The following is a 56,714-nucleotide window of genomic DNA, read 5'->3' as shown; positions in this document are numbered from 1 at the left end:
GGGCGCTGCTCTCCGGCTGGTGCGCCGATAAGTTTGGCCGCAAAATTCCCCTTATTATTGCCGCGCTGCTATTTACCATCTCAGCCTGGGGCACGGCGGTTGCAAGCAACTTCGACCTGTTTGTTGTATGGCGTATTGTCGGCGGGGTGGGTATCGGCCTCGCTTCGGCGCTTAGCCCGATGTATATCGCAGAAATTAGCCCGGCGGCACAGCGCGGGCGTTTTGTCGCGGTTAACCAGCTTACCATTGTTATCGGGGTACTGGCGGCGCAGCTTATCAATCTGATGATCGCCGAACCGGTGGCCAGCCACGCAACGATGCAGGAAATCAGCGCGAGCTGGAACGGACAGGCGGGCTGGCGCTGGATGTTTGGCTCGGGCGTAGTGCCTGCTGCGGCGTTTTTGATCCTGATGTTCTTTGTCCCTGAATCACCGCGCTGGCTGGTGCGAGCCGGGAAAAGCGAACGTGCTCACCAGATGCTGAGCCGCATCGGCAGTAAAAGCTATGCCGATGAAACGCTAAAGGATATTCAGGAAACGTTAAGCAAGGACACGCAAAAAGTATCGTGGTCCGCGCTGTGGGAGCCGAAGGTTCGCCCGATCATCGTGATTGGTATGGTGCTGGCGGTGTTCCAGCAGTGGTGCGGGATTAACGTTATCTTCAACTACGCGCAGGAGATTTTCGCCTCTGCCGGATTTGATATTAACAGCACGCTGAAATCGATTGTGGCTACCGGCCTGATTAACCTGGTCTTTACCGTGGCCGCGTTGCCGCTGGTGGACAAAATCGGCCGCCGTAAACTGATGCTGTTCGGTGCCGCAGGGTTGACCATTATCTATGCGCTGATTGGTGCGGCTTACGGCCTTGGCATTCTGGGGCTGCCGGTGCTGATTCTGGTGCTGGCCGCTATCGCTACCTATGCCCTGACGCTGGCGCCGGTGACCTGGGTGCTGCTGTCGGAAATTTTCCCCAACCGCGTTCGCGGCCTGGCGATGTCGCTGGGCACATTAGCGCTGTGGGTGGCCTGTTTCCTGCTGACTTACACCTTCCCGCTGCTCAATGCAGGCCTGGGCGCATCCGGTAGCTTCCTCCTTTATGGCGTTATCTGCGCCGCTGGCTTTATTTACGTGCGCCGTTTCGTACCAGAAACCAAAGGCGTGAGCCTTGAAGCGCTGGAGCAGCAGCTTGCCGAAGGGCGAGTACATGCCTCGCCAGCGCCTGCGGCAAAGGCGTTGCGTTAATGGACGCGCTGCATCTGCAAAATGCTTTTCTCCGTTTAGCCGTCGCCCCGCAAGGGGCGTCAGTCGTCAGCTTTGAATCTCTGACGCACGGGAAAGCGATCTTCCATCCTGCTGAACCGGCTCTGTTCCCTATGCTGCCGCTGGCGAACAGGGTGGCCGGAAACGCCTTTCAGCTGTACGGCGAGCAAGTTTTGTTACCTGACAGCCCTGTCGATGAGCATTTCTTTCTGCACGGAGACGGCTGGCTAAAGCGCTGGGACGTAGAGCATCACGATGAAGAACGTTTGACGTTAAGCTTGCGCAGCCAGCATCCCTGCGGCTTTCACTACCTGGCGACGCTGACCTGGCGGCTGGTGGGAAACAGACTGCTGATCCGGCTTGAGCTCACGCACACCGGAGAGAAGCCGATGGTTTACGGCCTTGGACTGCATCCGTATTTTGCGCTGGACCCGGGCAGCCGGGTGCAGTTTTCCGCCAGCGGGTTCTGGCCTGAAGGTGAGCAGCATCTGCCTTTGGCCTGGGAAGGAACGTTCACCCCTCAAACTGATTTTTCCCGCGCCAAAACGCCGGAGAACAAATGGCTTAACGTGGGGTACTCAGGCTGGAGCGGGCTCGCCCTGATTGAGCATTCGGACATGCGAGTTTGCCTGCGTAGCCCAACGCCTTATTTAATGGTGTTCAGCATGGCAGAGCAGCCGTTTATTTGCCTCGAGCCGCAAACGCACCCGGTCAACGCGCATAATCAGGTGGGAATGCCCGGTTTAGTGATGCTCGAGCAAGGTCAGTCAACGAGTCTGTCAATGGAGGTTGAGGTGAGCTAACTCGCAATATCCATTATCTTGATGTGTGTTATTGCTCTGTTAATGTTTGCTTGCATGCCGGCCGGCTATCCCCGACACTATCGCCTCCAAAACGGGAGGGATCATGGTTTTGCATTCCACGCGCTGGCTGGCGCTCAGCTACTTTACCTATTTCTTTAGCTATGGCGTGTTTCTGCCCTTCTGGAGCGTCTGGCTCAAAGGTGTCGGGCTTCCCCCTGAAACTATCGGATTACTGTTAGGCTCAGGGTTAATCGCCCGTTTCCTCGGCAGTTTGTTGTTAGCTCCACGCGTGACCGATCCTTCCCGCCTTGTTTTTGCCCTCCGTCTCTTAGCCCTTGCCACCTTGATTTTTGCCGCCGGTTTCTGGCTGGGCCATGCTGCGCTCTGGCTGCTGCTAACGATGGTGGGCTTTAACCTGTTCTTCTCACCGCTGGTGCCGTTGACCGATGCGCTGGCGGGCACCTGGCAGCGGCAAATGCCGCTGGATTATGGCCGGGTGCGGCTCTGGGGATCGCTGGCATTTGTCATCGGCTCGGCCATTACCGGCAAGCTGGTGAGCGAATTCAGCTACCAGGCTATTTTGGTGCTGTTGACCATCGGAGCGGCGTCGATGCTGATTGGCATGATGCTGCGGCCTTCAATCATGCCGCAGGGGGAAGTGCGTCACCAGGCGTCGGCAGGCTGGCCGGCCTGGAAAGGGCTGATTATTAGCGCCTGGCGTTTCCTGGCCTGTGTTTCTCTGCTTCAGGGAGCGCACGCCGCTTATTATGGTTTTAGCGCGATTTACTGGCAGGGGGCGGGCTATTCCGCTTCGGTGGTGGGCTATTTATGGTCGCTTGGCGTAGTGGCGGAAATCGTTATTTTTGCCCTCAGCAACAAATTGTTCCGCCGCTGGAGCGCCAGAGATTTGCTGTTGCTGTCCACCGTAACCGGCATTGTTCGCTGGAGCCTGATGGCAAGCACCACAGAACTTCCGTGGCTGATTGTGGCGCAGATCCTGCACTGCGGCAGCTTCACCGTTTGCCACCTGGCGGCGATGCGCTATATCTCTGCCCGAAAAGGTGGCGAAGTGATTCGCCTGCAGGCCGTTTACTCCGCCGTGGCGATGGGCGGCGGTATCGCCGTGATGACGATTTTCTCCGGCTTCCTCTACCAGCATCTGCATGGAGGAATGTTCTGGGTCATGGCATTGGTGGCGGTGCCGGCGCTGTTCCTGCGGCCAAAAGTGACCGCAGTTAATTCCGCTGCGGAAAGCTAAGCTTCGAGCAGCGCTTTAATACGCTGTTGCTGGTGCTCTCCCAGCGGCAGCGTGGCGTGAATGAGCGGAGGGGAAAACAGCGGCAGCGAGGTCGCGTAGGGAGTAATGACCAGCACCACTTCACGCGGCGCGCCCTGGCTTTGAAACTGCTGCACCGCCAGATGCTTAATGTTGAGCGGCAGCAGGGTCAGCTCGCGCAGCTGCTGCTCAATTCTCTGCTCCAGCTCCGGATCGTCGGCGGTCAGCAGCAACACCTGTTTTTCCTGAATGTCACTTTCCTGCATTAGCCAGGCACCAAAAATCACCGCCACCAGGCCCGTTTCCGCGTCGGAAAACTGAATCCCGTAATGCTGTTCAAAATCCGTAAGTACCTCTCGTGAGGTTCTCATCAGCCTTGGATAGAGCCGAGTGATCTCTTCGGGCAGGCTGTGGTCAATGCCGATATTAAACTGGCAACGATTCAACGCCTGGGCGAGGTGAATATAAAGCTGATCGCTTAGCCCTTGTTCATCGCTAAAAGAGAGCCCGGCCTGCCGGCGGAAGCGTTCAATCATCCGCGCGATTTCGTTGTGTAAACGGGCATCCTGTTCGTGGTCGTCATTTATCGGATCGGGGATCCTGAGCAGTTGAAACAGCAGCGCCAGGAAATGCTGTTCGTCGATATCCGCGGGCTGCATTACGCGGCGCTTCCAGTGGCGAGCGATTTCCTGGGCGACAACAAACTCGGGCCGCATCTGGCTCCATTCGCGTTGTTGCGGCGTCAGGACTGGCGCGTTGCCGGAGTGATGCTGGTGCAGACAATACTGCAAAAACAGCGTCAGGAACTGACTGTCCCGGCTGTCGTACTGCCTTTTCAGGCGCCGGGCGCACAGATTAACCAGCGCCCGTAAATTGGTCTCGTCATACAACGCCTTGATAAGCCCCAGCTGATTTAACTCAGACTTGAGCGCCGGGCTGAAGTGATGTTGCACAAACTGCGGGCAGAGGCGCAGGGAGCGCCGCAGCCAGTGCAGCAGGCAGAGGCGGCGGTCAAGGACTGTGCCTTCAATCCGATAGCTGCCGTCCTGCTGCTGAGTCAGGGAGAGACGGTGATAACTCTGGATCTCGTGGCCCGTGTCGGCTATATCTTGCAGGGTTTGCCTCTGATCCACGCCATTCAGGCTGGAAACCACCTCCGGCGTAACGATCTGCTCCGGAAGATAGAGCATCAGAAGCAGGTGGCAGCGGCGCTGCGAACTGGAGAGCACAGAGGGTGGCGGCGTCAGTAAAGTCATCATCTGGCTGTCCCAATGTGGTGTCAGAAGTTAAGAATAGCTAAAGGTTTCGGCCAATATATTGCCCTTTTTAGTTTTTCATCACGGAATTACGGCTGGCTCACAGAATTTAAATCTTGAGGGAAGCATGAGCGACAAAAGAATCAGCCTGAAAGGAGTAGCCATACTGCTGGCAGGGCTTTCAGCGGCGAGCGTGCAGGCGCATCCCCACAGTTTTATCTCCATCGTCACCACGCCAGAGGTGGATCAGGGGCTGCTGACCGGGTTAAAAATGCAGTGGACGATGGACGATATTACTTCAGCAGATCTGTTGTATGACGCCGGCGACGCGAAGCCGGGTTCTCCGGTGTGGAAGAAACTGGCTGCGGAGGTGATGGCCAATGTGCTGGGGCAGCACTATTTTACCGAGTTCTGGCATAACAAAGAGAAGGTGAAGTTTGGCAATTTACCGCCGGAATATGGCCTGAGCCGTAACAATCATCAGGCGGTGCTAACGTTTGTTCTGCCGCTGGCGCATCCGCAGCCGCTGAAAGGCCAGACATACCGTTTCTCGACCTTCGACCCGACCTATTTTGTCGACATGAGCTATGACCACGATACGGACGTGCATTTGCCGCAGGCGCTGGCCTCAAACTGTAAAATTTCCGTTCATACGCCCAAACCGAGCGAAGAGACGCTGCTGTTCGCGCAGTCGCTGGATAAAGCCGACGCGCCGCCGGAGGACATGGACTTGGGGAAACAGTTTGCTCAGGAGGTGACGCTGTCATGTCAATAATCACCGTTTCTGCTCCCGTTCGCCGCTGGGGCCATCTGTGGCCGCTGGGGCTGTTTATTCTGCTTGCTGCCGCCGGGCTTTACGCCCTGTGGTTCTACTGGCCGCAAATCCTGCTTAGCTCGGCTACCTGGCAGCGCTCAATCAATCAGGAATTGAGCGGGCTGCTGCGTCAGGTCGCCGAAAACCCTGCTCGGGCGGGTCTGTCACTGCTCTCGTTTAGCTTTGTGTATGGCGTGCTGCATGCGCTGGGGCCAGGGCACGGCAAGATAGTCATCAGCACCTGGCTTGCGACCCATCCCTCAAAAATTAAAAGCAGCCTCGGTTTGACCTTTGCCGCCTCTTTATTGCAGGGACTGGTCGCTATTGTGCTGGTGGTCGTGGTGCTGGTCGTCCTAGCCTTGCCCTCGCGGCAGCTTCATCTCAGCAGTTTTTGGCTGGAGAAGGGCAGCTATCTGCTCGTCGGGATGCTGGGCGTTTTGCTGAGCTGGCGCGCTTTACGCCGCTTACGCGCTCAGCTGCGTCGCAAGCCTAAGTTCACTTCGTTTACGCCGCATCATGTGCATGACGCTAACTGCGGCTGTGGGCATCAGCACGTCCCGGATGAAAAACAGCTGGTGGCGGGAAGCGACTGGCGGGCCAGGCTAATGATTGTTCTGTCGATGGGCATGCGCCCCTGTTCTGGCGCGATCATGGTGTTGCTGTTCAGCAAGGTGATCGGGGTGTTTGGCTGGGGCGTGCTGTCTGCGCTGGCGATGGCGGCGGGCACGTCGATCACAATTTCCGGCCTGGCGCTGTTGGTGCACAGCTTCCGAGCGCTGGCGGTTCGCTTAAGCGGGAACCGGGCACCGGTGCTGTGGCGGCAGGTTGGCTGGTCTACGCTCGCGCTGGCGGGGGGCGTGATCCTGGTCGTGGCCGCGCTGATTATGTGGCTGAGTGCACAGCCGATGGCGAGAGGTATTCGGCCTTTCTGAACGGGCAGCTAAATTCAGGCATAAAAAATCCCCTCGCCGTAAAGCTGAGGGGATTTTTGTTTTTGCCTCTTCTTTATTAAAGAAGGCGAGGCAAAAGGCTTAGCGCTTCAGCGCCTCGCTCAGTTCTTCACGCATGGTAGCGAGCATGGCTTTCACTACGCGTGGGTTACCGGCGACGATGTTCCCGGTCGTCAGGTAGTTATGGCCGCCGGTGAAATCACACACGATGCTGCCCGCTTCACGAGCCAGCAGTTCACCTGCGGCGAAATCCCAAGGCTTCAGGCCAATTTCGAAGAAACCGTCCACGCGGCCAGCGGCAACGTAGGCCAGGTCCAGCGCAGCGGAACCGGTGCGGCGGAAGTCTGCGCACTGGGTGAACAGTTTGCCTACGATATTGATGTAAGAGGTAGCGTGTTGCTTCACTTTGAACGGGAAGCCGGTCGCCAGAACGGTACCGTCCAGGTCGCGTGCGTTGCTGCCGCGCAGGCGGTAGCCGTTAAGCTGGGCGCCCTGGCCGCGAACGGCGCTGAACAGTTCGTTACGCATTGGATCGTAAACTACCGCGACTTCGGTGCGGCCTTTGATACGAACAGCGATAGAAACGGAGAAATGCGGCAGACGTTTGATGAAGTTGGTGGTGCCATCCAGCGGATCGATAACCCATTGCACATCCTGATCTTCCCCAGCCAGTTCACCGGATTCTTCGGTGATGATGGTGTGTTTTGGGTAAGATTTACGAATCACTTCGATAATCAGACGTTCGGCGTCTTTATCGACGTTGGTCACGAAGTCATTGCTGCCTTTCTGGCTAGCTTCTACCGCGTCTGGAGTTTCGTAATTTTTGGCAATTAAATTACCCGCCTTGCGTGCAGCACGCACGGCGATGTTGAGCATCGGATGCATCGGTCTCTCTCGCTGGATGTTAAAGAACGGAAAACGCGGCGGAGTATAGCAGAGCGTTCGGAATATGTCTCAGGGATATGATAAGATATTGCGATATTCTTCCCAGGCTATGAATGATAATGCTGCAAAACGTACGAATTGTGCTGGTCGAAACCTCGCATACCGGCAACATGGGCTCCGTGGCTCGTGCTATGAAAACCATGGGCTTAACTAACCTCTGGCTGGTCAATCCGCTGGTCAAACCGGACTCTCAGGCCATTGCCCTGGCGGCGGGCGCCAGCGACGTCATTGGCGATGCTCACATCGTCGATACGCTCGATGAAGCGCTGGCAGGATGCAGTCTGGTGGTCGGCACCAGCGCGCGTTCCCGTACGCTGCCGTGGCCGATGCTGGATCCGCGTGAATGCGGTTTAAAAAGTATCAGCGAAGCGCAGCACGCGCCGGTGGCAATTGTGTTTGGTCGCGAACGCGTGGGCCTGACCAACGAAGAGCTGCAGAAGTGCCATTATCACGTCGCCATCCAGGCGAACCCGGAATACAGCTCCCTTAACCTCGCTATGGCGGTGCAGATCCTCGCCTATGAAGTGCGCATTGCCTGGCTCGCCACGCAAGAGCAGCCGGAAGCGCCGAAAGAAGACGAAGACGCGCCTTATCCTCTGGTCGATGACTTAGAGCGTTTCTATGTGCATCTTGAAAAAGCGCTGCAGGAAAGCGGTTTTATTCGCCCAACCCATCCGGGCCAGGTGATGAACCGACTGCGTCGTTTGTTTACCCGCGCACGCCCGGAAAGTCAGGAATTAAACATCCTGCGCGGCATGCTGGCGTCGTTGGAAAACCCGAAAAAATCGGGCCAATAATACTTGAGTAAAATGGTAGGTTAAATAGTTGACCATTTTACTCAGGAATGTCAGACTTGCGTCCTGCTATGTGACAATCACACTTTTAAAAAACCCCCGGCTCGAGGGGCTATTTGAGGTTAAGTAAGACATGAGACTGACATCAAAAGGGCGCTATGCCGTAACCGCGATGCTTGACGTTGCGCTGAACTCTGAATCGGGCCCGGTTCCGTTGGCTGATATTTCTGAACGTCAGGGAATTTCACTCTCCTATCTGGAGCAGTTGTTCTCCCGCCTGCGTAAAAATGGCCTGGTAGCCAGCGTACGCGGTCCAGGCGGTGGTTATCTGTTAGGTAAAGACGCGAGCAGCATCGCCGTAGGCGAAGTGATCAGCGCCGTTGATGAGTCCGTAGACGCCACCCGTTGCCAGGGTAAAGGCGGCTGCCAGGGCGGCGATAAGTGCCTGACTCACGCGCTGTGGCGCGACCTGAGCGATCGCCTGACCGGCTTCCTGAACAACATCACCCTTGGTGAGCTGGTTAACAACCAGGAAGTGCTGGACGTGTCCGATCGTCAACATAGTGAAAATCATCGCAGCACCCGTTCTCAGGACGCTATTGACGTCAAACTGCGCGCATAAGCAGAAGAACAAGAATTTTAGAATCAGGTTGGGGGAGCGGTGCTCCCTGTCTATAACGGCAACATATTTTAAGCCTGATTCTTCGTATTGAAGTGATGTACGGAGCTTAAGAGCAATGAAATTACCGATTTACCTCGACTACTCCGCAACCACGCCGGTAGACCCGCGTGTTGCTGAGAAGATGATGCAGTTTTTAACGATGGACGGCACCTTTGGTAACCCGGCCTCCCGTTCCCACCGCTTTGGCTGGCAGGCTGAAGAAGCCGTTGATATAGCCCGTAACCAAATCGCAGAACTGGTTGGCGCAGACCCGCGTGAAATCGTCTTCACCTCCGGCGCGACCGAGTCAGACAACCTGGCCATCAAAGGTGCGGCTAACTTCTACCAGAAGAAAGGCAAGCACATCATCACCGCCAAAACCGAACACAAAGCCGTGCTGGACACCTGTCGTCAGCTTGAGCGTGAAGGGTTTGAAGTGACTTACCTGGCGCCGCAGAGCAACGGTATCGTTGACCTGAAGCAGCTGGAAGCCGCTATGCGTGAAGACACGATTCTGGTCTCCATCATGCATGTAAACAACGAAATCGGCGTGGTGCAGGATATCGCGGCTATCGGCGAAATGTGCCGTTCCCGTGGCATTATCTTCCACGTTGATGCTACCCAGAGCGTGGGCAAACTGCCTATCGACCTGAGCCAGCTGAAAGTTGACCTGATGTCCTTCTCTGGCCACAAAATTTACGGGCCGAAAGGCATCGGCGCGCTGTACGTGCGTCGTAAACCGCGTATCCGTATCGAAGCACAGATTCACGGCGGTGGTCACGAGCGCGGCATGCGTTCCGGTACGCTGCCTGTGCACCAGATCGTCGGCATGGGCGAAGCTTACCGTATCGCAAAAGAAGAGATGGAGACCGAAATGGCCCGTCTGCGCACGCTGCGTAACCGTCTGTGGAACGGCGTGAAAGATATGGAAGAAGTTTACCTGAACGGTGACCTGGAGCACGGCGCGCCAAACATTCTTAACGTGAGCTTTAACTACGTTGAAGGCGAGTCGCTGATCATGGCGCTGAAAGACCTCGCGGTCTCTTCAGGTTCTGCCTGTACTTCCGCTAGCCTCGAGCCATCCTACGTGCTGCGCGCGCTGGGCATGAGCGACGAACTGGCACACAGCTCTATCCGTTTCTCTCTGGGTCGTTTTACCACTGAAGAAGAGATCGATTACACCATCGAGCTGGTACGTAAATCCATTGGCCGTCTGCGTGACCTTTCTCCGCTGTGGGAAATGTTCAAACAGGGCGTGGATCTTAATTCCATCGAATGGGCTCATCACTGATCGTTCGTCAGGACGTCGATTTCAGATTCTGGAGAAGTAAAAATGGCTTACAGCGAAAAAGTAATTGATCACTACGAAAACCCACGCAACGTTGGCTCTTTCGACAACAGCGACGACAGCGTAGGTTCCGGCATGGTGGGTGCACCGGCCTGTGGCGACGTGATGAAGTTGCAGATCAAAGTCAACAATGACGGTATCATTGAAGACGCGCGTTTCAAAACCTACGGCTGTGGCTCGGCGATTGCTTCCAGCTCGCTGGTCACCGAGTGGGTGAAGGGCAAGTCCCTGGACGAAGCGCAGGCGATCAAAAACACCGACATCGCAGACGAACTCGAACTGCCGCCGGTGAAGATTCACTGCTCAATCCTTGCAGAAGACGCAATTAAAGCGGCTATCGCGGATTACAAAAGCAAACGTGAAACAAAATAACTCTAACTGATTCGAGCTGGCTGCCCGGCAGCGGCTCGAAGTATGACGAGTTAAATATCTGATTGAGGTTGTTGTATGTCGATTACCCTTAGCGACAGCGCTGCTGCCCGTGTAAATGCCTTCCTGACCAACCGTGGTAAAGGGTTTGGTCTGCGTCTGGGCGTGCGCACTTCAGGCTGCTCTGGGATGGCTTATGTTCTCGAATTTGTTGATGAACCGATGGCGGATGACACCGTGTTCGAAGACAAAGGCGTGAAGGTGGTTGTCGATGGTAAAAGCCTGCAATTCTTAAACGGGACCGAGCTCGACTTCGTGAAAGAAGGCCTTAACGAAGGGTTTAAGTTTACTAACCCGAACGTGAAGGATGAGTGTGGCTGCGGCGAAAGCTTCCACGTCTGATCCCACGCATTTCCCCATTGGCCCTGGTCCGTGGGGATTTTGCTTTACCACACAGCACTTACCTGACATGAACCCGAGTCTGTTATGGATTATTTTACCCTGTTTGGGCTAACGCCAGGCTATACCCTGAACACCGAGCAATTGGCTAGCCGTTACCAGGAGCTGCAACGCCAGTTCCACCCGGACAAATACGCCAGCCGCCCTCAGGCAGAACAGCTTTTGGCTGTGAGCCAATCCGCCACCATCAATCAGGCCTGGCAGACGCTGCGTCACCCGCTTGCCCGCGCCGAATACATCCTGTCCCTGAACGGTTTCGACCTGGCGAATGAACAGCATACCGTGCGCGACACCGCGTTCCTGATGGAACAGCTGGAGCTGCGTGAAGAGCTGGACGATATCGAACAGGCGAAAGATAGCGACAAGCTTGAAAGCTTTGCCTCGCGCGTAAAAACGATGGTGAAAAACCGCAGCGCACAGATGGTACAGCAGCTGGATGACCAGCAGTGGGAACAGGCGGCGGACACCGTGCGCAAGCTGCGTTTCCTCGACAAATTACAGAGCCAAATTGAACAACTAGAAGAAAAGCTGCTCGACTTTTAACGCCTGAACTCAGGCCCGATTTTTGGAAGCGATACATGGCCTTATTACAAATTAGCGAGCCAGGCATGATGGCCGCGCCGCACCAGCGCAGGCTGGCCGCAGGTATTGACCTTGGCACCACCAACTCGCTGGTGGCTACCGTTCGTAGCGGCCAGGCTGAAACGCTTGCTGACCGTGAAGGCCGCCATCTGCTGCCTTCCGTGGTGCATTACCAGCAGCAAGAACATGTTGTTGGTTTTGATGCTCGCGCGCTTGCCGCGCAGGATCCTGCGAATACCATCAGCTCGATAAAACGTATGATGGGCCGTTCTTTGGCGGACATTCAGACACGTTATCCTCATCTTCCATATCGCCTGCAGGCCAGTGAAAACGGCCTGCCGATGATTGAAACGCCTGCCGGCCTGCTTAACCCGATTCGCATCTCTGCCGATATCCTGAAATCACTCTCTGCCCGCGCCACTGAAACGCTGGAAGGGGAGCTTGATGGCGTGGTTATCACGGTTCCCGCATATTTTGATGACGCACAGCGTCAGGGCACCAAAGACGCCGCACGCCTTGCCGGGCTGCACGTTCTTCGTTTGCTGAACGAACCAACCGCCGCGGCGATTGCCTACGGCCTGGACTCCGGTAAAGAAGGCGTCATTGCCGTTTACGATCTGGGCGGCGGGACTTTTGATATCTCCATCCTGCGCCTGAGCCGGGGAGTGTTTGAAGTGCTGGCCACCGGCGGTGATTCCGCGCTGGGCGGCGATGATTTCGACCATCTGCTGGCCGACTGGCTGCGCGAACAGGCCGGTATTGCCGACCGTAGCGACGATCGCGTACAGCGCCAGCTTCTGGACGCAGCCATCGCCGCCAAAATCGCCCTCAGCGATGCTGCCACCGCCAGCGTCGAAGTGGCTGGCTGGCAGGGTGAAGTCACCCGCGAACAGTTCAATGAGCTTATTTCTTCCCTGGTTAAACGGACGCTTCTGTCCTGTCGTCGTGCGTTAAAAGATGCGGGCGTGGAAGCAGAAGAAGTGCTGGAAGTGGTGATGGTCGGCGGTTCGACCCGAGTACCTTTGGTGCGTGAGCGCGTAGGCGAATTCTTTGGCCGTACGCCGTTAACGTCTATCGACCCGGATAAAGTCGTTGCCATCGGCGCGGCAATCCAGGCTGACATTCTGGTGGGCAACAAGCCGGACAGCGAAATGCTACTGCTGGACGTCATCCCGCTGTCCCTTGGTCTGGAAACGATGGGCGGGCTGGTTGAGAAGGTTATCCCACGTAACACCACCATCCCGGTGGCGCGCGCGCAGGAATTCACCACCTTCAAAGACGGCCAGACAGCGATGGCTATCCACGTGCTGCAGGGCGAGCGCGAACTTGTCCAGGATTGCCGTTCACTGGCTCGCTTTACGCTGCGCGGCATTCCTGCAATGTCCGCTGGCGGGGCCCATATTCGCGTCACCTTCCAGGTAGACGCCGATGGCCTGCTGAGCGTAACGGCGATGGAAAAATCCACCGGCGTTGAATCCTCAATCCAGGTGAAACCTGCTTATGGCCTGAGTGATGGCGAAATTGCCAGCATGATTCAGGACTCCATGAGTTACGCCGAGCATGACGTGCAAGCACGCATGCTGGCCGAGCAAAAAGTCGAAGCTGCCCGCGTGCTGGAGAGTTTGACCAGCGCGTTGACGGCGGATGCCGCGCTGCTAAGCGCCGCAGAGCGTGCCGACATTGATGCCGCGATGGCCGCGTTAAGCGCTGCCGCCGCGAGTGACGATGCCGACGCTATTCAAAATGAAATCAAAAACGTAGACAAGCAAACCCAGGAATTCGCCGCACGTCGTATGGATCAGTCGATCCGTAAAGCGTTGACCGGCCATTCCGTGGACGAGGTTTAATATGCCAAAGATTGTTTTTCTGCCTCATCAGGACCTGTGTCCGGATGGCGCAGTTCTGGAAGCGAAGCAAGGTGAAACCATTCTCGACGTTGCGCTGCGCAACGGTATTGAGATTGAACACGCCTGTGAGAAGTCCTGTGCCTGCACCACCTGTCACTGCGTTGTGCGTGAAGGTTTTGATTCCCTCGCGGAAAGCACCGAAGACGAAGACGACATGCTGGATAAAGCATGGGGTCTGGAGCCGGAAAGCCGCCTGAGCTGCCAGGCTCGCGTCAGCGACGAAGATCTGGTGGTTGAGATGCCGCGTTACACCATTAACCACGCACGCGAACACTAACGGGAGCCGCCATGGGACTGAAGTGGACCGACAGCCGTGAAATCGGCGAGGCGCTGTACGACAGCCGTCCGGATCTCGATCCTAAGACGGTGCGTTTTACCGATATGCACCAGTGGATCTGCGAGCTGGAAGAGTTTGATGACGATCCGAACGCTTCTAACGAGAAAGTACTGGAAGCGATTTTGCTTGTCTGGTTAGATGAAGCTGAATGATACACGGGCTGCCTTGGGCGGCCCGTTTTTGCATTTTGCCTGTGCTGAACAATGAAGGATTGGAAAATGACTGAAGCGATGAAAATCACCCTTTCCACGCAGCCAGCGGACGCACGCTGGGGCGAAAAGGCGACGTATAGCATTAACAATGACGGCATTACCCTACACCTGACCGGCAAAGACGATCTCGGTCTTATCCAGCGCGCAGCGCGCAAAATTGACGGCCAGGGGCTGAAGCACGTCCAACTGGCTGGCGAAGGCTGGGACATAGAGAAGAGCTGGGCCTTCTGGCAGGGCTATCGCGCACCAAAAGGCACCCGCAAAATTGACTGGGCCGTGCTGAGCGAAACCGAGCAGAAAGAGCTGGATAGCCGCCTGAAAGTTATCGACTGGGTTCGCCACACCATCAACACCCCGGCAGAAGAGCTGGGCCCGGAGCAGCTTGCTTCCCGCGCCGTTGACCTGCTGTGCGACGTTGCCTGCGACCACGTTTCTTACCGTATTACTAAGGGCGAAGACCTGCGTGAGCAGAACTATGCCGGGATCCACACCGTTGGCCGTGGTTCTGACCGCGCGCCCGTGCTGCTGGCGCTGGACTTCAACCCAACTGGTAACCCGGACGCGCCGGTTTACGCAAGCCTGGTTGGGAAGGGCATTACCTTTGACTCCGGCGGCTACAGCATCAAGCAGACCGCGTTCATGGATTCTATGAAATCCGACATGGGCGGTGCCGCGACCATCACCGGCGCGTTGGCTCTGGCCATTACCCGTGGCTTGAACAAGCGCGTTAAGCTGTTCCTGTGCTGTGCAGATAACATGATCAGCGGCAACGCCATGAAGCTGGGTGACATCATCACTTACCGTAACGGCAAAACCGTTGAAGTGATGAACACCGATGCCGAAGGCCGCCTGGTGCTCGCCGATGGCCTGATTGATGCTGCAGCTCAGAAACCAGAACTGATCATCGACTGCGCGACCCTGACCGGGGCGGCGAAAACGGCCTTGGGCAACGATTACCACGCGGTATTCAGCTTTGACGAAAAACTGGCTGCCCGTCTGCTGACAAGCGCCGCCGAAGAAAACGAGCCGTTCTGGCGTCTGCCGCTGGCGGAATTCCACCGCAGCCAGCTGCCGTCTAACTTCGCCGAGCTGAACAATACCGCGAACGCCTCTTATCCGGCGGGTGCAAGCACTGCGGCAGGTTTCCTGTCTCACTTTGTGGAAAACTACCACCAGGGCTGGGTACACGTGGACTGTTCTGCAACTTACCGTAAAGGCGCGGTTGAGCAGTGGTCTGCCGGTGCAACTGGCCTGGGCGTACGTGCGATCGCCAATCTGTTGTTAGCGAAGTAATACTGCCCCTCACCCCGGCCCTCTCCCCATAGGGGAGAGGGGGAAAGACAGTCCTGAGCAGTCCCCTCTCCCTCCCAGAAAGGAAGAGGGAGGAAAGACAGCTCTGAACAGTCCCCTCTCCCTCCCAGGGAGAGGGTTAGGGTGAGGGTAAAACCTCTTAAGCTTTATCCCGGAATCACAATGTCAGAAACAAAAAACGAACTAGAAACCCTGCTTGAGCAGGCGGCAACCGAACCGGCCCACCGCCCGGCATTTTTCCGCACCCTGCTGGAATCCACCGTTTGGGTGCCGGGCAACGCAGCGGAAGGTGAAGCTATCGACGCTGACAGCGCGGTTGAACTGCAGCACTGGGAAAAAGAAGACGGTACTTCGGTGATCCCTTTCTTCACATCCCTTGAAGCCCTGCAGGGAGCCGTGAGCCATGAGCAAGCGTTTGTGGTGATGCCCGTGCGCACTTTATTTGAAATGACGCTGGGTGAAGCTTTGTTCCTTAACGCCAAACTGCCGACTGGCAAAGAATTTACGCCAAACGAAATCAACCATTTGGTCAGCGCAGAGAGTGACCCTCTGAGCCAGCAGGAAGTGCTGGAGGGTGGTACCTCGCTGCTGCTTTCAGAAGTTGCCGAGCCGCCAGTACAGATGGTCGACTCGCTGACGACGCTGTTTAAAAACCTGAAAACGGTAAAGCGGGCGTTTATCTGCTCCATCAAGGAACAGGCAGACGAAGAACCAAACCTGCTGCTCGGTATTGAGGCTGACGGCGACATCGAGGCGATTATTCGCCAGGCCGGGAGCGTGGCCACCGATACATTACCGGGCGATGAGCCGGTTGATATCTGCCAGGTTGTGGAGGGCGAGAAGGGCATCAGCCACTTTATGATTGCCCACATCACGCCGTTCTACGAGCGCCGTTGGGGCAGTTTCCTGCGCGACTTCAAGCAAAATCGCATTATTTGACGGCTGTTTGTCATCAATTTGAAGGGAGGCGCTATGCCTCCCTTTTTGTTTTTATTGCGCAGGTTCAACCGGCAGGTCAGGGCGGGCGCCCCATTCACTCCACGAACCATCGTAAAGCGACACGCCGTTCACGCCCAGCGTAGTCAGCGCCAGTACCACGACGGCAGCCGTGACGCCGGAGCCGCAGCTGGCAATGATTGGCCGCTCGAAGCTTACGCCCTGGCGCTCGAAGATTTCGCTCAGTTTGTCCGTGGTCTTCAACTGGCCGTTTTCCACCAGGTCCACCCACGGCACGTTAAGCGCCCCAGGAATATGGCCGCGTTTCAGGCCCGGGCGCGGCTCATCGGCTAGCGCGTTGAAACGTGGCGCAGGGCGGGCATCAACAATTTGTGCAGTGCCTTCGTGGCTGACCAGCAGCACGTCGGTAAGGCGTTTGATCACCAGCGGATCGAAGTTAACCTCGAACTCACCTTCCGGCAGCTCCACGTCCCCTTGTTCCAGAGGCAACGCTTCACGTTGCCATTCCGCCAGCCCACCGGCCAGAATCGACACTCTTTCGACGCCAAAGGTGCGCAGCATCCACCAGGCACGAGGCGCGGAGAACAGGTTGCCTTCGTCGTAGACCACCAGGTGCTTATCGCTGCTGACGCCCAGTTCGCGCATAGCAACGGCAAATGCTTCAGCACGCGGCATCATGTGGGGAAGGGGGCTGGTGTGATCGGAGAGCGCTTCAATGTCAAAATAGACTGCACCTGGCAGATGCCCTGCACGGTACTCGCCCGGCAGATCGCGATGCTCCTGTCCTGGTGGTGCCATACGGGCATCTAAAATCTGGATATCGTCATCGTTAATATGTTCTGCGAGCCAGTCGCCCGCGACGAAGAAAGAGGTGGACATAGTGAGCCTCCGGTTCATCAAAGAAAAATGGATTGTCGGTGTTTTTCTATAACCCGGCAAGCGGCCTTGCCTGACATCGCGAGATACTTCGTAAAACTTATTGAATGCAGTCGCTAATTTACCGTTGCCTGCGAGATATCGCGCAAGGCAGAAGATTCTGACTTTCGCTTTTCTGGCTAATCCGCATAATACTTGCTCTACGTAATGTTTAGCGGCCCTTATTGGCCAGGGATGAAAGAATGAATGCACTACGTTTGACGAGCCTCGCCGCGCTGGTTTGCGGCCTGCTGGCGCTTTCGGGCTGTGACGATAAAAACAATCAGCAAACCGTTCAGCCTACAGCTTCTGCGGGGGCGGAACAAAGCAGCAAAGCTGAAACTAAACCGGATGCCGCCCAGCTAGAAAAACTGGCGCAGCAGTCCGCGGGGAAGCCGCTGAAGCTGCTTGATGCCTCCGAAGTTCAGCTGGACGGTGCCAGCACGTTAGTGCTGACCTTTTCTCTTCCGCTCGATCCCAATCAGGACTTCAATAAAGTCGCCCATCTGGTGGATAAAACCAGCGGCAAAGTGGACGGTGCCTGGGAGCTTTCCCGGGATCTGAAAGAGCTACGCCTGCGCCACCTGGAGCCAAAACGCACGCTGATCGTGACCGTAGAAAGTGGCCTGCTTGCACTGAATAAAGCGACGCTGGATGCCAGTTTCGAAAAACAGATCGCCACGCGTGACGTGCAGCCGAGCGTAGGTTTTGCCAGCAAAGGCTCGTTACTGCCGACCAAAGTGATTGCGGGTTTGCCTGTTATGGCGCTCAACGTCGATAAAATTGACGTCAACTTCTACCGCATTAAGGACAGCTCGCTCAGCGCGTTTGTCAGCCAATGGCAGTATCGCAACTCCGTCTCTAACTGGGAGTCCGATAATCTTCTGAAGCTGGCCGATCTGGTTTACACCGGTCGTTTTGACCTCAACCCGGCACGCAACACCCGCGAGAAACTGATGCTACCGCTGGGGGATATCAAGCCCCTGCAGCAGCCCGGCGTTTATCTGGCGATCATGAATCAGGCGGGTCATTACGCCTACAGCAATGCCGCAACGCTCTTCACGCTGAGCGATGTGGGTATTTCTGTGCACCGCTATCACGACAGGCTGGACGTCTTTACCCAGAGCCTGGAAAACGGTGCCGCGCAGTCGGGCGTAGAGATTGCGCTGCTGAACGAAAAAGGCCAAACGGTAGGGCAAACGAAAAGCGACGGTGACGGGCATGCCACGCTTGATAAGCTGAATAAAGGCACGTTACTGCTGGCGCGCAATGGTGAGCAAACCACGCTGCTGGATCTCGGCCGCCCGGCGTTGGATCTGGCGGAGTTTGATATTGCCGGTGAGCAAGGCTATAGCAAACAGTTCTTTATGTTTGGCCCGAGAGACCTCTATCGCCCGGGAGAGTCGGTCATCGTTAATGCCCTGCTCAGGGACGGTGACGGTAAACCCCTGCCGCCGCAGCCGGTGAAGCTTGAGGTGGTGAAACCAGATGGTCAGGTTGCCCGCACCGAAGTGTGGCAGTCGGCCAACGGGCTTTATCAATTTACTTATCCTCTGAGTGAAAGCGCGGCAACCGGTAACTGGCAAATGCGGGTCAACACCGGAGATAACCAGCCGCGTATCTGGACATTTAAAGTTGAAGATTTCATGCCGGAGCGTATGGCGCTGAATCTCACGGCGCAGAGTGCGCCGATATCGCCTGAAGATACCGTCAACTTTGACGTTGCCGGGCGCTATCTCTACGGTGCACCAGCCGCGGGTAACAACCTTCAGGGGCAGCTCTTCCTGCGTCCTTTACGTGATGCCGTTGCAAAACTTCCGGGGTTCCAGTTTGGCGACATTAATGAGCAAAACCTTTCCCGTAGCCTGGACGCAGTTGAGTTAACGCTTGATGAGCAGGGGCATACGACCGTCAGCGCGGAAAGCCAGTGGGGAGACGTGCATTCTCCGCTGCGCCTTATTTTGCAGGCTAGCCTGCTGGAGTCCGGCGGTCGCCCTGTGACACGCCGCGTAGAGCAGGCAATCTGGCCTGCTCAGGCGATGCCGGGGATCCGTCCTCAGTTTGCCAGTAAAGAGGTCTATGACTACCGGACCGACACTACCCGCACTCAGCCCATCGTCGATGAAGACAGCAGCGCAGGTTTCGACATTGTTTATGCCGATGCGCAAGGAGAGAAGCTGGCGGTAAGTGACCTGGACGTGCGCCTGATTCGCGAGCGGCGGGACTACTACTGGAGCTGGGAGGAAAGCGAAGGCTGGCAGTCTCAGTACGACCAAAAAGACCTGGTGGAAGCCGAGCAGAAGCTGACGCTTGTCGCTGGGGAAACGGGCAAAGTGGCCTTCCCGGTGGAATGGGGTTCCTACCGCCTGGAAGTTCGCGATCCAGAAAATAATCTCGTCAGCAGCCTGCGCTTCTGGGCCGGTTATAGCTGGCAGGATAACAGCGATGGCACAGGTGCAGTACGCCCGGACAGAGTGACGCTAAAAATAGATAAGCCGTCTTACAAAGCTGGCGATACCATCAATCTGCATATTGCCGCGCCTGCCGCAGGTAAAGGCTATGCGCTGGTGGAGTCCAGCGATGGGCCGCTGTGGTGGAAAGAGATCGACGTTCCGGCAGGCGGGATGGATCTCGCTATTCCGGTGGATAAAAACTGGCAGCGACACGATCTTTACTTAAGCACCGTGGTTATTCGCCCCGGAGACAAGGCGCGTTCTGCCACGCCTAAACGCGCGGTTGGGATCCTTCATCTGCCACTAGGGGACGAGAGCCGCCGCCTCGATCTTACGTTGCAAAATCCGGCCAAAATGCGCCCTAACCAAAACCTGACGGTTAAGGTAAAGGCCAGCGTGAAAAATGGCGAAGTGCCGAAGCAAATTAATGTGCTGCTGTCCGCCGTGGACAGCGGCGTGCTTAACATCACCGATTACAAAACGCCGGATCCGTGGGATGCCTTCTTTGGACGCAAGCGTTATGGCGCAGACATCTACGACATTTACGGCCAGGTGATTGAAGGCGAAGGGCGGCTGGCTGCGCTGCGCTTTGGCGGTGACGGAGATGAAGGCGATGAGCTAAGCCGTGGTGGTAAAAAGCCGGTAAACCACGTGACTATCATCGCGCAACAGGCTCATCCCGTAGCGTTAGATGAAAACGGTGAAGGAACGGTGACGCTGCCAATTGGTGATTTCAATGGTGAACTGCGGGTTATGGCTCAGGCCTGGACCGACGATCGCTTCGGTAATAGCGAAGAAAAAGTCACGGTTGCCGCGCCTCTGGTGAGCGAGCTGGCCGCGCCGAGATTTATGGCCGGGGGAGATACCAGCCGCCTGGCGCTGGATCTCACCAACCTGACGGACAGGCCTCAGCAGCTTAGCGTGGCGCTCAGCGCTCAGGGGCTGTTAGCGCTAAACGGAGCGTCGACGATGGACGTGAAGCTGGCCCCGGGTGCTCGCGGCACGCTGTTTATCCCCGTGCGTGCGCTGGAAGGTTTTGGTGACGGCGAAATCAAAGCCGTGATTAACGGACTTGCTCTGCCGGGAGAGACGCTGGCTACACCGGATAAACAGTGGAAAATCGGCGTTCGTCCTGCGTTCCCTGCGCAGACGGTGAACAGTGGCGCGGTGGTTAAACCGGGCGAAATCTGGACGCTTCCACCTGCGCATCTGTCAGGGATTGCTGCTTCGACGCTGGAAGGTCAACTGCTGCTGAGCGGGCGCCCGCCTCTAAACCTGGCGCGCTACATTCGCGAGCTAAAAGCCTACCCGTACGGCTGCCTGGAGCAGACGACCAGCGGCCTGTTCCCGTCGCTGTACACCAACGAAGCTGAACTGAATGCGTTGGGCATCAAAGGCATTACCGACCAACAGCGCCGGGCTGCCATTGATGTGGGCATTGCCCGCCTGCTTGAAATGCAAAGTGATAATGGCGGTTTTGGGCTGTGGGATAAATCAGGGCCGGAAGAATACTGGCTAACGGCCTATGTTACGGATTTCCTGGTCAGGGCCAGCGAGCAGGGCTACAGCGTTAATGGCGATGCGCTCGGTAAGGCTAACCAGCGCCTGCTGCGCTATCTTCAGGATCCGGGCATGATTGCCCTGCGTTATACAGACGATGCTCCGGCCAGCCGCTTCGCGGTTCAGGCTTATGCCGGGCTGGTGTTGGCTCGTCAACAAAAAGCGCCGCTTGGGGCTCTGCGTGAACTTTGGCAGCGCCACGAACAGGCTCGTGCTGGACTGCCGCTGGTGCAGTTGGGTATTGCCCTGAAGCTGATGGGAGATGAGCCGCGTAGCCAGCAAGCGATTGCTCTGGGGCTGAAAACTCAGCGCAGTGATAAACAGATCTGGATGGCGGATTACGGCAGCGAGCTGCGGGATAAAGCAATGATGCTTAGCCTGCTGGAAGAGAACAAGCTGCTGCCGGACAGCCAGAATCAGCTGCTGCTTGGGCTGTCGGACATGGCCTGGAGCCAGCGTTGGTTATCCACTCAAGAAACAAACGCGTTGTTCATTGCCGGCCACGGTCTGCAAAACGTGAAAGGCGACTGGCAGGCGCAGACCTCGTTGGGCGCGGAGCCGCTGGCGTCCAGCCAAGCGGTAACCCGTAATCTGACCGCGCAGCAGCTTTCTGGCCTGCAGGTGACCAACACCGGGATGTCCAGCCTCTATTTACGCCTCGACAGCGCGGGGTATCCGCAGCAGGCACCGGCTGCCTACAGCAATGTGTTGCATGTTGAACGCCACTTCCTTGATGCGAAAGGTAATACACGATCACTTTCATCGTTGAAAAGCGGTGAACTGGTCATGGTCTGGCTGGACGTTTGGGCTGACAAAAACGTGCCGGATGCGCTGGTAGTCGATTTACTCCCTGCCGGACTGGAGCTGGAAAACCAGAATCTGGCGAACAGCAGCGCCAGCCTTAGCGACAGCGCGAGCGAAGTGCAGACGTTGTTGAACCAAATGCAGCAGCAGGACATACAGCATATGGAGTTCAGGGATGACCGCTTTGTGGCCGCGCTGCCGCTGAACGAGGGCCAGCACGCCACCCTTATCTATCTGGCTCGAGCCGTTACGCCGGGAACCTACACCGTGCCTGTCCCGCAGGTGGAATCAATGTACGTTCCGCAGTGGCGGGCAACCGGTAACAGTACCGGCACGTTGACCGTTGTGCCGTAAGCAGAACGTCGGTGCTGAACGGATCAAGGCTACGCTGGCGGCGGCGCTATCTCTGGTTGATAGTGCCGCTGCTGGTTGCCTCTTTTATCTGGCTGGCGGATAGGCTCTGGCCTCTGCCTTTACATGAGGTCAACCCGGCTCGGGTAGTGGTTGCTGAAAACGGTACTCCTCTATGGCGGTTTGCGGATGCGGAAGGGATCTGGCGTTATCCGGTGGAACTGAATCAGGTTTCTCCCCGTTACCTTGAAGCGCTTATTGGCTATGAGGATCGCTGGTTTTGGGATCATCCTGGCGTAAATCCTTTCTCGATCTTGCGTGCGGCCTGGCAGGATCTGCGTAATGGCGAAGTGATCTCCGGCGGCAGCACGTTGACGATGCAGGTTGCGCGCCTGTTGGATCCTCATCCTCGTACTCTCGGCGGGAAATTTCGGCAGGTCTGGCGCGCCTTCCAACTCGAATGGCATCTTTCCAAAACGGAGATCCTGACGCTCTACCTCAACCGTGCTCCCTTCGGCGGCACGCTACAGGGGATCGGCGCGGCAAGCTGGGCCTATCTCGGCAAAGCCCCTGCACAGCTTAGTTATTCAGAAGCGGCCTTACTTGCCGTGCTGCCTCAGGCTCCCAGCCGCCTGCGACCTGACCGCTGGCCTGAACGCGCCCAGCAGGCGCGGGATAAGGTATTGCACCGTATGGCCGAGCAGGGCGTGTGGCCACAGAAACAGGTTAAAGAGTCTTTGCAGGAGCCTGTCTGGCTGGCACCCCGGCAGATGCCGCAGCTGGCTCCGCTACTGTCCCGGTATCTGACATCGCGCACCAAAGATACGCTGATCTCTACCACGCTGAATGCTTCTTTGCAGCGTCAGATGGAAGAGCTGGCCCTGGGATGGAAATCACGTTTACCGCCTCGATCTTCACTGGCCATGCTGGTGGTTGATCACACTACGATGCAGGTTCGCGCGTGGGTTGGCTCAGCGGATATCAACGATGACAGCCGATTCGGGCATGTCGATATGGTCACCGCCGTTCGCTCGCCGGGCTCCGTGCTGAAGCCCTTTGTTTACGGCATGGCGATGGACGAAGGGCTGATTCATCCGGCTTCTTTACTGCAGGATGTGCCGCGCAGGTTCGGCGACTATCGGCCTGGGAATTTCGACACCGGTTTTCACGGGCCGGTAAGCATGAGCGATGCCCTGGTGCGTTCGCTGAATTTGCCTGCTGTTCAGGTTCTTGAGGCTTACGGACCGAAGCGTTTTGCCGGGCAGATGGGCAACGTGGGGCTCAACCTTCGCTTCCCTCAGGGCAGTGAACCCAATCTGTCGCTTATACTTGGCGGTGGGGGGGCCAGGCTGGACCAGATAGTCGCGGCCTACAGCGCGTTTGCCCGTCATGGCAAAGCCGCTCAGCTGCGGGTATTGGCGAATGATGCGCTGCGTGAGCGTCCGTTGATGTCGCCGGGTTCGGCCTGGATCATCCGCCGAATTCTTGCTGGAGAAGCCCAGCCTCAGCCGGATGCGTCTTTACCCCCCGTCGTCCCTCTGGCGTGGAAAACCGGGACCAGCTACGGCTATCGTGATGCCTGGGCCATCGGCATCAACTCGCGCTATCTGATTGGTATCTGGACCGGCAGGCCTGATAGCACGCCGGTGGCTGGGCAGTTTGGGTTAGGGAGTGCCGTACCGCTGCTTAATCAGGTGAACAATTTGCTGCAGGCTAATTCACGCGTGCAGCAGCTTCATTTGCCGACGGATCCTCGTCCGGCTTCGGTCAGTGCCGCAGAGATCTGCTGGCCCGGTGGGCAGGCATTGCCTGCGGGGGATAGTAATTGCCGTCGTCGCCTGACGACCTGGCTTCTGGATGATGCTCAGCCGCCTACCTTGCTGGCTCCGGGGCAGGAAGGCGCGCAGGGCACGCGTCAGCTTATCTGGGTTGATGCGCAGGGTGAGCGAGTGGCACCCGACTGCCCAGGGGCTCGCCAGCGGACAGTCGCTCTCTGGCCGCTGCCCCTTGAACCCTGGCTACCTCAGGCTGAGCGCCGTGCCGCTCGTTTGCCAACCGTTTCGGCCAGTTGCCCGCCTCTACAAAAAGAGAGCGTTACGCCGCTGCTTTTGCTGGGTGTGCGTGACGGAACTATTTTGAAACGCTTACCGGGTCAGATGCAGCTCCCTCTCAGGCTTTCCAGCCAGGGGGGACAGGGCCAGCGCTGGTGGTTTATTAATGGAGAAAGCGAAGAGAGTCAGGGCGATGGACTGGCGTTAATGCTTAATAAACCGGGAGAATATCAGGTGCTTGTGATGGATGAATCCGGGCAGGTAGCCAGTGCGAATTTCATTCTGCAGTAACGGCAAAAGATGAAATACCGCCTGCTGCATCGATTGTGTTGCCAAAACTAATCTTATTTTAAAAAAATGTTATCTTCATCCATAGGCAACGACAAACTTGCTCTTTATAATCTGCGCCAATTTCATAACCGGGTTTCCCGGACACACAGAACATCTACAGAGGTAATCATGGCTATTGAACGTACTTTTTCCATCATCAAACCAAACGCGGTGGCAAAAAACGTTATTGGTAACATTTATGCTCGTTTTGAATCTGCAGGGTTTAAAATCGTTGGCGCAAAAATGCTGCACCTGACCGTTGAGCAGGCTCGTGGTTTCTACGCTGAGCACGACGGCAAGCCTTTCTTCGACGGTCTGGTTGAGTTCATGACCTCCGGTCCAATCGTGGTTTCCGTACTGGAAAGCGAAAACGCAGTACAGCGTCACCGCGACCTGATGGGCGCAACCAACCCGGCTAACGCGCTGGCAGGTACTCTGCGTGCAGACTACGCTGACAGCTTCACCGAGAACGGCACCCACGGTTCTGACTCCGTAGAATCCGCCGCTCGCGAAATCGCCTATTTCTTCGGCGAAGGCGAAGTGTGCCCGCGCACGCGCTAAAATTTCCTAATCTGTAAGTAAACTTACACTTAATTTTTTGTAGTTCGCTTTCAGTCGTGGCATCTATGCCCTAGAATTTGTACAATACAACGCCCCCGGAAGAGTCAGCTCACCGGGGCGTTTCTTTTTCTAACCCTCCAGGGGCCATAACGTGTAACAACGAGGCCGGAAAACATTATGTCTGAAATGAACACGCCTGAAGCAGCACCTGTTGTTGTTTCCAATAAAGCCGAAAAAATTAACCTGCTCGATCTTAACCGCCAGCAGCTGCGCGAATTTTTCGCCGAGCTGGGTGAAAAGCCGTTCCGCGCCGACCAGGTCATGAAGTGGATGTATCACTATTGCAGTGATGACTTCGATGAAATGACTGACATCAACAAGGTCCTGCGCAATAAGCTGAAAGAGATCGCCGAGATTCGTGCACCTGAAGTTGCGGAAGAGCAACGTTCTGCCGACGGCACCATCAAATGGGCAATCAAAATTGCCGATCAGCTGGTTGAAACGGTATACATCCCGGAAGAAGACCGCGCGACGCTGTGCGTCTCTTCACAGGTAGGTTGTGCGCTGGAGTGTAAATTCTGTTCCACCGCGCAGCAGGGCTTTAACCGCAACCTGCGCGTGTCAGAAATTATTGGTCAGGTCTGGCGTGCTGCGAAGATTATCGGTGCGCAGAAGAAAACCGGCGTGCGTCCTATCACCAACGTGGTCATGATGGGCATGGGCGAGCCGCTGCTTAACCTGAACAACGTCGTTCCGGCAATGGAAATCATGCTGGACGACTTCGGCTTTGGTTTGTCCAAACGTCGCGTAACGCTTTCCACCTCTGGCGTTGTGCCGGCGCTGGACAAGCTCGGGGATATGATTGACGTCGCGCTGGCTATCTCCCTGCACGCGCCGACCGATGATATTCGCGACGAAATCATGCCGATCAACAAAAAGTACAACATCGAAACCTTCCTGGCGGCCGTTCGTCGTTATCTGGAGAAATCCAACGCCAACCAGGGCCGCGTGACGGTGGAGTATGTGCTGCTGGATCACGTCAACGACGGCACAGAACACGCGCATCAGTTGGCCGAATGCCTGAAAGATACGCCATGCAAAATCAACCTGATTCCGTGGAACCCGTTCCCGGGTGCACCTTATGGCCGTAGCTCCAACAGCCGTATCGATCGCTTCTCTAAAGTATTAATGAGCTATGGTTTTACTACCATTGTTCGTAAGACCCGCGGTGACGATATCGATGCCGCATGTGGTCAGCTGGCTGGTGAAGTTATCGACCGCACCAAGCGTACTATGCGTAAACGTATGCAGGGTGAACCTATTGCCGTGAAGGCCGTCTGATAAGAGATGGCTATTTACCGCGCTGGGCGAGGGTGTTCCGCGCGGTATAAAAAACGGGCAAAAGTGTATGGGCCGTCAATAACGTGGCCTAATACATCATTCAGCGTAATAATTACGGTGCGTTTCGGGCGGCTTTAAGGCAGTATGTAGCCGCACAACAACAGTTTAGTTGTTCCCATTTCGTAAAGTTAACGGACAGCTTGCCGAAGGGTAGCTATGGTTAACTCACCGGCTGGTCCGGTAGCCCAGGAAAACGCCAGCTCAGCGTGAATTACGCTGCTGACACCGGGTATTTTTGCTGAGGGTTTGCCTTCAGGTATCAGATTTGTTTCGCGGTGCGAGTCAATCTGACGTAGCGGAGACGTTGCGGTACAGGACTCGTGCCAAATTCTTTAATTTGAACAGTACCAGCAGTTGTAGCTAATGAATACTGAAGCCACTAACGAATCAAATGCAGCACAAACAACAGGTGAGCGTTTACGTAACGCGCGTGAACAGATGGGTCTCAGCCAGCAGGCTGTGGCTGAACGCCTGTGCCTGAAAGTTTCCACCGTCAGGGATATTGAAGACGACAAGGCGCCTGCCGAGCTGGCGTCTACGTTCCTGCGTGGCTATATCCGCTCTTATGCGCGACTGGTTCGTATTCCTGAAGAAGAGCTGTTGCCGATGATGGCGAAGCAGGCCCCGATTAAGGCGGCCAAAGTTGAGCCTATGCAAAGCTTCTCACTCGGTAAGCGTCGTAAAAAGCGCGACGGCTGGCTGATGAGTTTTACCTGGCTGATTCTGTTCGTTGTTATTGGCCTGACGGGCGCGTGGTGGTGGCAAAACCACAAGGCGCAGCAGGAAGAGCTGTCTACGATGGCCGATCAGTCAACCACCGATCTCTCAACCAGCAGCGGCCAATCTGTGCCGCTGAATACCGGTAGCGATACTTCTACCGATGCAGCATCTACATCAACCCCGGCACAGCCTGTCGAACTGCCTACGCCAGTGGAGAACAACGCTTCTTCTTCTGCGTCATCCCAGCAAACTGCCGCTGCAGATGCCACTCAGCAGCCGGCCGTGGTTGCGCCAAGCCAGGCACCAATTGATAACGCACAAACTACGCCGGCAGCGACTGCCGGACAGCTGCCAACCGATCAGGCTGGTGTGAATCAGGCGGCGGATACCGCTCAAGGTCTGGTGCTGAACTTCACCGCTGACTGCTGGCTGGAAGTCACCGACGCTAGCGGTAAAAAGCTGTTTAGCGGCCTGCAGCGCAAAGATGCGAAGCTCAATTTAGCGGGCAAAGCGCCTTATAAACTGAAAATTGGCGCACCGTCAGCAGTACAGGTTCAATATCAGGGCAAACCTGTGGACCTGAGTCGTTTTATCAGAACTAACCAGGTTGCACGTCTGACTGTTGGTGCTGAATAATCAGCGCCAGTCCAGACGCGTAATTGTGGAGATTTACCATGCATAATGCCGCACCCATCCAACGTCGCAAATCCAAGCGGATCTACGTCGGTAATGTGCCAATCGGCGATGGTGCCCCTATCGCCGTTCAGTCGATGACCAATACGCGTACCACCGATGTGGAAGCTACGGTTAATCAAATCAAAGCATTAGAACGTGTAGGCGCTGATATTGTTCGCGTATCCGTACCGACAATGGACGCCGCAGAGGCGTTTAAGCTTATCAAGCAGCAGGTCAACGTTCCGCTGGTCGCCGATATCCACTTCGATTACCGTATTGCGCTTAAAGTCGCAGAATACGGCGTCGACTGCCTGCGTATTAACCCCGGCAACATCGGCAACGAAGAGCGTATTCGCACCGTGGTTGACTGCGCGCGCGATAAAAATATTCCTATCCGTATCGGCGTGAATGCCGGTTCCCTGGAAAAAGATCTGCAGGAAAAATACGGTGAGCCAACGCCTCAGGCGCTGCTCGAATCCGCTATGCGCCACGTCGATCATCTCGATCGCCTCAACTTTGATCAATTCAAAGTGAGCGTGAAAGCCTCTGATGTCTTCCTGGCCGTTGAGTCCTATCGCCTGCTGGCGAAACAGATCGATCAGCCGCTGCACCTCGGGATCACCGAAGCAGGCGGCGCGCGTGCGGGTGCTGTGAAGTCAGCGATCGGCCTGGGTCTGCTGCTTTCAGAAGGGATCGGCGACACGCTGCGTATCTCTCTGGCGGCGGATCCGATTGAAGAGATCAAAGTCGGCTTCGACATCCTTAAGTCGCTACGGATTCGTTCCCGCGGGATCAACTTTATTGCCTGCCCAACCTGTTCTCGCCAGGAGTTTGACGTCATCGGGACGGTCAACGCGCTCGAACAGCGCCTGGAAGACATTATCACCCCGATGGACGTTTCCATCATCGGCTGCGTGGTGAATGGCCCTGGCGAAGCGTTGGTTTCCACCCTCGGGGTGACCGGCGGCAATAAGAAAAGTGGTTTCTACGAAGATGGCGTCCGCCAGCGAGATCGTATGGACAACGATGACATGATTGCGCAGCTTGAAGCGCGTATTCGTGCCAAGGCCAGCATGCTGGATGAAAAGCAGCGTATTGATATCCAACAGCTGGAAAAATAATGCGAAGCATGGGAAGCACAGGGCTTCCCGTGTATGATTGAACCCGCACGGCCGTTTACCTGAGTAAATGGCCTGATTTCGGGTTCATTTTTTGTATATAAAGCAGAGAAAAAACGTGGCAAAAAACATTCAAGCCATTCGCGGCATGAACGATTACCTGCCGGGCGAAACCGCCATCTGGCAGCGTATTGAAGGCATTCTTAAGCAGGTGCTCGCGAGCTACGGTTACAGCGAAATCCGTTTGCCGATTGTAGAGCAGACCCCGTTATTCAAACGCGCTATCGGCGAAGTCACCGATGTGGTTGAAAAAGAGATGTATACCTTTGAGGACCGCAACGGCGATAGCCTGACCCTGCGTCCTGAAGGCACCGCGGGCTGCGTGCGTGCCGGTATCGAACATGGTCTTCTGTACAATCAGGAACAGCGCTTGTGGTACATCGGGCCGATGTTCCGCCACGAACGTCCACAGAAAGGGCGCTATCGCCAGTTTAACCAGTTGGGTGTTGAAGTCTTTGGCCTGAACGGCCCGGATATCGATGCCGAGCTTATCATGCTGACCGCTCGCTGGTGGCGCGCGCTGGGTATTGACCAGCACGTCAGCCTCGAGCTGAACTCCATCGGTTCTCTGGAAGCTCGCGCTAACTACCGCGATGCGCTGGTTGCTTTCCTGGAGCAGCATAAAGAGAAGCTGGACGAAGACTGCCAACGCCGCATGTACAGCAACCCGCTGCGCGTGCTGGACTCCAAAAATCAGGATGTTCAGACTCTGCTGAACGATGCGCCTCAACTGGGTGATTACCTTGATGAAGAGTCTCGTGAGCACTTCGCCGGTCTGTGCCAGTTCCTCGATGCGGCGGGCATTGCCTACACCGTGAACCAGCGTCTGGTTCGCGGCCTGGACTACTACAACCGCACCGTGTTTGAGTGGGTGACCAATAGCCTGGGCTCTCAGGGCACCGTGTGTGCCGGTGGCCGCTACGATGGTCTGGTTGAGCAGCTTGGCGGGCGCGCGGCGCCGGCGGTTGGTTTTGCCATGGGCCTCGAGCGTCTTGTTTTATTGGTTCAGGCGATTAATCCTGAATTTAAAGCAGAATCCGTTGTCGATATGTACCTGATATCTTCAGGTCAGGGAACGCAGGGCGCGGCAATGCTGCTGGCTGAAAAGCTACGCGACCAGGTGCCGACCCTGAAATTGATGACTAACTACGGCGGCGGTAACTTCAAGAAGCAGTTCGCTCGTGCCGACAAGTGGGGCGCTCGCGTTGCATTGGTGCTGGGTGAAGATGAAGTCGCTAAAGGCGAAGTCGTGGTTAAGGATTTACGCACAGGTGAGCAACAAAACGTCGCACAGGCCGACGCTGCCGCCCATCTGCAGGCGTTACTGGGTTAATCACCCGGTGATTATTCGTTAAGGAGAAGGACTGCGTGGAAGTTTACGAGAACGAAAACGATCAGATGGAAGCGGTCAAACGCTTCTTTGCAGAAAACGGCAAAGCGCTGGTAGTCGGGGTTGTGCTGGGTATCGGCGCTCTGGTGGGCTGGCGTTACTGGAACGGCCATCAGGACGACTCCATGCGCGAAGCCTCTCTGGCCTACCAGAATGTGACCAGCGCGGTCAAAGCAGACCAGCCGCAGACGCTGGAAGCGGTCGAGAAATTTGCCGCTGACAACAAAAATACCTATGGCGCGCTGGCGGCATTAGAGCTGGCGCAGCAGTTTGTTGATAAAAACGAGCTGGATAAAGCAGCCACCCAGCTGCAAAACGGCCTTAGCAGCACCAAGGACGCGAACATGCAGGCGCTGATCAATCTGCGTTTGGCTCGCGTTCAGATCCAGCAGAAGCAGGCTGATGCCGCGCTGAAAACCCTGGATAGCGTGAAAGGCGAAGGCTGGGTAGCGATGGTTGCCGACCTGCGCGGCGAAGCGCTGCTCAGTAAAGGGGATAAGCAGGGCGCACGTGATGCGTGGAGCAAAGGTTCACAAACCAATGCTTCTCCGGCCCTGCGTGAAATGATGCAGATGAAAATCAATAATTTGTCCAGCTAAGAGGGACCCGATGCAATTGCGTAAACTATTTGTGCCTGGGCTGCTCTCTTTGACGCTGCTCAGCGGCTGCTCCCTGTTCAGCGGCGAAGAAGATGTGGTTAAAATGTCTCCGCTGCCAACGGTGGAAAACCAGTTCACTCCGGAAAAAGCGTGGAGCACGTCCGTGGGTGATGGAATCGGTGATTTCTACTCTAACCTGCATCCGGCCTGGCAGGGCAGCACCATTTATGCTGCTGACCGTCGCGGTACCGTTAAAGCGTTGAATGCGGACGATGGCAAAGAAGAGTGGAAGGTCGATCTGTCAGAGAAAACCGGCTTCTTCTCCAGTAATATCCCGGCTCTGCTGTCTGGCGGCCTGACCGTTGACGGCGGCCACGTGTATGTCGGTACCGAAAAAGCGAAAGTCTTCGCACTGAACACCTCCGACGGCAGCATCGCCTGGCAGGCAAAAGTGGCTGGCGAAGCGCTATCTCGCCCGGTCGTTAGCGACGGCGTTGTGCTGATTCATACCAGCAACGGTATGCTGCAGGCGCTGAACGAAGCCGACGGCGCGGTAAAATGGAGCGTTAACCTCGATATGCCAGCGCTGTCCCTGCGCGGTGAATCGGCTCCGGCAACCGCCTTTGGCGCAGCTATCGTCGGCGGGGATAACGGCCGCGTAAGCGCAGTGTTGATGCAGCAGGGCCAGCTTATCTGGCAGCAGCGTATCTCCCAGGCGACTGGCGCGACAGAAATCGACCGCCTGAGCGACGTTGATACAACGCCGGTTATCGTTAACGGCGTGGTTTACGCGCTGGCTTACAACGGCAACCTGACGGCGCTGGATCTGCGTTCAGGCCAGATCATGTGGAAACGTGAGATGGGCTCGGTTAACGACTTCATCGTGGACGGGAACCGCATTTACCTGGTGGATCAGAATGACCGCGTTGTGGCGCTGAACGTAGACGGCGGCGTAACGCTGTGGACGCAAAGCGATCTGCTGCACCGCAACCTGACCGCGCCAGTGCTGTACAATGGCTACCTGGTCGTTGGTGACAGCGAAGGCTACATGCACTGGATCAACAACGATGATGGGCGCTTTGTTGCCCAGCAGAAAGTGGACAGCTCCGGCTTCCAGACGACGCCAGTGGTTGCCAGCGACAAACTGCTTATCCAGGCAAAAGACGGCACGCTGTACGCCATCAAACGCTAAACTTGTCGGATAATCGTCACGTTTGAAACGGTTCCCTTAGTTCGGGAGCCGTTTTGGCTTTTTAAAAACAGCCGAAAATTGACGCTGTTTTATTAATAAATTTTGAGTAATGAGGCTTTTATAATGGTACCTGTGGTCGCGCTTGTTGGGCGCCCTAACGTCGGTAAATCGACCCTGTTTAACCGTTTAACGCGTACCCGCGATGCGCTGGTTGCGGATTTTCCGGGGCTGACTCGCGATCGCAAGTACGGTCGTGCGGAAGTCGAAGGCCGCGAGTTTATCTGCATTGATACCGGCGGTATCGACGGCACCGAAGACGGTGTGGAAACGCGTATGGCCGAGCAGTCGCTACTGGCGATTGAAGAGGCGGATGTTGTGCTGTTCATGGTGGATGCACGCGCGGGCCTGATGCCTGCCGATGAAGCCATCGCTAAGCACCTGCGTTCTCGTCAGAAGCCGACTTTCCTGGTGGCGAACAAGACCGATGGTCTTGACCCTGACCAGGCGGTTATCGACTTCTATTCCCTGGGCCTCGGTGAAATTCACCCAATTGCTGCTTCTCATGGCCGCGGCGTGACCAGCCTGCTGGAACACGTTCTGGTGCCGTGGATGGACGATATCGACCCACGTGAACAGCCGGAAGAAATCGACGAAGACGAAGCCTACTGGGCCGCGTTTAACGCTAAAAACGGCATTGTTTCCGACGACGAAGAGTTCGAGGAAGAAGAGGAAGAAGAAGCCTTCAATCCCCAGGATCTGCCGATTAAGCTCGCTATCGTCGGTCGCCCTAACGTAGGTAAGTCCACGCTAACTAACCGCATTCTCGGCGAAGAACGCGTGGTCGTTTACGACATGCCGGGCACCACTCGCGACAGTATCTACATCCCGATGGAGCGCGATGAGCGTGAATTCGTGCTGATTGATACCGCGGGCGTACGTAAGCGCGGGAAAATTACCGATACGGTAGAAAAATTCTCGGTAATCAAAACCCTGCAGGCGATTGAAGACGCGAACGTGGTGCTGCTGGTTATTGATGCCCGTGAAGGCATTTCCGATCAGGATCTCTCGCTGCTGGGCTTCATCCTGAATAGTGGGCGCTCACTGGTTATCGTGGTCAACAAGTGGGATGGCCTGAGCAATGAAGTTCGCGAGCAGGTGAAAGAGACGCTGGACTACCGTCTGGGCTTTATCGACTTCGCCCGCGTGCACTTCATCTCCGCCCTGCACGGCAGCGGCGTAGGTAACCTGTTCGAGTCCGTGCGTGAAGCCTACGACAGCTCCACGCGTCGCGTAAGCACCGCGCTGCTGACCCGCATCATGAACATGGCGGCAGAAGACCATCAGCCGCCGCTGGTTCGCGGTCGTCGCGTTAAGCTCAAATATGCTCACGCCGGTGGCTATAACCCGCCAATTGTGGTGATTCACGGCAACCAGGTGAAAGACCTGCCGGACTCCTACAAGCGCTATCTGATGAACTACTTCCGCAAATCGCTGGACGTCATGGGTACGCCAATCCGTATTCAGTTCAAAGAAGGCGAGAACCCGTTCGCCGGGAAACGCAATACCCTGACGCCAAACCAGATGCGTAAGCGTAAGCGTCTGATTAAACATATCAAAAAGGGCAAGTAAGCCCTGATTGATAGCCGATGAGCTCCCCACCAGAAGGGGAGCGCATTGGTTTAAAGGTTAAACTGCCAGCGCGGATGTTTTGCTGGCAAGCCCCTCCAGTAAAGTCTCTGAACTCGCCACTGCGCCAAAAATCCCGCCCTGCATATGAATCATGCTTAACGCCGCTTCGTGGTGTTTCCGTTCCGTGGCCGCGCAGCAATCGGTCAGTACCAGGCATTCAAAGCCTCTGTCATTGGCTTCACGCAGCGTGGTGTGCACGCAAACATCCGTCGTAATGCCGCTCAGAATTAGGTTGCGGATCCCCCGGCTGCGCAGAATAAGCTCCAGATCGGTGGCGTAAAACGACCCTTTGCCAGGCTTATCAATAATCACTTCCCCTTCAAGCGGGGCCAGTTCCGGAATGATTTCCCAGCCAGGCTCCCCGCGCACCAGAATGCGGCCACACGGGCCCGCCGCGCCGATTTCTGCGTTCATACGTTTTGAACGCCAGCGCTTATTCGCCGGCAAATCGCTTAAATCAGGGCGATGTCCCTCGCGGGTATGAATAATCGGAAAGCCCAGCTCTCGCAGGCGTGCCAGTACCTGCTGGAGCGGCTTTATCGGCGCCCGCGTGAGCGCAATGTCATAGCCCATACTGTCGACGTAACCCCCTTTGCCGCAAAAATCGGTCTGCATATCGATGACGATCAGCGCGGTGTCGTGGGCGCCGTAGTGGCCGTCAAAGGGCCAGGCGTATGGTGTTGAGTTAACGGTGTAATCAGGCATTTTTTCCCTCCATGATGCTCGCCGGGGCTTCATGTTTGATTTTCATTATCAGGGTGTAGCTGATTGCGGCGGTGACCAGGCCAATGACCGCTTCGCCAAACTGCGGGAACAGCAGGTGAGCGACCACTGCGCAAAGGCTGCCGATAGCCCAGGCCGCAAAGGCGCTGCCACGCATGCGGCTTGTCTTACGGTTTTCGCTAATTTTGGCCATAAAAATCAAATCGACGATCATCACGGCGCCAAACGGCGGCACGACAATGCCGAGCAAACTCAGCCATTCAAGGAAGTAAGACCACACGCCCGCTAACGCCAGCGCGCCGCCCGCAACGCCCAGAATAAGCGTCCAGAGCCGCATTTTGCTGTGGAACAGATGGCTGTAGCCCACGGCCCCGTTGTAGAGGCAGTGCGTACAGACGGAGCCGAGGTTGATAAAAACGAACAGACAGGCGATGGCAGACAGCAGAGCGCCGTGTCCCATCAGGATCGGCAGGAAGTTCCCGCCGTTGGTCGCCGGGTCGACGGCCGCGCCCACCGCCACGATAACCACGCCAAAAAGATAAGAAATGACGTTGGCAACGGGGAATGCCGAGAAAGCGGCAATCACGGCGGATTTACCGTTTTTTGACCAACGAGTGAAGTCGGCGGTCATGGTGCCTGAATCAGCAAAGCCCGCCACCACCATGGTAACGGCAGTACCCATACTCATGGTGCCCACAGCGGCGGGGCTGCCGTGCCACTGAACGACAGCGCTGAAATCATGCTGCTGGCTAATCAGCCACAGCGCCACCAGGCCAAGCACCACAAACAGCGGGGCCGCAACCATGCCCAGAATCGACAGCGCGCGAACGCCCAGGAACGTGACGCCGGTATAGAGCACGATGGCGAACGCCGTCACCGCCAGCGCGTTCCAGCCGAAGGTCTGATTAATCACCGTGCCGGTAAGGCCGGTCTGGAAGGCGTACCAGCCAATCACCACCGTGGAAAGAAAACCAGAAACCAAAATGTAGCCTTTGGTGCCGAAGGTTCGTTTTGCCTGTAAGGCGAAGTTCATGCCCGTCTGCCCGGCAAACCAGCTGAGGGAACCCACGTAGGCAAACAGCACCAGGTTGCCCAGAAGAATGGCAATAATGGCCGGCCAGAAGCCGAGAGACCAGGTGATGATGCCGCCAAACAGCGCATTGGTAAGGATCATAGGGAAACCAAACCACACCGCAGAGACGGAGCCCGTAGAGTGGCGATGGCTAAGCGGCACGGGCTCGTGCTCAAATTCCTGCTCCAGGGCAGGGGACGATTTCTTATTCATGGACAACTCCGAGTGAAGCAGGATAGATGTGATTCCATGGTTGAATGCGCTCGAAAGCCGCGCTTGCCGCGAGCACCAGGCCATCGTCCAGGTGACGACCTACGATTTGCAGTCCGACGGGCAGGCCGTCAGCGGTAAAGCCAGCGGGCACCGAAGCAGCCGGCTGGCCGGTAAAGTTGAACGGGAAGCAGAACGACAGCCAGTGGTCGCTTCTCACCATGCGCCCGTCGATGATCTCCGGGCCCTGCATGTGGAGCGGAAACGGCGGCACGGCGAGCGTTGGGGAAAGCAGCAGGTCATAGCGCTGCATAAAACGCCAAAGCTGATTGCAGATTTTTTTACGCTGGGTATTCGCGTCGGTGAATGTTTCGGCCCGCCACTCGTGCTGCAACATGGCGCTCAGGTGCGGCGACATTCGCGGCCCCAATTCGGCCTGCATTTTTCGCATGCCGGTCAGATCGCTTTCAAAGGCAACCAGAGCGGCAAACGTTGAGACTTCATCGGCGATACCGGGGTTAACTTCTTCCAGTTCAGCGCCCAGCTCACGCGCGAAACGGTACGCCGCTTCCGTCGTTACCCGGCGAACTTCGCTGTCCACGGCGACGTAACCAAAATCGGCGCTAAAGGCGATTCGCAGGCCGCTCAAGGGTTTATCTAACGAGGCCAGCCAGTCAACGTCAGAACTGGGAATAGAGTGGCGGTCGCGCATATCCGGGCCAGCCAGCAGCGACATCATCAACGCAGCATCCCGCACGGTGCGGGTCATCGGCCCAATGTGTTCCAAAGACTCCCAGCTGGAAACGCCCGGATAACGTTCGTCGCGGCAGCCGGGCCAAAGTGGCACACGCCCCATAGAAGCTTTCAGGCCATAGACGCCGCAGTGGGCGGCCGGAATGCGCACAGAGCCACCGCCGTCACTGCCTAGCGCAATCGGGCACATCCGGGCAGCGAGCGCTGCACCTGAACCCGCGCTGGAGCCGCCGGGCGTTTTGCTCAGATCCCAGGGGTTGCGCGGGGAAGGATACAGAGGATTGTGCCCCACGCCGCTGTAGCCAAATTCGGGGGCGGTGGTTTTACCCAGCAGGATGGCATCCGCAGCCAGCAGGCGCTCCACGGCGATATCGTCCTCTTCCGGCACAAAGTCCTGGTAGGCGGCAGAGCCTGAGGTGGTTTTCACCCCGGCGGTACAAATCAGGTCTTTCACCGCCAGGGGAACGCCCGCCAGAGCACCTAATGGTTTCCCGCTAGCACGCCTCGTATCGACGGCTTTCGCCTGAGCCAGCGCGAGTTCCGGCGTTGGGGTACAAAACGCCTGAATCAAGGGCTCACGAGCCTGCTGGCGGTCAATGGCTGCCTGAGTAACTTCACGGGCTGAAACCTCGCCACAGCGAATCAGTGCGGCAAGCGCAGTGGCATCTTTATCTAACAGCTCATCAAACATGAAAATCCTCCCCGATTGACCACGTAAAGGGAGTGATTCAATTATCATGCCAATGACTTCAAAAAATTGAAGGTTCAGCCGTGGCGCCGTCTGGGATACCAGTCTGGATACAAGCGCTAATCAGCGAGGGAATAGATTGGGCAAAAACGGTGCATTAATGCGCTAAACTTGCCAGCCTTTTGCACAATAGCGAAGTGAATCCATCTTAACGTTATGGGTATATAATGGGGCCATTAATGACTTAGTGGGAGGGAAGGATGATGCTTAATTGCCCCGAATGTAAAAACGAACTGAAACAAACGGACGGCGGCGCGCGCTGTGATGCCTGCGGTAAAGACTTCTGCCTGGAAGCACTTTGCCCGGACTGCCATAAACCGTTGCAGGTACTGAAGGCGTGTGGGGCGGTGGATTATTTCTGCCAGAACGGCCACGGGCTGATTTCTAAAAAGCGCGTGGAATTTATTCCCACTGCGCTCTGAACGGTTTATTCGTCTTTCGCCGCTGGCTTACGCTTACGCGGCGCTTTCACCGCTTTAATGCCCGTCACCTGACTCTCAACCCAGCCGTCATCCAGGCGCGTAGTCAGCGTATCCCCGGACTTCACCTGTTTGGTTTTCTTCAGCACTTTGCCGTCTTCGGCTGTTGTCACGCTGTAGCCACGCGCGAGCGTCGCAAGCGGGCTGACGGCTTCCAGCTGAGCCAGCGCGGTGCCAAAACGTTGTTTCGTCTGGCTGAGCTGAGCGCTTACTAACTGCGACAGGCGGTATTCCAGCTGCTGTAAGCGAGACTGGGCGCGGTGAATGCGGGGCTGAGGCTGCTGTTGATTAAGGCGCTGAGCCAGGCGCTGCTGCTGCTGACCGGCACGGCGAACTTTCCCGTCTATTGCCACATTCAGCCGCTGGCGCAGGCGATCAAGCGTGGTTTGCTGGCGGGCTAAACGTAGCTGAGGATGCTGCTGTTGCAGGCGATGGTGCAGCTGGGTAAACCGCCGCGAGCGCTGGGCGAGGTAATAGTCCATCGCCATTTCCATACGCTGCTGCTGGGACTGGATTTGGCGCAGTAATTCGAGCTGATTGCGGCTGACGATTTCCGCCGCGGCGGAAGGGGTTGGCGCACGTAAATCTGCAACAAAATCGGCGATCGTGACGTCAGTTTCATGCCCTACGGCGCTAACGACCGGGATCTTACTTGCGAAAATTGCCCGTGCAACTCGCTCATCGTTAAAGCTCCACAAATCTTCCAGCGAGCCGCCGCCGCGCCCGACAACTAGCACGTCACACTCGTTGCGCAGGTTGGCAAGCTCGATGGCGCGAACGATTTGCAGCGGGGCGTCTGCGCCCTGAACGGCAGTCGGATAAATAATGACCGGCAGGGACGGATCGCGACGCTGTAATACGTGCAGAACGTCGTGCAGGGCTGCGCCGGTTTTAGAGGTAATGACGCCGACCTGGCGAGCCGGAGCGGGCATGGCCTGCTTGTGCAACTGGTCGAAAAGCCCTTCAGCGCTCAGCTTCTGCTTGAGCTGCTCGTACTGCTGCTGCAACAGCCCTTCACCGGCGGGTTGCATGCTTTCGACAATAATCTGATAGTCGCCGCGTGGTTCGTAAAGGGTGATGTTAGCGCGCACTAACACCTGCTGCCCGTGCTGCGGGCGGAAGGTCACGCGGCGATTGCTGTTACGGAACATCGCGCAGCGAACCTGGGCGGTATCGTCTTTTAGCGTGAAGTACCAGTGGCCCGAAGAGGGCTGGCTGAAGTTAGAGATTTCACCGCTGATCCAGACCTGCCCCATTTCCTGCTCCAGCAGCAAACGCACCGTCTGATTCAGGCGAGAAACGGTAAAAATTGAAGGGGAATTCAGTGTCGACATGTGAGCTGGATCAAATTCTAAATCAGCAGGTTAATAGGTCGATACTACAGCCCGGTGCGCTATTAGCAAGGAGTTTTGCGAAAAAAGTGTGGATGCAATCGCTTACGCTCTGTATAATGCCGCGGCAATATTTTATCTGTTCTCATTCACCCCCAGGTTGAGATATTGCCATGCTACGTATCGCTAAAGAAGCACTGACGTTTGACGACGTTCTCCTCGTTCCAGCTCACTCTACTGTTCTGCCGAACACGGCCGATCTCGGCACCCAACTGACCAAAACTATTCGTCTGAATATCCCTATGCTGTCCGCAGCGATGGATACCGTGACGGAAGCGCGTCTGGCTATCGCCCTGGCGCAGGAAGGCGGTCTTGGTTTCATCCACAAAAATATGTCGATTGAACGCCAGGCAGAAGAAGTAAAGCGCGTTAAGAAACACGAAAGTGGCGTCGTCACTGACCCGCAAACCGTGCTGCCAACGACCACCCTGCGTGAAGTGAAAGAATTAACCGAGCGTAACGGCTTTGCCGGTTACCCGGTAGTGACTGAAGAAAACGAACTGGTTGGCATCATCACCGGCCGTGACGTGCGCTTCGTGACCGACCTGACCCAGCCTGTTAGCGTGTACATGACCCCGAAAGAGCGTCTGGTTACCGTGAAAGAAGGCGAAGCGCGCGACGTCGTGCTGTCTAAAATGCACGAAAAACGCGTTGAAAAGGCGCTGGTTGTGGACGCGGGCTTCCACCTGCGCGGCATGATCACCGTCAAAGACTTCCAGAAAGCAGAGCGTAAACCTAACGCCTGTAAAGACGAGCAGGGGCGTCTGCGTGTTGGGGCTGCGGTTGGCGCAGGCGCAGGCAACGAAGAGCGTGTTGACGCGCTGGTCGCCGCTGGCGTTGATATTCTGCTGATTGACTCCTCTCACGGCCACTCCGAAGGCGTTCTGCAACGTATTCGCGAAACCCGTGCTAAATATCCTGACCTGCAAATCATCGGCGGTAACGTAGCAACCGCCGCTGGCGCTCGCGCCCTGGCCGAAGCTGGCTGCAGCGCGGTTAAGGTCGGGATCGGTCCTGGTTCCATCTGTACTACGCGTATCGTTACCGGCGTAGGTGTACCGCAGATAACCGCCGTAGCTGACGCGGTTGAAGCGCTGGAAGGCACCGGTATTCCGGTCATCGCCGACGGCGGGATCCGCTTCTCCGGCGACATCGCTAAAGCTATCGCCGCTGGCGCAGCTGCTGTGATGGTTGGCGGCATGCTGGCAGGTACCGAAGAGTCTCCGGGCGAAATCGAACTGTACCAGGGCCGTGCTTTCAAATCCTACCGCGGCATGGGTTCTCTGGGCGCGATGTCCAAAGGCTCTTCTGACCGTTACTTCCAGACCGATAACGCAGCAGACAAACTGGTGCCGGAAGGTATCGAAGGTCGCGTAGCGTATAAAGGCCGTCTGAAAGAGATCGTGCACCAGCAGATGGGCGGCCTGCGTTCCTGTATGGGCCTGACCGGCTGTGGTACTATCGACGCGCTGCGTACCAAAGCGGAATTCGTACGCATCAGCGGTGCCGGTATCCAGGAAAGCCACGTCCACGACGTGACCATCACTAAAGAGTCTCCGAACTACCGCATGGGCTCCTGATTTCACTAGCCCGGCCACGCGCCGGGCTCTTTATATTCTCGTTTCACTTGCCTCGGAATTAACGTCAATGACGGAAAACATTCATAAACATCGCATCCTGATCCTCGACTTCGGTTCTCAGTACACTCAGCTGGTGGCGCGCCGCGTCCGTGAGCTGGGCGTTTACTGCGAACTGTGGGCATGGGATGTTACCGAAGCTCAAATTCGTGAGTTCAACCCAAGCGGTATCATTCTCTCCGGCGGCCCGGAAAGCACCACCGAAGAAAACAGCCCGCGTGCGCCTGAGTATGTGTTCACCGCCGGCGTGCCGGTGTTCGGCGTTTGCTACGGCATGCAGACCATGGCCATGCAGCTGGGCGGCCACGTTGAAAGCTCTACCGAACGTGAGTTTGGCTACGCGCAGGTTGAAGTGAAAACCGACAGCGCGCTGGTTCGCGGCATCGAAGACTCCCTGAGCGCAGCCGGTCAACCGCTGCTGGACGTCTGGATGAGCCACGGCGACAAAGTGACTGCTATCCCGTCCGACTTCGTGACCGTTGCCAGCACCGAAACCTGTCCGTTTGCCATTATGGCCAACGAAGAAAAACGCTTCTACGGCGTGCAGTTCCACCCGGAAGTGACCCACACCCGTCAGGGCCAGCGTCTGCTGGAGCGTTTTGTGTTGGAAATCTGCGGCTGTGAAGCGCTGTGGACCCCGGCAAAAATCATCGAAGACGCCATCGTCCGCATCCGCGAGCAGGTGGGTGACGATAAAGTTATCCTCGGCCTGTCCGGCGGCGTTGACTCTTCCGTGACCGCAATGCTGCTGCACCGCGCCATCGGCAAAAACCTGACCTGCGTGTTCGTGGACAACGGCCTGCTGCGCCTGAACGAAGCCCAGCAGGTGATGGACATGTTCGGCGACCACTTCGGCCTGAACATCGTTCACGTTGAAGGCGAAAACCGCTTCCTGACCGCACTGGCGGGCGAAAACGATCCGGAAGCCAAGCGTAAGATCATCGGCCGCGTGTTCGTGGAAGTGTTCGACGAAGAAGCGCTGAAGCTGGAAGACGTTAAATGGCTGGCGCAGGGCACCATCTACCCTGACGTTATCGAGTCTGCGGCCTCCGCGACCGGGAAAGCACACGTCATCAAATCTCACCACAACGTGGGCGGCCTGCCGAAAGAGATGAAGATGGGACTGGTTGAGCCGCTGCGCGAGCTGTTCAAAGACGAAGTGCGTAAAATTGGTCTCGAACTGGGCCTGCCGTACGACATGCTTTACCGCCACCCGTTCCCGGGCCCAGGCCTCGGCGTTCGCGTGCTGGGTGAAGTGAAGAAAGAGTACTGCGACCTGCTGCGCCGTGCCGATGCAATCTTCATCGAAGAGCTGCACAAAGCCGACCTGTACAACAAAGTGAGCCAGGCGTTCACCGTGTTCCTGCCGGTCCGTTCCGTGGGCGTGATGGGCGATGGCCGTAAGTACGACTGGGTTGTTTCCCTCCGTGCGGTAGAAACCATCGACTTTATGACCGCTCACTGGGCGCACCTGCCGTATGATTTCCTCGGCCGCGTGTCCAACCGCATCATCAACGAAGTGAACGGCATCTCCCGCGTGGTTTACGATATCTCTGGTAAACCGCCTGCTACGATCGAGTGGGAATAATCACTCTCTTAGCTGATTAGATGTGCTGAAAGCCCGCAATTGCGGGCTTTTTGCGTTTTTGACCTGAGATTATTTGACAAATTTTTTCATCGCATGGGCTAAGTAGTACATCCAATTAATTCTCTACAAAAACGAACCTTAAAAAATTAAAATTCATAAGACTAAGCATGCTTTTTCATGATGTTTTTCAACTCTTTCAAAGAATATGGGGGGACTCGAGTATGCGCAATTCGATGACATGTTGGACACAACGAAATTAGGTCTTCTAATTTTGTTGTTCTTTTCCCTAAATTGATTGGATGTAAATGATGACATTCAATAATGTATTTATTATTTACGAAATATTGTTTGTTACATGACTGGCAGGTGTAATTATCATTTTTCTTCCGCGCATTAGCTAGTTGTCTATCTCTTTCGCTCGTCATTCGATTGGAGTCTTTTCTATACCCTTCTTCGGCTTCAGTAGAATCAGGATCTAGGTATTTAGGCTTTACCTGTCCTTCGTTTTTCAAATAAATCCGCTCGAAACCACCATTGTTTTTACCTACGAAAGAAGTCCAGGTTGTATTTGTTGTAAGAGCTAGCTCTAAGTTTTTAATAAAAATTCGATAGCGTGGATATTTTTTTCCTTGCCGCTCGGTATATCCTTCAGCCTTTTTTTCGACAAATTCACCAATGTAAACATCGTTAACGGAGTTTGTTTGGTGAAAAACGATCACATAATCATCGACCCTATCTTTTGATACAACCCAACAACCAGTAGATGATATTCCCTCATTATTAATGAGAAAATTATGTCCCTTTGTTTTCACTGCAACAGCTGTAGAACCTTTAGGTAAAATATCTAAATATGAATCCATTACAACTCCATGTGAGTACATTTAACAGCATTTTTCCCACTAGTGTGGTTTTTAAGGCCCTCTGGGAATATAGACTTAATTTTGACGAGAACTTGCCCTTACAGATTTTTGAATGCTGAAGAGAATATATTGAATAATATACTTGTATAAACATCTAATGCACTGCTTGGATCATAATCTGCTATTAGTATAAGCAGGTCAAGGACTGACAATATAAAGAAGTCAGGAAGCTAGTGTTGGATAATATTGAGGCAGAGGCTAGCAGGCTTTTTAGTAACAAAAGCCAGTATAACTACTCTAACTCGACATTTGGGTTAAGTTATAAGTCTCCCGCTTAAACTAAAGCATGTGACTCATAGTCCGTGGAGTATGCAGCGAACAAAGGCGATGCTTATCCGTGTTGAAACATCAAACACGGGAGAGAGAGCATGAAAGCACAGGACTGGCATCCGGCGGATATCATCGCTGGCATCAGGAAGAAAGGCACGTCGCTGGCGGCGTTATCCAGGGATTCCGGGCTGGCGTCTTCGACGCTGGCAAACGCGTTAACCCGACGCTGGCCTAAGGGGGAGCGGCTTATTGCGGAAGCGCTGGGCAAGCAGCCTCAAGAGATTTGGCCTTCGCGCTATCCGGCTTTGAATACAGGTGCGGTGGAAGAGGGTGATATTCACTCCCACAGTGATTGATCGTAGAAACAGGTCGGTTCCGCTGAAGAAACTGACCTGTTCAACATCTAAATACTACTTATGCAGCTTCATCCCCTTTATCACCTTATCTACCACCTTCTTCGGGCCGCGCATTGCCAGGCCGACCAGGTTCATGCTGTCGGCATCTTCCGCCTGAAATACTTCCCGGTTGGCTGCATCATGCCCGGTGGAAAACATGCCGTGTACGTAAGGGATCAAGGTTAGGTCGCGTTCGAGGCCTTTGCGGTGTGCGGTTTGCAGCCCGGCCAGGTCGGATTCGAAAATCAGCATCGGCTGGCCGGACAAATTGCCGTATTCGCGGCCTTTCGCGTCTATGTAAGGCGCACCCATGATTTCCGGGGAGGCAGCGGCTACGCCGGTGCCGAGAAAAGCCACCACGTTCAGGCGCTGCCAGGTGGGTAAATCGTCGCGTACGATAAAGGCAATTTTGGTATCAAACATCTGTCCTGCTTCTCCGTTCATCTTTCTGAGAAGACATCATCGAAGATGGCAGGGCGGTCAGTATAGAACGTTTGTGCAACGGCGCTGGTAGGCGACGGGGGAGAGGCGATAGGCGCGCTGGAACCAGCGTCCCATGTGGCTTTGGTCGGCAAATCCGGTTTGTGAGGCGACCAGCGCCGGCTCTTTCCCCTGGGCCAGTAGCGCCCTGGCGGTGCGCAGGCGAAGCCGCACAAGGTAGGCATGGGGCGACTGACCAAAAGCCCGCTTAAACTGGCGGTTGAGCCGGAACCTGTCGATGCCGGAGTGTAGCGCGAGTTCGTCGAGGCCGATGTCCAGATGCATCCGATCTTGAAGAAAATCCCGAACCTCATACATTTGCCGAAGCGCATCGTTTGAGGCAGAAGGCGGCCTGAGGCTGATATGGCGGGAAAGCAGGGCTACAAGATGGTCGAGCGTCTGATCGCGGGCGAGTCGGCCTTCGCGATGGTGGACGGCAAAAAACGCCTGCTGAATAGCAATGCTGAGCTGCGGGTCGTCCGCCAGGGTGTTATGGAAAGCGGCTTCCAGCGTGGCGATGTTGCCCAGCCCGCGGCGCTGCATGTTCTCGCTCACCCAGGCTTGCGGCAGGTAGAGCATCGCGTAGGTAAAGCCTTCGGCTTCGGGAGCGTGGCCGTCGTGCACCGCGCCCGGCTCAATCAGAATTGCTCTGCCCGGATGGCTGGTGTGCGTGGTGCGGTGGCAGTTAAAACGCTGGAGCCCTTGCTGCGTCACGCCGACAAGCACTTCGTCGTGATCGTGTGCGTCATAAGCGTGGCCGGAGAAATGGGCATTAATGCTCTCAATGCCGCTCTCGTCATCGCGATTGATATCAACCCAGTCACTGCTTTTTTTGCCTGATGTTTTCACCGCACTGGCCCCGTTATCGTCTTTGCTGAGCGTCCAGCATAGCGATAATCAATAATGATTGCCTGGAAAATACTCAATCTGATGGGGTGCAACAAAGCCTCCCACCGTAAGCCCGCTATATAAATCCCGATTGATCTGCTAAAACATCTGGCGATCCGACTACGGCAAAAGTTAAACAAGATTGAGGTAACGAGCACCATGAATAAAGCAGATCATCTCCAGGCGGTCACGGCCAAAGCCAGAGCAATCATGGCCCGGAATAATATTGAGGCTTTGGTGGTGACCACCCCGGACAACTTTTGCCATGTCACCGGGTTTGCCAGCTTCTTTATGTACACCTTCCGCCACACCGGCGCGGCGCTGGCGGTCATTTTCCGCGATGAAAAGTTGCCATCTTTGGTTGTGATGAACGAGTTCGAGGCGGCAGGCCTGCAGTTTGAGCTGGCGAACTATGAGCTGAAAACCTTCCCGGTTTGGGTGGATGTCGATGAGCCTTTCAACCCACAGCGGGTGATTAAAGAACGGCCGATTGGCCCACCGGTTGAGGCGGTTTTCACGCTGCTCAAGTCCACTTTAGCGGACGCGGGCGTGCTGGATAAAAACATCGCTATCGAGCTGAATGCGATGAGCAACGGCGGCAAGCAGGTTCTGGATAAGGTGATCCCGAATTTACGGCTGGTGGATTCCACGGCAATCTTCAATGAGCTGCGGATGGTCAAAAGCCCGTGGGAGATAGCCTTTCTGCGTAAAAGCGCTCAGATTACCGAGTATGGGATTAGCGAAGCCTTTAAGGCGATTGGCGAGGGCTGTTCGGCGTGGGATCTCACTGCCGCCTATAAAGCGGCCGTCATGCAGCACCCGGAAACCAACCTTTCGCGCTTCCATTTGATCTCGGTGGGCGATGACTTTGCCCCTAAATTAATCCCGAGTCGTGAACCCGTTAAACCGGGGGATTTAATCAAATTTGACTGCGGCGTGGATGTCGCAGGCTACGGCGCGGATTTGGCGCGTACCGTGGTGTTCGGCCAGCCAACGGCAATGGCGGAGCGGATCTACCAAACCATCCTGCAGGGCCACGAGCATATGCTGAGCCTGATTGGCCCGGGCGTGAAGCTCAGTCATGTGTTTAACGACACGATGAGCAAAATCAAAGCCAATGGCTTGCCGCACTATAATCGCGGCCATTTAGGGCACGGCGACGGGCTGTTTTTAGGCCTGGAAGAGGCGCCATTCGTGAGCGCTGCGGCCACCGAAACCTTTGAACCGGGCATGGTCTTTAGCGTGGAAACGCCTTACTACGGCATCGGCGTCGGGGCTATCATGCTGGAAGATATGTTGCTCATCACCGACGACGGCTATGAGCTGTTTAGCCAGTTACCCAGAACGTTACAGCGTTTTGAGTAAGCTTAATCCGGGGCATTAAGTTGCCCCGTTAATATCTTAAGTGCAATATTATTTCAAATGTATGTTGCCCAGCGCGACTAAATTAAGAAATAAAACATCTTATTTTTTGGCGTGGTTGGATGGTGCATTATTCAATAAAAAATAAAGGAACCCATAGAGATTAGCTTGTGAATAAAATGGTCATAAATAATGATGGGCTATACCAGAATGGTTCCTTTAGGTAATAGTTAACTATTTTTAGTATAAACGGCTAACGTCTATCATTTTTGCATGGGCAAGAGAATATTCAGCAGGCCTTAATCTCATTCTTTGCTTTGCCAAATTCATTGCCTGTTGACTGGCGCCGGAGAAATCTTTCGGGTTTTGCCCCTCCGAGATACCGCAGCCTTTTTGATAGTGAAAGTTGAATGTTTTGGGGATAAGGCCAGAGTAAAACTCATTTGAATAGCTGGCGCTGCCTCCCTGCGCTTTTATAAAGCTGACAATGTCATTCCCTATGTGGCTGCTGGGAGGGGAGCATCGGGCATAGCTTTGCTTTCCGTCACCGCCAAAGACCGTTGCCTTAAGGCTGCTCATGCTGATATTTTTAGCCTCTAAAGCATTCTTAATTTCTCTTAAATTTTGCTGTAACCCGACATCTGAATCAAAATGCGCACAGAGAAGATAATCATGCTGCTCTGATACCGCATAAAGTCCCAGACAGGTTTGAATTGCAGGCATGGAAAGATCAAGCCCTTCTTTTTTGAACAGGCCATATTGGCCCTGAAATACGACGACTCTCATATAATCAATTTCCTTATCGGATGAAATATCCGCATAAAGAATATAACAATATGAAAATAATAACACCTGACGATAAGCAAGATATTTCTGTAAAACGTCAGGTGTTGAATCAGAATAAATACAGTGCGGTCGGGAATAAATAATCTCTTCAGCCTCAGCTAAAAAACGCCAGCTTCACCGCAAATATCGCCAGGAACAGGCCGGTGGCCTTCCCCAGCAGATAAACCATGCCCGGCCGCGACCGCACTTTCTCGGCAAGCGACGTCGTCAGGAAAATCATTATCGAACAGTAGATAAAGGTCAGCGCGGCCGCCGTGCCTGCCAGAATAGCGAACGTCGGGATCCCCAGGCTGCGCGCCGGGTCGATAAACAGCGGCAGGAACATCACATAAAACAGAATGGGTTTGGGGTTCATCAGGGTGATGACCATGCCCTGTAAAAACGGCGTTCTTTTGCCGGTCACCGGCGGCGGCGGTGCGCCGGTTTTTGCCTTCAGCAGCAGCTGCGCGCCCATCCACAGCAGGTAAGCGGCGCCCAGCCACTTGATGACCTGAAAAACATGCGGTGAGGATTCGAGCAGCGCCGCCACGCCCGCGATAGCCAACCACAGCAACACCTGGTCGCCCAGTATAATCCCCATCAGGCAGAGATAACCGCTGCGCGCGCCGCCTTTGCTGGCGCTGGTTATCAGGATCAGATTGCCGGGGCCGGGAATGATTAACAGCAGGATGAAAGAGACGACAAAGGTGCCGTAATGGATGATGCCGGGCATGCTCAGGTTTTCCTTAAAGTGCTTGGTTCAGGTGGTGCGTTCTTGCTTTTATCCGCCGTACTGGCTGGCTTTATGATGGGAAGGAAGGCCGGTAGGCGGCAACCGAAAACCGTGATATGTTTTCCTTATCTATGAAGAAATTCGATTTGTCGAAGTCTGTCCTTTCTAATAACTGACTGAAAATATGGCCGGAATAAAGCTAAATCAGCTGGAAATGCTGATAGCCGCAGTGGAAAACAATGGTTTTAGCGCCGCAGCCGCAGCATTGGGCTGTACGCAGTCGCGCATCAGCCACGCCATTGCCGAGCTGGAGCAGCATCTCAACGTTCGTCTTCTGCACCGCTCGCGCAGCGGATGTACACCGACTGCCGCCTGCACGCAGATCCTCAAAGATGCGAAAAAAATCATGCAGCTGCTGGAAGGCATCGAGCAGACGGCGGCGGAAACACCGCAGCTTGCCGGGCGGGTGCGGGTGGCCTGTTTCCGCAGCGCGACGGCTAACTTGCTGCCGCCTTATTTTGAAGCGCTCGCCACGGCCTTGCCCGATATCCATCTGGATATTGATGACAGCGCGACGGAATACCATCACCTCAACGACGCGGTGGTGTCCGGGCGGGCGGATATCGGTATTACTATTCAGGGCTACCCGGACTCGCTGCACGGCGTGCCGTACATCAGCGATCCTTACGTGCTGATGCTGCCCCGCAGCTTCCGCCTGCGGCAGCCTTTTAGCTGGCAGCAGTTAGAAAACCTGCCGTTTATCCAGCCGAACGCCAACACCTTAAGCCCCGCCGTGGAGCGCTGCCGTGAGATGGGGCTGCGTAATGAGGTGGTGCATAAGCTGGCCAGCGACAGCGGCATTGTCGGGCTGGTGAATCAGGGCCTGGGGTTCTCCATTATGCCGTGGCTGTCGGTGCTGCCGGTGCCGGAGAATATGCGTATTCTGGATTTGCCCCAGCCGCTGCGCCGCCATTTGTTCATCGTCACCCGCCCCGAGCTGCGCCATGACAAAGTGATCGCCACGCTGATTAACTTCCTGCGCGATAAGGCGCTGATCCGCACGACCAGCGTCTGGCGCTCGGGCATGCTGGCTTTCGATTACTGACCGGTTTTTGCCAGGCGCTCTTGCAGACTCGCAAGATCCGGTAAAAACCAGCAGCTTTTGCCCCGATTGCATTCCACGATCAGTGCATCGAGCGCCTTGCTCTTCCCTTGCCAGGGTTCAACGTCTCCGAGGATCGCCAGCCCAAGCCGGTAATTCACCAGTTTTTGCAGCCACAGGCCCGCCACGCCGGTGCGCAAATCGAAAAAGCTTTCTGGCAGCCGCGTGACGGGAATCGCGATCCACTTCGCCTGCTGCTCAATGGCCTGGCTGATGCATTCCCGCATTGCTTCGTCATCAAACGTGGTGCCTTGCTCAGTAAAACGGAGCACTTTGGTTTTCCCTGCCTGGATGAGTTCTTCAGTCACCGTCGCGACTCCTCTCTTTTATGCCAGCCATTGGCTGGTCAGTGAAATGGCTTGAGTGTCAAAGTCGATGCGCATCCGCACGCCGAGCGGGAGCGTCAGCATTGGGTGCGTGTGGCAGCAGTCAAAATCGGACACGATGGGGATCTCGCGGTCGTTCAGCACTTCCCTCAGGATCTGCAGCGGCGTTTTTCCGCTGCCCTGATCGTCAAACAGCTCGTGCCTGCCGAGCACAATGGCGGCGATGCGGTCGAACACGCCGCACAGCAAAAGATGGGAAAACTCTCGCTCCAATTCCGCCGCGCTGTGCAGGCTGTCTTCAATAAACAGAATATCGCCCCGGTTGATATCGGGCATGTATTCGCTGCCCCAGATGCCGTAAAGCGTATTCAGGTTGCCGCCAATCACACGGCCTTCTACCTTGCCTTCGCCCTCGAAGCACCAGCTGCCTGGCTGTAGGTTTTTCGCCCGGGACTGCGTTTCCCAGTCGAGCATCTCCTCGGTCCATTCTGCGGGCTGGCTCAGGGTGTACGGCAACGCCTGCGGTCGGCTAAGGATATTGAGGAAATAGTCAAACGTGCTGTCGACCAGCGGAGGGAATTCACCCAAAGAAGCCACCACCGCCGGGCCATAAAAGGTAATCAGCCCAATTCTCTGATAGATACCCGCCAGCAGGGCGGTCACGTCCGAATAGCCGATGATAATTTTGGGATCTTTCATCAGCTGTGCATAGTCGATATAAGGCAGCAGCGAGTTGCTGTTTAAGCCGCCGATGGCCGAGATAATGCAGCGCACGTTGGGGTCGTGTAAAAGGGCATTAAACTCATCCGCCCGCTCGCGAATGGAGCCTGAACGCCAGAAATCCTTTTTGCCCGTCAGGCTGCCTTCCTGCAGAAAAAATCCTTGCGACTCAATAAACGCTTTTGCCCTTTGGTAGCGCTGCGGGGCAAACGCGGTAGCCGCTGATGAGGGGGAAAACACGGCGATCGTGTCTCCCACCGTTAATGGGCGAGCATAAATCTGTGGCATGGCGGCTTCTCCCTGTTGATCGGCTAACGTTTAGCGGAAGCTGGAAAAATAAATTCAAACTCTTCCTGTTCAAACTCATCTGGCTCTTCCCACATACTGCTGGCGATTTCAAAAATATCGTCCGGCACCACCATCGAGAACGTTTCGCCTTGCTCAGTATTGCGGCGCTGCACGCGCTCGCGGCGAACGCTTTTTGGCGCGTCGAGGACGTGTACGCAAAACGGAACACCTTCTTCCTGCAGCTGGCGGAGCAGGGCTAACCTTGGGCCTTGCTGAATCAACCCCAGCTCCAGCGCAATGCTGTGGGTAGCAAGCACGGTGCGGGCATAGCTCAGGATAAGGTCGATAAGCCGGTCTTTGCGCGCCACGTACCAGGGCACAAAATTCCCGGCCGGGCGGTCGGGGCTATAGAGCCGCACGAACCACTCGTCCAGCGCGATATGGGTAAAGCCGCCGCTTTTGGCCAGGGCTTTGGCGTAGGTCGATTTACCCGCGCCAACCGGGCCTTCAATAAAGTGTATTTGGTTCATCATGTAAGCTTTTTGTAGGAGGAATTATCAGGCGCGTTTGGGCGCATTCTCCCCAATAGTAACGGGAGAAATGGCGTTTAAATAGCTACCTTATTTGTTGTTTTTATAAGAAATAACCCGATGATTGCTGATAGTTATTTTCTGGCAATTCTTAGCATCATGTTGAATTTGTGAACGCTTTTTCCTCTGCAATACTGCCCTGGCGTGTGCTGAAACGTATAAGCCCGAAGGGCAAAATTGCGCGGTATGAGGAAGTGCAGAAGCATCATGATTCAACTAGAAAACATCAATAAGATCTATCCGGGCAATGTGCAGCACGCGATTAACTCGCTGAATATGACCATCAACGAAGGGGAGTTTTGCACCTTTGTTGGCCCCAGCGGCTGCGGGAAAACCACCACGCTGAGAATGATTAACCGCCTGGACATCCCGGACAGCGGTGAAGTCTATATTCAGGGGGAACCGCTCTCCCGCGCTGATATCATTCAGATTCGCCGAAAAATTGGCTTTGTGATGCAAAGCCCGGCGCTGTTTCCGCATCGTACAGTCGCGGAAAACATCGCTACTGTGCCGCGTCTTTTAGGCTGGGATAAGCGAGCCATTTCCCGCCGCATCGACGAGCTGGTGGCGCTGATGTCCCTGAACCCGTTGGTGCTGAAACGCTATCCTCATCAGCTTTCTGGCGGGCAGCAAAGCCGGGTGTCTATCGCCCGTGCCCTTGCGGCCGATCCGCCGATTTTGCTGATGGATGAACCTTTTGCCGCCATCGATCCCGTCGTGCGCGACAGGCTGCAGGGCGAGCTGCTGGCGCTGCAGGCCCGGCTGCATAAAACCATTATTCTGGTGACCCACGACATCAATGAGGCGATTCGCCTTGGCGACCGGATTGCCATTTTCCGCGAAGGCGGGCACCTCGCGCAGTTCGATACCCCAGACAACATTCTTTCCTGGCCCGCCAGTGACTTTGTTCGCGACTTTATTGGCCCTGAACCCAATCTTAAGCGCCTCGGCATGATGCGCGTGGGCGATCTGCCGCGCCGGGATGTACCGGTTGTTACGCATGGCGATCCGCAGCTTGCCGATGTCAGCCCGCGTGCGCTGGTTCTGGACGCCGAAGGACGGCCTCAGCACTGGCAGGAAAACGGGCAGCGGCTGGCGGTCCATATTGCCCAAGAAAGTGAGTCCCTGCGCCACGTTTATAGCGCCTTGCTCGACGTACCGCAGGGCGTGCTGGTGCGCGTCACCGCTGAAGGGCACTACGCCGGAACCGTAGACAGCGCTCTGTTAAGCGATGCGCTTAACCGGCATCAGGAGCTGCACCGCAATGATTGACTGGCAATGGGTGACCGACAATCTCGACATGATAGGCGAGCTGATGCTGCAGCATTTGCAGATGGTGCTGCTGTCTCTGGCGATGGGCACGCTGCTGACCGCCGGGATGCTTTTACTGTCTATCGTCTGGCCCGCGCTTTCTGGCCCGCTGATTTCCCTTAGCGGGGTGCTGTTTACCATCCCGTCGCTGGCGCTGTTTATTCTGCTGCTGCCGTGGACCGGGCTGTCTGTCACCACGGCGGTAATTGGCCTGACGCTTTATTCGCTGCTGATCCTGCTGCGTAACGTGTTGGCGGGGATGCAAAAGCTGCCCGCCGACGTGCTGGAGTCTGGCCGGGCGCTGGGCTACACGCGCTTTGGCCGCTTTGTCGACGTGGAGCTGTTTCTGATCCTTCCCGCGCTGTTTGCCGGGCTGCGCATCGCTTCCGTGACGCTGGTGGGCTTAGTGATTGTGACCGCGCTGATAGGCCAGGGCGGGCTGGGGCAGCTCATGATCCTCGGTTTTAACCAAAACTTTTTAACGCCGATTCTGGTCAGCCTGGCGCTGAGCCTGGTGCTGTCGCTGGTGCTTGACCTGCTGATCGCGCGTCTCGGCTACAGCCTGACGGGGTGGACGCGCTGATGGATATCGTACATCAAACCTGGCTTTGGTTTTTGCAGGCCGACCACTGGGGCGGCGATCTCGGTATCTGGCACCGCTTTGGCGAGCATCTCTATTACGTGCTGATAAGCCTGCTGCTTGGGGCGTTGATCGCCCAGCCGCTTGGCATTCTGCTGGGCTACTGGCGGCGTGGGGCGTTTTTCGCCATCAACCTGTTCAACATTGGCCAGGCGTTCCCTTCGCTGGGGATCATCTTGCTGTGCATCATGCTGTTGGGTTTTAACGATGTGCCGGTGTTTATCGCCCTGGTCGCGCTGGCGATTCCACCGATGCTGACCAACACCTACGTCGGCATCAGCCACGCCGATCAAAGGCTGTGCGACGCCGCGAAGGCGATGGGCATGACGCCGCTGCAAAGCCTGATCAAGGTCCGTATTCCGCTGGCAATGCCGCTGATTTTTGCCGGCATCCGTACCTCGTTGCTGCAGCTTATTGCGACGGCGGTGGTGGCCGCCTATGCCGGGCTGGACGGCCTCGGGCGCTTCCTGATCGACGGCCTGGGGCAGCGCGATTACCCGCAGGTGATCGCCGGTTCGGTGGTGATTTCCCTGCTGGCGGTGGGCTGCGAGCTGCTGATGTCGCAGGTGGCAAAACGCTGGCTCAATTTTGCAATACCAACCGCGGGCTAACCCCTGCGCACAACACAACATAAAAGAGAGAAGGGTGATGATGATGAAAAACTGGCTGACGACAGCAGGCAAGGGATTCCGGCTGACTTTACTGGCGGCAGGGCTGGCAAGCGTAGGGTTTGCGGCGCATGCCGAAACCGTCACGATCGGCGGGGCAAACTACTCAGAACAAACGATCCTGGCCAACATCTACGCCAGCGCGCTGAAACAGCAGGGCATCGAGGTGAAAACCCGCCTCAACCTCGGAAACCGCGAAATTATCATTCCGGCGCTCAAAACCGGCGAACTGGACGTGGTGCCTGAGTACCTCGGCGCGCTGCTGAACTACTATCACGGCGGCAGTAAAGCGACGACCGAACAGGAAGTTTCTGCTGAACTGCAGCAGGCGCTGCCCGCGGATTTAGCGCTGCTGAAACCGTCCTCGGCGGCCTCCATCACCGCATGGGGCGTGCGCGAAGAGACGGCCAAAAAATATAACCTGAAAACGCTGTCCGACCTGGCGAAAGTTGCCCCTGAACTGGTGGTCGGTGGCCCGCCGGAAGTAGCGACCCGCGCCCTTGGCCTGCTTGGGCTGGAGCGCGTGTACGGCATCAAATTCAAATCCTTTAAGTCGCTGGATATCGGTGGCCCGCTGAGCCGCCTGGCGCTGAACTCCGGCAAAATCGACGTGGCGACGCTGGTGTCGACCCAGGGCGATCTGCTGAAAGAGAAGTGGGTGGTGCTGGAGGATGACAAACACGAGCAGCCAGCTCAGAACCTGGTGCCGCTGGTGCATAAAGGCGCGGTTTCACCGAAGGTCGAGGAAGTGCTCAACGATATCTCCGCTAAGTTGACCACCAAAGATTTGATCCAGCTGAACAAGCTGGTGGATGTCGATCATAAAGATCCGGCTAAAGTTGCCGACCAGTGGGTAAAAGAAAAACTGGCCGCTAAATAACGAGTCCCCGGCCAGGGAGGGCCATTTCACAACGAGTATCCCGCCATGCCGCAAGCTACCGCCATTTTTAATCTGTTCTTCTTCAACCCGCAGGGCGATTATCGCTTTTCCTGGCGCCACCCGGACGCGCCGGGTAAAGAGATTTTTACCCTGAAGTATTACGCCGACCTGGCGCGCAGGGCCGAAGCCGCCGCGCTGGATAACATTTTTATTGCCGACCATGTCGCCATCTGGGACACGGTGCCCAGCGGCGTGCCGCATTACGCTAACCCTCGGCTCGAACCGATCACTCTGCTGGCTGCGCTTTCGGCGGTGACCGAAAACATTGGCCTGATGGCGACGGCCTCGACGTCCTATACCGAGCCTTATAACCTGGCGCGTTATTTTGCCTCGCTTGACCATTTGAGCGGCGGGCGAGCGAGCTGGAACGTCGTCACCTCCTGGCTACCGGAAGAGGCAGCTAACTACGGGCTGGACACCTTGCCGGAGCACGGCAGGCGCTATGAACGCGCCGCAGAGTTTATCGACGTGGTGCGCAAACTCTGGGATTCCTGGGAAGATGAAGCCGTGCTTATCGATAAGCAAAGCGGCTATTTTGCCGATCCTGAGCGTGTGCATCCGCTCAACCACGAAGGTGAATTCTTTAAGGTGCGTGGCCCGCTGAACGTGCCGCGCCCGCCGCAGGGGCACCCGATTGTGGTGCAGGCTGGTTCTTCTGAGTCCGGCAAGCAGCTTGCCGCCGCCCAGGCGGATATTCACTTTGTGTTTATGAGCAACATTGAGAAAGGGCTGGCCTACCGCGCGGATATGAATCAACGCCTGCGCAAGCTTGGACGCGAGCCGGAACACTTTAAGATCCTCGGCGGTGTGCTGCCGGTGGTGGTGAATACCCCGGAAGAAAGAGAGCAGCGTCGGCAGCTTATCCAGACGCTGATGAACGACCAGATGGCGTTGGATCTCCTGAGCACCTACCTGCGAATGGATATGGGGGAATACGATCCTGACGCGCCGCTGCCGCCTTTGCCGGATGAACAGGGCTTTGACGGGCTGAGAACCGCGCTGCAGATAATCAAAGGCTACGATCCGAAGCTGACGGTGCTGGAGCTGGGCAGATTGCTGCTTCAAAGTTCCGACAGCTGGCTGGTCATCGGCACCGCGCAGGAAGTCGCCGACACGCTGAGCGAGGCGTTTCATGCCGGGGCCGTGGACGGCTACAACCTGATGTTCCCGTTCCTGCCGGTGGATTTCGATAATTTTGTCGACCAGGTTGCGCCGATTTTGAAGGAAAGCGGGGTGATGCAGCGGGCTTACCGGCCAGGTACTTTGCGTGAGAAGCTGGGGCTGCCGCCGGTGGGGAATCAGTTTAAGCGTGGGTGATGGGGGCTTGTTCTTGGCCACAAATATTGTCTATGAAGGGGTGGGTGAGGTTCCGTTCACCTCCAGTCCATATTTATATGTAGTTACCGTACCGGTGAACGTGTCCGGGGGATAACGCCATCCCCCGGACAGCCCCGGCGCCCGGCAAGCTCATAGCCGCTAAAGCGGT

Annotated in this window: 52 protein-coding genes (1 of these 52 running past the window's edge); 37 read left to right on the top strand and 15 right to left on the bottom strand. The window is 56.0% G+C overall.

Annotation, left to right across the window (positions count from 1 at the left end; genetic code table 11):
• The 3 genes from CNE01S_RS15310 to CNE01S_RS15300 form a co-directional block, all read left to right on the top strand.
• Nucleotides 1-1,241, top strand: partial view of a sugar porter family MFS transporter gene (locus CNE01S_RS15310; RefSeq protein WP_061277187.1) — the 3' portion only. It extends 199 nt beyond the left edge of the window; 1,241 of the gene's 1,440 nt are visible here — the last part of the coding sequence; its start codon lies beyond the left edge, outside the window; its stop codon occupies nt 1,239-1,241.
• Nucleotides 1,241-2,062, top strand: coding sequence for an aldose 1-epimerase (locus tag CNE01S_RS15305; RefSeq protein WP_061277186.1), 822 nt, complete (start codon nt 1,241-1,243; stop codon nt 2,060-2,062). Before CNE01S_RS15310 ends, CNE01S_RS15305 begins: the two co-directional genes overlap by 1 nt.
• 103 nt (nt 2,063-2,165) lie before the next feature.
• Complete coding sequence (locus CNE01S_RS15300) at nt 2,166-3,320, top strand: 3-phenylpropionate MFS transporter (RefSeq protein WP_061277185.1); 1,155 nt, start codon at nt 2,166-2,168, stop codon at nt 3,318-3,320.
• On the opposite strand, the gene csiE is transcribed toward CNE01S_RS15300, so the two are convergent.
• Nucleotides 3,317-4,597, bottom strand: coding sequence for a stationary phase inducible protein CsiE (csiE, locus tag CNE01S_RS15295; RefSeq protein ID WP_061277184.1), 1,281 nt, complete (start codon nt 4,595-4,597; stop codon nt 3,317-3,319). The genes CNE01S_RS15300 and csiE overlap by 4 nt on opposite strands.
• Before the next feature lie 124 nt (nt 4,598-4,721).
• Here csiE and CNE01S_RS15290 point away from each other — a divergent pair, with 124 nt between their 5' ends.
• On the top strand, nt 4,722-5,369 hold the full coding sequence (locus tag CNE01S_RS15290; RefSeq protein WP_061277183.1) for a DUF1007 family protein: 648 nt from the start codon (nt 4,722-4,724) through the stop codon (nt 5,367-5,369).
• Nucleotides 5,360-6,340, top strand: coding sequence for a nickel/cobalt transporter (locus CNE01S_RS15285; RefSeq protein ID WP_061277182.1), 981 nt, complete (start codon nt 5,360-5,362; stop codon nt 6,338-6,340). The genes CNE01S_RS15290 and CNE01S_RS15285 overlap by 10 nt, the downstream gene beginning before the upstream one ends.
• A 99-nt stretch (nt 6,341-6,439) precedes the next feature.
• Here CNE01S_RS15285 and suhB read toward each other — a convergent pair whose 3' ends face one another.
• Nucleotides 6,440-7,243 (bottom strand): inositol-1-monophosphatase, encoded by an 804-nt coding sequence (gene suhB / locus CNE01S_RS15280; protein ID WP_061277181.1) that lies wholly within the window; start codon nt 7,241-7,243, stop codon nt 6,440-6,442.
• 119 nt (nt 7,244-7,362) lie between these two features.
• On the opposite strand from suhB, the gene trmJ reads away from it, so the two are divergent.
• The 11 genes from trmJ to sseB all read left to right on the top strand — a co-directional run bounded on the left by trmJ (nt 7,363) and on the right by sseB (nt 16,222).
• Nucleotides 7,363-8,100 (top strand): tRNA (cytosine(32)/uridine(32)-2'-O)-methyltransferase TrmJ, encoded by a 738-nt coding sequence (gene trmJ / locus CNE01S_RS15275; protein WP_061277180.1) that lies wholly within the window; start codon nt 7,363-7,365, stop codon nt 8,098-8,100.
• 130 nt (nt 8,101-8,230) lie between these two features.
• A complete protein-coding gene (gene iscR, locus CNE01S_RS15270; protein ID WP_008459430.1) occupies nt 8,231-8,719 on the top strand; it encodes a Fe-S cluster assembly transcriptional regulator IscR in 489 nt (162 codons plus the stop codon).
• 115 nt (nt 8,720-8,834) lie between these two features.
• Nucleotides 8,835-10,049, top strand: a complete 1,215-nt coding sequence (gene iscS / locus CNE01S_RS15265) for a cysteine desulfurase (protein WP_008459429.1) — start codon at nt 8,835-8,837, stop codon at nt 10,047-10,049.
• Nucleotides 10,050-10,091: 42 nt separating this feature from the next.
• Nucleotides 10,092-10,478: a Fe-S cluster assembly scaffold IscU gene (gene iscU / locus CNE01S_RS15260; RefSeq protein WP_008459428.1), complete on the top strand. Its 387-nt coding sequence runs from the start codon at nt 10,092-10,094 to the stop codon at nt 10,476-10,478.
• A 75-nt stretch (nt 10,479-10,553) separates the two neighbouring features.
• A complete protein-coding gene (gene iscA, locus CNE01S_RS15255) occupies nt 10,554-10,877 on the top strand; it encodes an iron-sulfur cluster assembly protein IscA (RefSeq protein WP_061277179.1) in 324 nt (107 codons plus the stop codon).
• An 84-nt stretch (nt 10,878-10,961) separates the two neighbouring features.
• On the top strand, nt 10,962-11,477 hold the full coding sequence (gene hscB, locus CNE01S_RS15250; protein WP_039296154.1) for a co-chaperone HscB: 516 nt from the start codon (nt 10,962-10,964) through the stop codon (nt 11,475-11,477).
• A gap of 35 nt (nt 11,478-11,512) precedes the next feature.
• Nucleotides 11,513-13,363 carry a Fe-S protein assembly chaperone HscA gene (gene hscA / locus CNE01S_RS15245; RefSeq protein WP_061277178.1) on the top strand — a complete coding sequence of 617 codons (1,851 nt, stop codon included), beginning with the start codon at nt 11,513-11,515 and terminating at the stop codon, nt 13,361-13,363.
• A gap of 1 nt (nt 13,364) precedes the next feature.
• A complete protein-coding gene (gene fdx, locus CNE01S_RS15240; protein WP_008459424.1) occupies nt 13,365-13,700 on the top strand; it encodes an ISC system 2Fe-2S type ferredoxin in 336 nt (111 codons plus the stop codon).
• 11 nt (nt 13,701-13,711) lie between these two features.
• Nucleotides 13,712-13,912, top strand: coding sequence for a Fe-S cluster assembly protein IscX (gene iscX, locus CNE01S_RS15235; protein WP_016537752.1), 201 nt, complete (start codon nt 13,712-13,714; stop codon nt 13,910-13,912).
• Nucleotides 13,913-13,978: 66 nt separating this feature from the next.
• A complete protein-coding gene (gene pepB / locus CNE01S_RS15230; RefSeq protein ID WP_061277177.1) occupies nt 13,979-15,265 on the top strand; it encodes an aminopeptidase PepB in 1,287 nt (428 codons plus the stop codon).
• A 180-nt stretch (nt 15,266-15,445) separates the two neighbouring features.
• Nucleotides 15,446-16,222, top strand: a complete 777-nt coding sequence (gene sseB, locus CNE01S_RS15225) for an enhanced serine sensitivity protein SseB (RefSeq protein WP_061277176.1) — start codon at nt 15,446-15,448, stop codon at nt 16,220-16,222.
• A 51-nt stretch (nt 16,223-16,273) separates the two neighbouring features.
• Here the strand turns inward: sseB and sseA are convergent, their stop codons facing one another.
• Nucleotides 16,274-17,119 carry a 3-mercaptopyruvate sulfurtransferase gene (sseA, locus tag CNE01S_RS15220; protein WP_061277175.1) on the bottom strand — a complete coding sequence of 282 codons (846 nt, stop codon included), beginning with the start codon at nt 17,117-17,119 and terminating at the stop codon, nt 16,274-16,276.
• A gap of 239 nt (nt 17,120-17,358) precedes the next feature.
• Here sseA and CNE01S_RS15215 point away from each other — a divergent pair, with 239 nt between their 5' ends.
• From CNE01S_RS15215 to der, 10 genes are all read left to right on the top strand, one after another.
• Nucleotides 17,359-22,326 carry an alpha-2-macroglobulin family protein gene (locus CNE01S_RS15215; protein ID WP_061277174.1) on the top strand — a complete coding sequence of 1,656 codons (4,968 nt, stop codon included), beginning with the start codon at nt 17,359-17,361 and terminating at the stop codon, nt 22,324-22,326.
• Nucleotides 22,327-22,337: 11 nt separating this feature from the next.
• Nucleotides 22,338-24,665 (top strand): peptidoglycan glycosyltransferase PbpC, encoded by a 2,328-nt coding sequence (pbpC, locus tag CNE01S_RS15210; RefSeq protein WP_061277173.1) that lies wholly within the window; start codon nt 22,338-22,340, stop codon nt 24,663-24,665.
• A 168-nt stretch (nt 24,666-24,833) separates the two neighbouring features.
• Complete coding sequence (gene ndk, locus CNE01S_RS15205; RefSeq protein WP_061277172.1) at nt 24,834-25,265, top strand: nucleoside-diphosphate kinase; 432 nt, start codon at nt 24,834-24,836, stop codon at nt 25,263-25,265.
• 177 nt (nt 25,266-25,442) lie between these two features.
• Complete coding sequence (rlmN, locus tag CNE01S_RS15200) at nt 25,443-26,606, top strand: dual-specificity RNA methyltransferase RlmN (RefSeq protein ID WP_061277171.1); 1,164 nt, start codon at nt 25,443-25,445, stop codon at nt 26,604-26,606.
• Nucleotides 26,607-27,029: 423 nt separating this feature from the next.
• Nucleotides 27,030-28,022 (top strand): cytoskeleton protein RodZ, encoded by a 993-nt coding sequence (rodZ, locus tag CNE01S_RS15195; RefSeq protein ID WP_061277170.1) that lies wholly within the window; start codon nt 27,030-27,032, stop codon nt 28,020-28,022.
• A gap of 38 nt (nt 28,023-28,060) precedes the next feature.
• Complete coding sequence (gene ispG, locus CNE01S_RS15190; protein WP_061277169.1) at nt 28,061-29,182, top strand: flavodoxin-dependent (E)-4-hydroxy-3-methylbut-2-enyl-diphosphate synthase; 1,122 nt, start codon at nt 28,061-28,063, stop codon at nt 29,180-29,182.
• Nucleotides 29,183-29,297: 115 nt separating this feature from the next.
• A complete protein-coding gene (gene hisS, locus CNE01S_RS15185; protein WP_061277168.1) occupies nt 29,298-30,572 on the top strand; it encodes a histidine--tRNA ligase in 1,275 nt (424 codons plus the stop codon).
• Between the two features lie 35 nt (nt 30,573-30,607).
• A complete protein-coding gene (locus CNE01S_RS15180; RefSeq protein ID WP_039305683.1) occupies nt 30,608-31,228 on the top strand; it encodes a YfgM family protein in 621 nt (206 codons plus the stop codon).
• A 10-nt stretch (nt 31,229-31,238) separates the two neighbouring features.
• On the top strand, nt 31,239-32,420 hold the full coding sequence (gene bamB, locus CNE01S_RS15175; protein ID WP_039296126.1) for an outer membrane protein assembly factor BamB: 1,182 nt from the start codon (nt 31,239-31,241) through the stop codon (nt 32,418-32,420).
• A 123-nt stretch (nt 32,421-32,543) separates the two neighbouring features.
• Nucleotides 32,544-34,049 carry a ribosome biogenesis GTPase Der gene (gene der, locus CNE01S_RS15170; RefSeq protein WP_061277167.1) on the top strand — a complete coding sequence of 502 codons (1,506 nt, stop codon included), beginning with the start codon at nt 32,544-32,546 and terminating at the stop codon, nt 34,047-34,049.
• A gap of 57 nt (nt 34,050-34,106) precedes the next feature.
• On the opposite strand, the gene biuH is transcribed toward der, so the two are convergent.
• From biuH to CNE01S_RS15155, 3 genes are read right to left on the bottom strand one after another with little or no spacing between them, the layout of a single operon-like run.
• Entirely contained in the window at nt 34,107-34,814 is a 708-nt protein-coding gene (gene biuH, locus CNE01S_RS15165; RefSeq protein WP_061277166.1) for a biuret amidohydrolase, read from the bottom strand.
• Nucleotides 34,807-36,117: a purine-cytosine permease family protein gene (locus CNE01S_RS15160; RefSeq protein ID WP_061277165.1), complete on the bottom strand. Its 1,311-nt coding sequence runs from the start codon at nt 36,115-36,117 to the stop codon at nt 34,807-34,809. Before CNE01S_RS15160 ends, biuH begins: the two co-directional genes overlap by 8 nt.
• Nucleotides 36,110-37,558 (bottom strand): amidase, encoded by a 1,449-nt coding sequence (locus CNE01S_RS15155; protein WP_061277164.1) that lies wholly within the window; start codon nt 37,556-37,558, stop codon nt 36,110-36,112. The genes CNE01S_RS15160 and CNE01S_RS15155 overlap by 8 nt, the downstream gene beginning before the upstream one ends.
• 257 nt (nt 37,559-37,815) lie before the next feature.
• Here CNE01S_RS15155 and CNE01S_RS15150 point away from each other — a divergent pair, with 257 nt between their 5' ends.
• Nucleotides 37,816-38,037: a zinc ribbon domain-containing protein gene (locus CNE01S_RS15150; protein WP_061277163.1), complete on the top strand. Its 222-nt coding sequence runs from the start codon at nt 37,816-37,818 to the stop codon at nt 38,035-38,037.
• Between the two features lie 5 nt (nt 38,038-38,042).
• Here CNE01S_RS15150 and xseA read toward each other — a convergent pair whose 3' ends face one another.
• Nucleotides 38,043-39,428, bottom strand: coding sequence for an exodeoxyribonuclease VII large subunit (xseA, locus tag CNE01S_RS15145; RefSeq protein WP_061277162.1), 1,386 nt, complete (start codon nt 39,426-39,428; stop codon nt 38,043-38,045).
• A 170-nt stretch (nt 39,429-39,598) separates the two neighbouring features.
• On the opposite strand from xseA, the gene guaB reads away from it, so the two are divergent.
• A complete protein-coding gene (gene guaB, locus CNE01S_RS15140) occupies nt 39,599-41,065 on the top strand; it encodes an IMP dehydrogenase (protein ID WP_061277161.1) in 1,467 nt (488 codons plus the stop codon).
• Between the two features lie 67 nt (nt 41,066-41,132).
• Nucleotides 41,133-42,710 (top strand): glutamine-hydrolyzing GMP synthase, encoded by a 1,578-nt coding sequence (gene guaA, locus CNE01S_RS15135; RefSeq protein WP_061277160.1) that lies wholly within the window; start codon nt 41,133-41,135, stop codon nt 42,708-42,710.
• A 161-nt stretch (nt 42,711-42,871) separates the two neighbouring features.
• Here the strand turns inward: guaA and CNE01S_RS15130 are convergent, their stop codons facing one another.
• Nucleotides 42,872-43,570 carry an HNH endonuclease gene (locus CNE01S_RS15130; RefSeq protein WP_061277159.1) on the bottom strand — a complete coding sequence of 233 codons (699 nt, stop codon included), beginning with the start codon at nt 43,568-43,570 and terminating at the stop codon, nt 42,872-42,874.
• Nucleotides 43,571-43,998: 428 nt separating this feature from the next.
• On the opposite strand from CNE01S_RS15130, the gene CNE01S_RS15125 reads away from it, so the two are divergent.
• Entirely contained in the window at nt 43,999-44,256 is a 258-nt protein-coding gene (locus CNE01S_RS15125; RefSeq protein WP_061277158.1) for a helix-turn-helix domain-containing protein, read from the top strand.
• Between the two features lie 54 nt (nt 44,257-44,310).
• Here CNE01S_RS15125 and CNE01S_RS15120 read toward each other — a convergent pair whose 3' ends face one another.
• The gene (locus CNE01S_RS15120; RefSeq protein ID WP_061277157.1) at nt 44,311-44,718 is read right to left on the bottom strand and encodes a DUF2000 family protein; all 408 of its coding nucleotides are present in this window, start codon (nt 44,716-44,718) and stop codon (nt 44,311-44,313) included.
• Between the two features lie 57 nt (nt 44,719-44,775).
• A complete protein-coding gene (locus CNE01S_RS15115; RefSeq protein ID WP_061277156.1) occupies nt 44,776-45,624 on the bottom strand; it encodes an AraC family transcriptional regulator in 849 nt (282 codons plus the stop codon).
• 198 nt (nt 45,625-45,822) lie between these two features.
• Here CNE01S_RS15115 and CNE01S_RS15110 point away from each other — a divergent pair, with 198 nt between their 5' ends.
• Nucleotides 45,823-47,028 carry a M24 family metallopeptidase gene (locus CNE01S_RS15110; protein ID WP_061277155.1) on the top strand — a complete coding sequence of 402 codons (1,206 nt, stop codon included), beginning with the start codon at nt 45,823-45,825 and terminating at the stop codon, nt 47,026-47,028.
• 237 nt (nt 47,029-47,265) lie between these two features.
• On the opposite strand, the gene CNE01S_RS15105 is transcribed toward CNE01S_RS15110, so the two are convergent.
• Nucleotides 47,266-47,811, bottom strand: coding sequence for a hypothetical protein (locus CNE01S_RS15105; RefSeq protein ID WP_061277154.1), 546 nt, complete (start codon nt 47,809-47,811; stop codon nt 47,266-47,268).
• A 154-nt stretch (nt 47,812-47,965) separates the two neighbouring features.
• Nucleotides 47,966-48,583: a LysE family transporter gene (locus tag CNE01S_RS15100; protein ID WP_061277153.1), complete on the bottom strand. Its 618-nt coding sequence runs from the start codon at nt 48,581-48,583 to the stop codon at nt 47,966-47,968.
• Between the two features lie 184 nt (nt 48,584-48,767).
• On the opposite strand from CNE01S_RS15100, the gene CNE01S_RS15095 reads away from it, so the two are divergent.
• Nucleotides 48,768-49,688 carry a LysR family transcriptional regulator gene (locus CNE01S_RS15095; protein ID WP_061277152.1) on the top strand — a complete coding sequence of 307 codons (921 nt, stop codon included), beginning with the start codon at nt 48,768-48,770 and terminating at the stop codon, nt 49,686-49,688.
• On the opposite strand, the gene CNE01S_RS15090 is transcribed toward CNE01S_RS15095, so the two are convergent.
• From CNE01S_RS15090 to CNE01S_RS15080, 3 genes are read right to left on the bottom strand one after another with little or no spacing between them, the layout of a single operon-like run.
• Complete coding sequence (locus CNE01S_RS15090) at nt 49,682-50,053, bottom strand: DUF4180 domain-containing protein (RefSeq protein WP_061277151.1); 372 nt, start codon at nt 50,051-50,053, stop codon at nt 49,682-49,684. The genes CNE01S_RS15095 and CNE01S_RS15090 overlap by 7 nt on opposite strands.
• 18 nt (nt 50,054-50,071) lie before the next feature.
• Nucleotides 50,072-51,079 carry a S66 family peptidase gene (locus CNE01S_RS15085; protein ID WP_061277150.1) on the bottom strand — a complete coding sequence of 336 codons (1,008 nt, stop codon included), beginning with the start codon at nt 51,077-51,079 and terminating at the stop codon, nt 50,072-50,074.
• 23 nt (nt 51,080-51,102) lie between these two features.
• Nucleotides 51,103-51,612: a P-loop nucleotide/nucleoside kinase family protein gene (locus tag CNE01S_RS15080; RefSeq protein ID WP_245874381.1), complete on the bottom strand. Its 510-nt coding sequence runs from the start codon at nt 51,610-51,612 to the stop codon at nt 51,103-51,105.
• Nucleotides 51,613-51,876: 264 nt separating this feature from the next.
• On the opposite strand from CNE01S_RS15080, the gene CNE01S_RS15075 reads away from it, so the two are divergent.
• Genes CNE01S_RS15075 through CNE01S_RS15055 form a run of 5 tightly spaced genes read left to right on the top strand, consistent with a single transcriptional unit; the run spans nt 51,877 to nt 56,545 of the window.
• A complete protein-coding gene (locus CNE01S_RS15075; RefSeq protein ID WP_061277149.1) occupies nt 51,877-52,941 on the top strand; it encodes an ABC transporter ATP-binding protein in 1,065 nt (354 codons plus the stop codon).
• Nucleotides 52,934-53,563, top strand: coding sequence for an ABC transporter permease (locus CNE01S_RS15070; protein WP_061277148.1), 630 nt, complete (start codon nt 52,934-52,936; stop codon nt 53,561-53,563). Before CNE01S_RS15075 ends, CNE01S_RS15070 begins: the two co-directional genes overlap by 8 nt.
• Nucleotides 53,563-54,231 carry an ABC transporter permease gene (locus CNE01S_RS15065; protein WP_061277147.1) on the top strand — a complete coding sequence of 223 codons (669 nt, stop codon included), beginning with the start codon at nt 53,563-53,565 and terminating at the stop codon, nt 54,229-54,231. Before CNE01S_RS15070 ends, CNE01S_RS15065 begins: the two co-directional genes overlap by 1 nt.
• 37 nt (nt 54,232-54,268) lie before the next feature.
• Nucleotides 54,269-55,168, top strand: coding sequence for an ABC transporter substrate-binding protein (locus CNE01S_RS15060; protein WP_061277146.1), 900 nt, complete (start codon nt 54,269-54,271; stop codon nt 55,166-55,168).
• 45 nt (nt 55,169-55,213) lie between these two features.
• Complete coding sequence (locus tag CNE01S_RS15055) at nt 55,214-56,545, top strand: NtaA/DmoA family FMN-dependent monooxygenase (RefSeq protein ID WP_061277145.1); 1,332 nt, start codon at nt 55,214-55,216, stop codon at nt 56,543-56,545.
• Nucleotides 56,546-56,714: the final 169 nt, after the last annotated feature.

This window comes from Cedecea neteri NBRC 105707 = ATCC 33855, from assembly GCF_001571265.1.
GTDB classification, from domain to species: domain Bacteria; phylum Pseudomonadota; class Gammaproteobacteria; order Enterobacterales; family Enterobacteriaceae; genus Cedecea; species Cedecea neteri.
Note: the sequence above shows the minus strand (reverse complement) of the source record. Positions and strands in the feature narration are given on the sequence as shown.

What these genes read in the sequence shown, in the direction of transcription:
- sseB (WP_061277176.1), top strand. Translation starts at nt 15,446, where the DNA reads ATGTCAGAAACAAAAAACGAACTAGAAACCCTGCTTGAGCAGGCGGCA.
- CNE01S_RS15060 (WP_061277146.1), top strand. Translation starts at nt 54,269, where the DNA reads ATGATGATGAAAAACTGGCTGACGACAGCAGGCAAGGGATTCCGGCTG.
- hscB (WP_039296154.1), top strand. Translation starts at nt 10,962, where the DNA reads ATGGATTATTTTACCCTGTTTGGGCTAACGCCAGGCTATACCCTGAAC.
- CNE01S_RS15155 (WP_061277164.1), bottom strand. Translation starts at nt 37,558, where the DNA reads ATGTTTGATGAGCTGTTAGATAAAGATGCCACTGCGCTTGCCGCACTG.
- bamB (WP_039296126.1), top strand. Translation starts at nt 31,239, where the DNA reads ATGCAATTGCGTAAACTATTTGTGCCTGGGCTGCTCTCTTTGACGCTG.
- iscS (WP_008459429.1), top strand. Translation starts at nt 8,835, where the DNA reads ATGAAATTACCGATTTACCTCGACTACTCCGCAACCACGCCGGTAGAC.
- CNE01S_RS15070 (WP_061277148.1), top strand. Translation starts at nt 52,934, where the DNA reads ATGATTGACTGGCAATGGGTGACCGACAATCTCGACATGATAGGCGAG.
- trmJ (WP_061277180.1), top strand. Translation starts at nt 7,363, where the DNA reads ATGCTGCAAAACGTACGAATTGTGCTGGTCGAAACCTCGCATACCGGC.
- CNE01S_RS15130 (WP_061277159.1), bottom strand. Translation starts at nt 43,570, where the DNA reads ATGGATTCATATTTAGATATTTTACCTAAAGGTTCTACAGCTGTTGCA.
- biuH (WP_061277166.1), bottom strand. Translation starts at nt 34,814, where the DNA reads ATGCCTGATTACACCGTTAACTCAACACCATACGCCTGGCCCTTTGAC.
- sseA (WP_061277175.1), bottom strand. Translation starts at nt 17,119, where the DNA reads ATGTCCACCTCTTTCTTCGTCGCGGGCGACTGGCTCGCAGAACATATT.
- CNE01S_RS15075 (WP_061277149.1), top strand. Translation starts at nt 51,877, where the DNA reads ATGATTCAACTAGAAAACATCAATAAGATCTATCCGGGCAATGTGCAG.
- rodZ (WP_061277170.1), top strand. Translation starts at nt 27,030, where the DNA reads ATGAATACTGAAGCCACTAACGAATCAAATGCAGCACAAACAACAGGT.
- CNE01S_RS15285 (WP_061277182.1), top strand. Translation starts at nt 5,360, where the DNA reads ATGTCAATAATCACCGTTTCTGCTCCCGTTCGCCGCTGGGGCCATCTG.
- rlmN (WP_061277171.1), top strand. Translation starts at nt 25,443, where the DNA reads ATGTCTGAAATGAACACGCCTGAAGCAGCACCTGTTGTTGTTTCCAAT.
- CNE01S_RS15290 (WP_061277183.1), top strand. Translation starts at nt 4,722, where the DNA reads ATGAGCGACAAAAGAATCAGCCTGAAAGGAGTAGCCATACTGCTGGCA.
- CNE01S_RS15110 (WP_061277155.1), top strand. Translation starts at nt 45,823, where the DNA reads ATGAATAAAGCAGATCATCTCCAGGCGGTCACGGCCAAAGCCAGAGCA.
- CNE01S_RS15300 (WP_061277185.1), top strand. Translation starts at nt 2,166, where the DNA reads ATGGTTTTGCATTCCACGCGCTGGCTGGCGCTCAGCTACTTTACCTAT.
- suhB (WP_061277181.1), bottom strand. Translation starts at nt 7,243, where the DNA reads ATGCATCCGATGCTCAACATCGCCGTGCGTGCTGCACGCAAGGCGGGT.
- CNE01S_RS15215 (WP_061277174.1), top strand. Translation starts at nt 17,359, where the DNA reads ATGAATGCACTACGTTTGACGAGCCTCGCCGCGCTGGTTTGCGGCCTG.
- CNE01S_RS15125 (WP_061277158.1), top strand. Translation starts at nt 43,999, where the DNA reads ATGAAAGCACAGGACTGGCATCCGGCGGATATCATCGCTGGCATCAGG.
- CNE01S_RS15085 (WP_061277150.1), bottom strand. Translation starts at nt 51,079, where the DNA reads ATGCCACAGATTTATGCTCGCCCATTAACGGTGGGAGACACGATCGCC.
- der (WP_061277167.1), top strand. Translation starts at nt 32,544, where the DNA reads ATGGTACCTGTGGTCGCGCTTGTTGGGCGCCCTAACGTCGGTAAATCG.
- CNE01S_RS15100 (WP_061277153.1), bottom strand. Translation starts at nt 48,583, where the DNA reads ATGCCCGGCATCATCCATTACGGCACCTTTGTCGTCTCTTTCATCCTG.
- guaB (WP_061277161.1), top strand. Translation starts at nt 39,599, where the DNA reads ATGCTACGTATCGCTAAAGAAGCACTGACGTTTGACGACGTTCTCCTC.
- iscU (WP_008459428.1), top strand. Translation starts at nt 10,092, where the DNA reads ATGGCTTACAGCGAAAAAGTAATTGATCACTACGAAAACCCACGCAAC.
- CNE01S_RS15080 (WP_245874381.1), bottom strand. Translation starts at nt 51,612, where the DNA reads ATGATGAACCAAATACACTTTATTGAAGGCCCGGTTGGCGCGGGTAAA.
- CNE01S_RS15095 (WP_061277152.1), top strand. Translation starts at nt 48,768, where the DNA reads ATGGCCGGAATAAAGCTAAATCAGCTGGAAATGCTGATAGCCGCAGTG.
- CNE01S_RS15160 (WP_061277165.1), bottom strand. Translation starts at nt 36,117, where the DNA reads ATGAATAAGAAATCGTCCCCTGCCCTGGAGCAGGAATTTGAGCACGAG.
- CNE01S_RS15120 (WP_061277157.1), bottom strand. Translation starts at nt 44,718, where the DNA reads ATGTTTGATACCAAAATTGCCTTTATCGTACGCGACGATTTACCCACC.
- CNE01S_RS15055 (WP_061277145.1), top strand. Translation starts at nt 55,214, where the DNA reads ATGCCGCAAGCTACCGCCATTTTTAATCTGTTCTTCTTCAACCCGCAG.
- CNE01S_RS15105 (WP_061277154.1), bottom strand. Translation starts at nt 47,811, where the DNA reads ATGAGAGTCGTCGTATTTCAGGGCCAATATGGCCTGTTCAAAAAAGAA.
- pepB (WP_061277177.1), top strand. Translation starts at nt 13,979, where the DNA reads ATGACTGAAGCGATGAAAATCACCCTTTCCACGCAGCCAGCGGACGCA.
- ndk (WP_061277172.1), top strand. Translation starts at nt 24,834, where the DNA reads ATGGCTATTGAACGTACTTTTTCCATCATCAAACCAAACGCGGTGGCA.
- guaA (WP_061277160.1), top strand. Translation starts at nt 41,133, where the DNA reads ATGACGGAAAACATTCATAAACATCGCATCCTGATCCTCGACTTCGGT.
- xseA (WP_061277162.1), bottom strand. Translation starts at nt 39,428, where the DNA reads ATGTCGACACTGAATTCCCCTTCAATTTTTACCGTTTCTCGCCTGAAT.
- CNE01S_RS15150 (WP_061277163.1), top strand. Translation starts at nt 37,816, where the DNA reads ATGATGCTTAATTGCCCCGAATGTAAAAACGAACTGAAACAAACGGAC.
- CNE01S_RS15305 (WP_061277186.1), top strand. Translation starts at nt 1,241, where the DNA reads ATGGACGCGCTGCATCTGCAAAATGCTTTTCTCCGTTTAGCCGTCGCC.
- csiE (WP_061277184.1), bottom strand. Translation starts at nt 4,597, where the DNA reads ATGATGACTTTACTGACGCCGCCACCCTCTGTGCTCTCCAGTTCGCAG.
- fdx (WP_008459424.1), top strand. Translation starts at nt 13,365, where the DNA reads ATGCCAAAGATTGTTTTTCTGCCTCATCAGGACCTGTGTCCGGATGGC.
- iscA (WP_061277179.1), top strand. Translation starts at nt 10,554, where the DNA reads ATGTCGATTACCCTTAGCGACAGCGCTGCTGCCCGTGTAAATGCCTTC.
- iscX (WP_016537752.1), top strand. Translation starts at nt 13,712, where the DNA reads ATGGGACTGAAGTGGACCGACAGCCGTGAAATCGGCGAGGCGCTGTAC.
- iscR (WP_008459430.1), top strand. Translation starts at nt 8,231, where the DNA reads ATGAGACTGACATCAAAAGGGCGCTATGCCGTAACCGCGATGCTTGAC.
- ispG (WP_061277169.1), top strand. Translation starts at nt 28,061, where the DNA reads ATGCATAATGCCGCACCCATCCAACGTCGCAAATCCAAGCGGATCTAC.
- CNE01S_RS15065 (WP_061277147.1), top strand. Translation starts at nt 53,563, where the DNA reads ATGGATATCGTACATCAAACCTGGCTTTGGTTTTTGCAGGCCGACCAC.
- hscA (WP_061277178.1), top strand. Translation starts at nt 11,513, where the DNA reads ATGGCCTTATTACAAATTAGCGAGCCAGGCATGATGGCCGCGCCGCAC.